This window comes from Pseudomonas sp. C9, assembly GCF_002000165.1.
Lineage (GTDB): Bacteria > Pseudomonadota > Gammaproteobacteria > Pseudomonadales > Pseudomonadaceae > Aquipseudomonas.
Genome location: NZ_MPAK01000001.1, coordinates 230,685 through 288,355 on the forward strand (window position 1 = coordinate 230,685; position 57,671 = coordinate 288,355).

The 57,671-nt window shown below is 59.5% G+C and carries 49 protein-coding genes and 3 tRNA genes (2 of these 52 cut by a window edge); 28 read left to right on the forward strand and 24 right to left on the reverse strand.

What is annotated here, in order from left to right; genetic code table 11:
- From BMS17_RS01000 to BMS17_RS01015, 4 genes are all read left to right on the forward strand, one after another.
- Positions 1-231: the 3' end of a DNA topoisomerase IB gene (locus BMS17_RS01000; RefSeq protein ID WP_046027391.1), read on the forward strand. Its footprint begins 810 nt before the window's first position; the window shows 231 of its 1,041 coding nt (coding positions 811-1,041); the start codon falls outside the window, past its left edge; its stop codon occupies positions 229-231.
- A gap of 72 nt (positions 232-303) precedes the next feature.
- Positions 304-525 (forward strand): hypothetical protein, encoded by a 222-nt coding sequence (locus BMS17_RS01005; RefSeq protein ID WP_046027392.1) that lies wholly within the window; start codon positions 304-306, stop codon positions 523-525.
- Positions 526-657: 132 nt separating this feature from the next.
- A complete protein-coding gene (locus BMS17_RS01010) occupies positions 658-888 on the forward strand; it encodes a hypothetical protein (protein WP_007946177.1) in 231 nt (76 codons plus the stop codon).
- 205 nt (positions 889-1,093) lie between these two features.
- Entirely contained in the window at positions 1,094-1,378 is a 285-nt protein-coding gene (locus tag BMS17_RS01015) for a hypothetical protein (protein WP_046027393.1), read from the forward strand.
- Positions 1,379-1,383: 5 nt separating this feature from the next.
- On the opposite strand, the gene BMS17_RS01020 is transcribed toward BMS17_RS01015, so the two are convergent.
- The gene (locus BMS17_RS01020) at positions 1,384-2,079 is read right to left on the reverse strand and encodes a TetR/AcrR family transcriptional regulator (protein WP_046027394.1); all 696 of its coding nucleotides are present in this window, start codon (positions 2,077-2,079) and stop codon (positions 1,384-1,386) included.
- Between the two features lie 178 nt (positions 2,080-2,257).
- On the opposite strand from BMS17_RS01020, the gene BMS17_RS01025 reads away from it, so the two are divergent.
- The 4 genes from BMS17_RS01025 to BMS17_RS01040 all read left to right on the forward strand — a co-directional run bounded on the left by BMS17_RS01025 (position 2,258) and on the right by BMS17_RS01040 (position 5,849).
- Positions 2,258-3,094 carry an NAD(P)H-binding protein gene (locus BMS17_RS01025; protein ID WP_046027395.1) on the forward strand — a complete coding sequence of 279 codons (837 nt, stop codon included), beginning with the start codon at positions 2,258-2,260 and terminating at the stop codon, positions 3,092-3,094.
- Positions 3,095-3,343: 249 nt separating this feature from the next.
- The gene (locus tag BMS17_RS01030; protein WP_077430219.1) at positions 3,344-5,128 is read left to right on the forward strand and encodes a DUF1538 domain-containing protein; all 1,785 of its coding nucleotides are present in this window, start codon (positions 3,344-3,346) and stop codon (positions 5,126-5,128) included.
- Complete coding sequence (locus BMS17_RS01035) at positions 5,125-5,487, forward strand: P-II family nitrogen regulator (protein ID WP_077430220.1); 363 nt, start codon at positions 5,125-5,127, stop codon at positions 5,485-5,487. Before BMS17_RS01030 ends, BMS17_RS01035 begins: the two co-directional genes overlap by 4 nt.
- Complete coding sequence (locus BMS17_RS01040) at positions 5,484-5,849, forward strand: hypothetical protein (RefSeq protein ID WP_046027398.1); 366 nt, start codon at positions 5,484-5,486, stop codon at positions 5,847-5,849. Before BMS17_RS01035 ends, BMS17_RS01040 begins: the two co-directional genes overlap by 4 nt.
- A 37-nt stretch (positions 5,850-5,886) precedes the next feature.
- Here BMS17_RS01040 and BMS17_RS01045 read toward each other — a convergent pair whose 3' ends face one another.
- From BMS17_RS01045 to BMS17_RS01065, 5 genes are all read right to left on the reverse strand, one after another.
- On the reverse strand, positions 5,887-7,206 hold the full coding sequence (locus tag BMS17_RS01045) for an outer membrane protein transport protein (RefSeq protein WP_077430221.1): 1,320 nt from the start codon (positions 7,204-7,206) through the stop codon (positions 5,887-5,889).
- A 163-nt stretch (positions 7,207-7,369) separates the two neighbouring features.
- Positions 7,370-9,271 (reverse strand): acyl-CoA synthetase, encoded by a 1,902-nt coding sequence (locus BMS17_RS01050; protein ID WP_077430222.1) that lies wholly within the window; start codon positions 9,269-9,271, stop codon positions 7,370-7,372.
- The gene (locus BMS17_RS01055; protein WP_077430223.1) at positions 9,271-10,227 is read right to left on the reverse strand and encodes a fumarylacetoacetate hydrolase family protein; all 957 of its coding nucleotides are present in this window, start codon (positions 10,225-10,227) and stop codon (positions 9,271-9,273) included. The genes BMS17_RS01050 and BMS17_RS01055 overlap by 1 nt, the downstream gene beginning before the upstream one ends.
- A gap of 175 nt (positions 10,228-10,402) precedes the next feature.
- Complete coding sequence (locus BMS17_RS01060) at positions 10,403-11,494, reverse strand: VOC family protein (protein ID WP_046027402.1); 1,092 nt, start codon at positions 11,492-11,494, stop codon at positions 10,403-10,405.
- Between the two features lie 85 nt (positions 11,495-11,579).
- A complete protein-coding gene (locus tag BMS17_RS01065) occupies positions 11,580-12,194 on the reverse strand; it encodes a TetR/AcrR family transcriptional regulator (RefSeq protein ID WP_046027403.1) in 615 nt (204 codons plus the stop codon).
- A 229-nt stretch (positions 12,195-12,423) separates the two neighbouring features.
- Between BMS17_RS01065 and BMS17_RS01070 the strand changes: the two genes are divergently transcribed.
- Positions 12,424-13,689 (forward strand): NADH:flavin oxidoreductase/NADH oxidase family protein, encoded by a 1,266-nt coding sequence (locus tag BMS17_RS01070; protein WP_077430224.1) that lies wholly within the window; start codon positions 12,424-12,426, stop codon positions 13,687-13,689.
- On the opposite strand, the gene BMS17_RS01075 is transcribed toward BMS17_RS01070, so the two are convergent.
- Positions 13,678-14,325, reverse strand: coding sequence for a TetR/AcrR family transcriptional regulator (locus BMS17_RS01075; protein WP_046027405.1), 648 nt, complete (start codon positions 14,323-14,325; stop codon positions 13,678-13,680). The two genes, BMS17_RS01070 and BMS17_RS01075, sit on opposite strands and share 12 nt — an antisense overlap.
- A 2-nt stretch (positions 14,326-14,327) precedes the next feature.
- Positions 14,328-15,986, reverse strand: coding sequence for a bifunctional 3-(3-hydroxy-phenyl)propionate/3-hydroxycinnamic acid hydroxylase (locus BMS17_RS01080; protein ID WP_077430225.1), 1,659 nt, complete (start codon positions 15,984-15,986; stop codon positions 14,328-14,330).
- Between the two features lie 360 nt (positions 15,987-16,346).
- Here BMS17_RS01080 and BMS17_RS01085 point away from each other — a divergent pair, with 360 nt between their 5' ends.
- Entirely contained in the window at positions 16,347-19,238 is a 2,892-nt protein-coding gene (locus tag BMS17_RS01085) for an AAA family ATPase (RefSeq protein ID WP_046027407.1), read from the forward strand.
- On the opposite strand, the gene BMS17_RS01090 is transcribed toward BMS17_RS01085, so the two are convergent.
- Positions 19,235-20,071 carry a hypothetical protein gene (locus tag BMS17_RS01090; protein ID WP_046027408.1) on the reverse strand — a complete coding sequence of 279 codons (837 nt, stop codon included), beginning with the start codon at positions 20,069-20,071 and terminating at the stop codon, positions 19,235-19,237. The two genes, BMS17_RS01085 and BMS17_RS01090, sit on opposite strands and share 4 nt — an antisense overlap.
- A gap of 234 nt (positions 20,072-20,305) precedes the next feature.
- Here BMS17_RS01090 and BMS17_RS01095 point away from each other — a divergent pair, with 234 nt between their 5' ends.
- The 4 genes from BMS17_RS01095 to BMS17_RS01110 all read left to right on the forward strand — a co-directional run bounded on the left by BMS17_RS01095 (position 20,306) and on the right by BMS17_RS01110 (position 26,397).
- Positions 20,306-20,521 (forward strand): hypothetical protein, encoded by a 216-nt coding sequence (locus tag BMS17_RS01095; protein WP_077430226.1) that lies wholly within the window; start codon positions 20,306-20,308, stop codon positions 20,519-20,521.
- 117 nt (positions 20,522-20,638) lie between these two features.
- Positions 20,639-22,162 (forward strand): TolC family protein, encoded by a 1,524-nt coding sequence (locus tag BMS17_RS01100; RefSeq protein WP_077430227.1) that lies wholly within the window; start codon positions 20,639-20,641, stop codon positions 22,160-22,162.
- 30 nt (positions 22,163-22,192) lie between these two features.
- Positions 22,193-23,305 carry an efflux RND transporter periplasmic adaptor subunit gene (locus BMS17_RS01105; RefSeq protein ID WP_077430228.1) on the forward strand — a complete coding sequence of 371 codons (1,113 nt, stop codon included), beginning with the start codon at positions 22,193-22,195 and terminating at the stop codon, positions 23,303-23,305.
- A complete protein-coding gene (locus BMS17_RS01110; RefSeq protein WP_077430229.1) occupies positions 23,302-26,397 on the forward strand; it encodes an efflux RND transporter permease subunit in 3,096 nt (1,031 codons plus the stop codon). Before BMS17_RS01105 ends, BMS17_RS01110 begins: the two co-directional genes overlap by 4 nt.
- A 418-nt stretch (positions 26,398-26,815) precedes the next feature.
- Here BMS17_RS01110 and BMS17_RS01120 read toward each other — a convergent pair.
- The 11 genes from BMS17_RS01120 to BMS17_RS01170 all read right to left on the reverse strand — a co-directional run bounded on the left by BMS17_RS01120 (position 26,816) and on the right by BMS17_RS01170 (position 35,798).
- Positions 26,816-26,902 (reverse strand) — tRNA-Leu (locus BMS17_RS01120).
- A gap of 195 nt (positions 26,903-27,097) precedes the next feature.
- Positions 27,098-27,171, reverse strand: a tRNA-Cys gene (locus BMS17_RS01125).
- Between the two features lie 232 nt (positions 27,172-27,403).
- On the reverse strand, positions 27,404-27,844 hold the full coding sequence (locus tag BMS17_RS01130) for a CBS domain-containing protein (protein ID WP_046027413.1): 441 nt from the start codon (positions 27,842-27,844) through the stop codon (positions 27,404-27,406).
- A gap of 40 nt (positions 27,845-27,884) precedes the next feature.
- Positions 27,885-28,262 (reverse strand): nitrite reductase small subunit NirD, encoded by a 378-nt coding sequence (gene nirD / locus BMS17_RS01135; RefSeq protein WP_046027414.1) that lies wholly within the window; start codon positions 28,260-28,262, stop codon positions 27,885-27,887.
- Positions 28,262-30,823, reverse strand: a complete 2,562-nt coding sequence (gene nirB / locus BMS17_RS01140; protein WP_077430230.1) for a nitrite reductase large subunit NirB — start codon at positions 30,821-30,823, stop codon at positions 28,262-28,264. The genes nirD and nirB overlap by 1 nt, the downstream gene beginning before the upstream one ends.
- Before the next feature lie 445 nt (positions 30,824-31,268).
- Positions 31,269-31,344 (reverse strand) — tRNA-Gly (locus BMS17_RS01145).
- Between the two features lie 63 nt (positions 31,345-31,407).
- Positions 31,408-31,968: a CDP-diacylglycerol--glycerol-3-phosphate 3-phosphatidyltransferase gene (gene pgsA, locus BMS17_RS01150; protein ID WP_046027416.1), complete on the reverse strand. Its 561-nt coding sequence runs from the start codon at positions 31,966-31,968 to the stop codon at positions 31,408-31,410.
- A gap of 32 nt (positions 31,969-32,000) precedes the next feature.
- Complete coding sequence (gene uvrC, locus BMS17_RS01155; RefSeq protein ID WP_046027417.1) at positions 32,001-33,824, reverse strand: excinuclease ABC subunit UvrC; 1,824 nt, start codon at positions 33,822-33,824, stop codon at positions 32,001-32,003.
- Positions 33,825-33,826: 2 nt separating this feature from the next.
- On the reverse strand, positions 33,827-34,468 hold the full coding sequence (gene uvrY / locus BMS17_RS01160) for a UvrY/SirA/GacA family response regulator transcription factor (protein ID WP_008015884.1): 642 nt from the start codon (positions 34,466-34,468) through the stop codon (positions 33,827-33,829).
- 127 nt (positions 34,469-34,595) lie between these two features.
- Positions 34,596-35,039: an N-acetyltransferase gene (locus BMS17_RS01165; RefSeq protein ID WP_077430231.1), complete on the reverse strand. Its 444-nt coding sequence runs from the start codon at positions 35,037-35,039 to the stop codon at positions 34,596-34,598.
- On the reverse strand, positions 35,040-35,798 hold the full coding sequence (locus BMS17_RS01170; protein WP_046027419.1) for a carbon-nitrogen hydrolase family protein: 759 nt from the start codon (positions 35,796-35,798) through the stop codon (positions 35,040-35,042).
- 162 nt (positions 35,799-35,960) lie between these two features.
- On the opposite strand from BMS17_RS01170, the gene BMS17_RS30515 reads away from it, so the two are divergent.
- The 14 genes from BMS17_RS30515 to BMS17_RS01235 all read left to right on the forward strand — a co-directional run bounded on the left by BMS17_RS30515 (position 35,961) and on the right by BMS17_RS01235 (position 54,044).
- Positions 35,961-36,089 (forward strand): hypothetical protein, encoded by a 129-nt coding sequence (locus BMS17_RS30515; RefSeq protein WP_256577122.1) that lies wholly within the window; start codon positions 35,961-35,963, stop codon positions 36,087-36,089.
- A 337-nt stretch (positions 36,090-36,426) separates the two neighbouring features.
- Positions 36,427-37,506 carry a 3-deoxy-7-phosphoheptulonate synthase gene (locus tag BMS17_RS01175; RefSeq protein WP_077430232.1) on the forward strand — a complete coding sequence of 360 codons (1,080 nt, stop codon included), beginning with the start codon at positions 36,427-36,429 and terminating at the stop codon, positions 37,504-37,506.
- Positions 37,507-37,940: 434 nt separating this feature from the next.
- Complete coding sequence (locus BMS17_RS01180) at positions 37,941-38,822, forward strand: triacylglycerol lipase (protein ID WP_077430233.1); 882 nt, start codon at positions 37,941-37,943, stop codon at positions 38,820-38,822.
- Positions 38,823-38,912: 90 nt separating this feature from the next.
- A complete protein-coding gene (locus tag BMS17_RS01185) occupies positions 38,913-39,194 on the forward strand; it encodes a peptidylprolyl isomerase (protein WP_046027422.1) in 282 nt (93 codons plus the stop codon).
- Positions 39,195-39,330: 136 nt separating this feature from the next.
- Positions 39,331-41,196: an extracellular solute-binding protein gene (locus BMS17_RS01190; RefSeq protein WP_077430234.1), complete on the forward strand. Its 1,866-nt coding sequence runs from the start codon at positions 39,331-39,333 to the stop codon at positions 41,194-41,196.
- The gene (locus tag BMS17_RS01195; RefSeq protein ID WP_046027424.1) at positions 41,196-42,257 is read left to right on the forward strand and encodes a microcin C ABC transporter permease YejB; all 1,062 of its coding nucleotides are present in this window, start codon (positions 41,196-41,198) and stop codon (positions 42,255-42,257) included. The genes BMS17_RS01190 and BMS17_RS01195 overlap by 1 nt, the downstream gene beginning before the upstream one ends.
- Positions 42,257-43,279, forward strand: coding sequence for an ABC transporter permease (locus BMS17_RS01200; protein WP_077430235.1), 1,023 nt, complete (start codon positions 42,257-42,259; stop codon positions 43,277-43,279). Before BMS17_RS01195 ends, BMS17_RS01200 begins: the two co-directional genes overlap by 1 nt.
- A gap of 14 nt (positions 43,280-43,293) precedes the next feature.
- The gene (locus BMS17_RS01205; RefSeq protein WP_046027426.1) at positions 43,294-44,868 is read left to right on the forward strand and encodes an ABC transporter ATP-binding protein; all 1,575 of its coding nucleotides are present in this window, start codon (positions 43,294-43,296) and stop codon (positions 44,866-44,868) included.
- A gap of 147 nt (positions 44,869-45,015) precedes the next feature.
- Entirely contained in the window at positions 45,016-46,431 is a 1,416-nt protein-coding gene (locus BMS17_RS01210) for a sigma-54-dependent Fis family transcriptional regulator (protein ID WP_077430236.1), read from the forward strand.
- 286 nt (positions 46,432-46,717) lie between these two features.
- Positions 46,718-48,109 (forward strand): GntP family permease, encoded by a 1,392-nt coding sequence (locus BMS17_RS01215; RefSeq protein WP_046027428.1) that lies wholly within the window; start codon positions 46,718-46,720, stop codon positions 48,107-48,109.
- 7 nt (positions 48,110-48,116) lie between these two features.
- Positions 48,117-48,890: a 3-hydroxybutyrate dehydrogenase gene (gene hbdH, locus BMS17_RS01220; protein WP_077430237.1), complete on the forward strand. Its 774-nt coding sequence runs from the start codon at positions 48,117-48,119 to the stop codon at positions 48,888-48,890.
- 132 nt (positions 48,891-49,022) lie between these two features.
- Positions 49,023-50,978: an acetoacetate--CoA ligase gene (locus BMS17_RS01225; protein ID WP_077430238.1), complete on the forward strand. Its 1,956-nt coding sequence runs from the start codon at positions 49,023-49,025 to the stop codon at positions 50,976-50,978.
- Between the two features lie 188 nt (positions 50,979-51,166).
- Positions 51,167-53,704 carry a PAS domain S-box protein gene (locus BMS17_RS01230; RefSeq protein WP_077430239.1) on the forward strand — a complete coding sequence of 846 codons (2,538 nt, stop codon included), beginning with the start codon at positions 51,167-51,169 and terminating at the stop codon, positions 53,702-53,704.
- Between the two features lie 64 nt (positions 53,705-53,768).
- Positions 53,769-54,044, forward strand: coding sequence for a peptidylprolyl isomerase (locus BMS17_RS01235; RefSeq protein WP_007898282.1), 276 nt, complete (start codon positions 53,769-53,771; stop codon positions 54,042-54,044).
- 122 nt (positions 54,045-54,166) lie between these two features.
- On the opposite strand, the gene BMS17_RS01240 is transcribed toward BMS17_RS01235, so the two are convergent.
- The 4 genes from BMS17_RS01240 to BMS17_RS01255 form a co-directional block, all read right to left on the reverse strand.
- Positions 54,167-55,099: a sugar kinase gene (locus BMS17_RS01240; RefSeq protein ID WP_077430240.1), complete on the reverse strand. Its 933-nt coding sequence runs from the start codon at positions 55,097-55,099 to the stop codon at positions 54,167-54,169.
- A gap of 131 nt (positions 55,100-55,230) precedes the next feature.
- Positions 55,231-56,448, reverse strand: a complete 1,218-nt coding sequence (locus BMS17_RS01245; protein WP_046027433.1) for an amino acid deaminase — start codon at positions 56,446-56,448, stop codon at positions 55,231-55,233.
- A gap of 39 nt (positions 56,449-56,487) precedes the next feature.
- Entirely contained in the window at positions 56,488-57,252 is a 765-nt protein-coding gene (locus tag BMS17_RS01250) for an IclR family transcriptional regulator (RefSeq protein WP_077430241.1), read from the reverse strand.
- Positions 57,253-57,409: 157 nt separating this feature from the next.
- A protein-coding gene (locus BMS17_RS01255) for a RidA family protein (protein ID WP_046027435.1) crosses the window boundary here: on the reverse strand, positions 57,410-57,671 show its 3' portion. The gene runs 128 nt beyond the window's last position; the window shows 262 of its 390 coding nt (coding positions 129-390); the start codon falls outside the window, past its right edge; its stop codon occupies positions 57,410-57,412.

Consider the following 57,671-nt stretch of genomic DNA (forward strand, 5'->3'; position numbering starts at 1 on the left):
GAGGCGAAACGACAAGTCGTGGAAATGGTCAAAAACGTCGCCAGGCAACTGGGCAACACGCCTGCGGTGTGCCGAAAATGCTATATCCATCCGGCAGTGTTCGACGCCTTTTGGCTAGGAGCCTTGGCTGAACTGCCCAGACCCAGGTTGCGTAAAGGGCTCAGGCCAGAGGAAGTCGGGCTGGCAATGTTCCTTGAGCGAATGATCGCCACTGCTGAAGCGACGAACTGACCTGTCTATTTTTTGCACGATCACAAAGAACTTCTATAGTTGATCTGAACAAGAATTAGCTACGGTGACGCCATGGAAGACATTTTCGTTGTGAAGCGATGCAACAAGATCATCATTCATGGTCGCCGAGCCGGAGAAGCGGGTCACCCGCCACCCGACGCTGCCGTCTGGTATCGCATCGCCGACACTCGCACCCAGGGTTTCATCGGCGATGGCTACGATTCTGAAGCGGATGCCAGAAAAGAATGCCAACGGCTCAATGCCACGTCGCAACTGATGGTCCGTCAAGGTTGATGACCATTCACCCGTCTGCTGCGGGACTATACTGAGAAATAGCTGAAGGATCAGTGACCCCATCGGCAGACAGCTCGCACCCAGCGGGCTTTTTGCTGCCAATTGCCAGGTTCTTCAACGGAGGTGTTTGCCATGTCCGAAAAAGAGTCCATCACCACCCTCCTCACCCTGCTTGACTCCCGCCAGGCTCGCCTTGCTGCCGCGTGCAAGGAAATTGCCGACTGGGTCGATCATCAAGGAGGGCACCCTACAGCCCTCAGAATTCGTGACCGGCTGAACGACATCGAAAAAGACACGCCTCTGATTCGAAACACGCTGTCGTCGTTGAAACCTGTCGACCCGCCCCTCCCACGGTTCAGATGATTCGATCCGGACACGCGACGCGAGAACAGGGCCTGTTTCAGGGCACATGAACGGCGACCTCATCGTCACCGTGTTCGCCCCTGCCTGAGTATCTGCCGCTCCCCCAACCCGGCCTTGCGCTGGGCTTTTTTTGCTCGCAACACAGCGATCGAACGCTGTCGTTCGCCAGGGGTCAAACCATCACACGTCGCGAAGGAGACGTACCATGGTCACCCACTTCAAAGTCAGCGGGCATCTGGCCTGCGGTCACAAGGGCAGCAACCTCACTTCCACCCAGGAATTGAATCGGGTGAAATGCCGAAGCTGCCGAAACACCGATGCGTACAAGGAAGCGCGCAAGGCCCAGCGCAATGCAGCACGCCGTGCCGCACGCAAGACCAAAGCCACTCACACCGCCAATGATTGGCGTGCCGCCTGGGTCGAACGGCTCTCCGCCATGGCCGGGTTGCAAAGACTGCCTCGTGGTTTTGCCGGCCAACCTTTTGTTTAACAGGCTCAGTTGACAGCAGGGTCGACTTCGCTCGACCCGGTGCTGCCCAAAGCATCGCTTGCGGGTGCCATGATTTCCGCGAGCGACATGCGCTTGAACGCATCCACCAGTCGCCGCCCCTCTTCAGGTTCGCAGGTGATGGCCAACCGCATGGTCGCTTCACCCAGTTGCCAGATCAAAAAAGCGGCATCCGCAACGCGCTGCACATCACTGCCTGGAAATACTCGCAGCATCGTATCGGTCAGTAACCGGCCCGCCACACGACTCTCTTCCAACTCCAGCGCCACCAATTGCTTGTCGGCCTGCATCCCCGACCAGATATCACGCATCGCGGGCTCTGCCTGAACAATGTCGAAGTATTGATCGAGCAGGTTCGCATAGGCCTCGCGCAACCCTGCCGCGTCCTGAACCGCTGCGAGTGCGGCTTCGATACACCGGCGACTCTCGGCGTTATAGCGCTCGGCCAGTGTGCGGATCACCGAGCTCTTGTCTGGAAAATACTGATAAAGCGACCCGATCGATATCTCCGAGCGCTCGGCAATTTCACTCATCTTTAACGAATCGCTGCCCTTGGTCGCGATCAGCTGCGTTGCCACGGCAAGGATTCGCTCCAGCCGCTCGCGACTACGTTGTTGCGTGGGATTACGTCGCGCTGGCTCTGAAATGGTTTTCTCGAGCCCGGTGGTGGCTTTCTTCGGCACTGGCGTGATTCTCGATTAATAAGGTGACAAGCACTCACCTTAGCACCGCCTATCCACACACCCAAGGAGATGGCCATACGTCGGTTTCCGTTCTGACGTTGGTTGACGGCAGAACATGAGCATCTATCATCTTTTTAACGTGAGTATTGCTCACATTAAATCGACGGAGATGAATGCGATGAACACCACCCAAAAAACCATCCTCATTCTCGGTGGCACGGGGAAAACAGGCCGGCGAATCCTCCAGCAATTGCAATCGGCTGGACGCCCGGTGCGCTCGGGTTCTCGTGGTGCAAATCCGCCCTTTGACTGGGAGGATCGAATCACCTGGGATGCGGAGCTTGATGGCGTTGATGCCGTTTACATCTCCTTTCAGCCGGACCTCGCCGTTCCTGGCGCCGTCGAAACGGTCCAGGCGTTTACCGACCTGGCCGTCAAGCGTGGCGTGAGCAAACTGGTGCTGTTGTCCGGGCGCGGAGAAGCCGAAGCTGAACAAGCCGAACGCGTCATACAAAACAGCGGTGTCGACTGGACGATCTTGAGAGCCAGCTGGTTCTTCCAGAACTTCAGCGAAGCGCATTTTCTGGAGCCCATTCTTCAGGGCGAACTCGCCCTACCCGTCGGCAATATCGCGGAGCCCTTTGTCGACGTGGAGGATATTGCCGAGATTGCTGTCCAGGCGCTGACCGAACCTGGACACTCACGCCAGCTTTATGAGCTGACGGGCCCACAGGCGCTGACGTTCGCCGAGGCGGTCAATCAGATCGCTCAAGCGACCGGTCGCGATATCCGCTTCCTCGCCGTGCCGCCGCAAGCCTATAAAGAGGCCTTGGAACAGGAGCAACTTCCCGCCGGGTTAATCGACCTGGTGCTGTACCTCTTCACCACCGTGCTCGACGGGCGCAATACCCCCCTTGCCGATGGCGTCCAGCGCGCACTGGGCCGTCCGGCACGCGACTTTACCGATTATGTTCGGCGCACTGCAGCGACGGGTGTCTGGGCGAATGAAGGATGAGCAACACATTCGCTGCGCACTCAAAATGAGGTCAATACCTGTTCGGTCATGCCGACCTTGACGACACAGCTCGCAACACCCGGACACAAATGCGCAATCAGCACCTTGACCGAAGTCAAAACTTCACCTGCTCACCGTAGGCAAAATTGTTCGCGGCCGGAATAGCACATCGGCTGTTAACCCGCGCCGCGACAATACGAGAGCACCTGTTAGTCGTACACCGGTAGATCAACCTGAACAGATGAGCCTATGAAAGACTCCATTCGCTACGCCGACTACATGCATATGATCGGAGCCGGTCGCCGCGAAATCCCCATGCGTGAACTGGTGTCCGCCCCCGTTCGCGATGCCGATGGCCGCTGGCAGGCCGCGCCCCACAAAACTGCAAAATTACGAGCTGGCGAGATCGCCGCCATCCTCAAGCCTTATCTCAATGTCCGGCTGATGGAGCAGGTTCGCGCCGTGGTGCCCTTGGCCCTGTACCTGGTGCTGTTTCAGATCATCATCTTGCGCCAGTTGGTGGAGGATTCGCTGCTTGTCACGGGCGGCTTGTTCGCCGTGATCGTCGGGCTGATGTTGTTTATGGAAGGGCTGAAACTCGGCCTGATGCCTTTCGGCGAAATAATCGGCAGCAACCTTCCGCGCAAGTTATCCCTGCCTGTGGTGTTGCTGGTTACCCTGCTGCTGGGTATCGGGGTGACTTTCGCCGAACCCGCTATCGGCGCGCTGCGCGCCGCTGGGCAGAACGTTTCTGCGCAGCGCGCCCCCTACCTCTGGGCGATACTCAACCAATGGACCAGCGAACTGGTCCTGGTTGTGGGGGCCAGCGTCGGTCTGGCCGCTGTAACCGGTACGCTGCGCTTCCTCTACGGCTGGAGCTTGAAGCCGTTGATCTATTTATCGCTGGCGCCCGTGCTGTTGCTGACGGTGTACATGTCCAGTGACCCTGAGCTTGCGAAAGTTATCGGCTTGGCTTGGGATGCTGGCGCGGTCACCACCGGGCCGGTCACTGTACCGCTGGTGCTGGCGCTGGGCATCGGCATCGCGGCTGCCGCCGGCAAGGGCGGTTCCGGGCTGTCCGGGTTCGGTATTGTCACCTTGGCTTCGCTGTTTCCCGTCATCGGGGTAATGCTGCTGGGCCTGTACGTGGCGGCTATCTCCTCGCCGGCGGAAATCGTCGCCGCCGCGCAAGCCGCTACCGAGGCCGGACAACTGGCGGCACCCTGGCACGAAGTCAGCCCCGGACTGGAGATTGTTTCGGGACTGCGGGCCATCGTGCCTTTGGTGATATTCCTGATGGTGGTGCTGAAACTGCTGTTGCGCCAGAACCTGCCGCGGCGCGGCGAGATCCTCCTCGGTATCGCACTCACCGTGGTGGGCATGTGCGTGTTCAATCTCGGGTTGACCTACGGTCTGTCGAAGCTGGGAGGAAGCGCGGGGTCGCTGATTCCGGCGGCCTTCATGCAGACACCCGGCGCGGACAACTCCCCGCTCTATATCTATCAAGTGGGACTGGTGCTGGCCTTGGCGTTCGCCTGGGTGCTCGGGTACGGGGCAACCGTCGCCGAGCCTGCGCTGAATGCGCTCGGCGTCACCGCCGAAACCCTTACCAACGGTTTTATCCGCAAGCGCAGCCTGATACGTGCTGTATCGATAGGCGTCGCCTGCGGTATTGCCGTGGGTGTGGCCAAACTGGTGTTCGGCCTGCCACTGGTCTGGCTGGTGGTGCCGCCCTATTTAATCGCTGTGGTACTGACGGTTTTTTCGACCGAGGAGTTCGTCAATGTGGCCTGGGATAGCGCGGGTGTCACCACGGGGCCCATCACCGTGCCGCTCGTTCTGGCCATGGGGCTGGGGCTGGGCAATGCCACTAACGCAGTCGAGGGTTTCGGCATTCTTTGTATGGCATCCGTCGGTCCTGTCATCAGCGTCATGCTGCTCGGACAGTGGGCCCGTTTCCAGCTGTGGAGACAGACAACGGCCGCTACGCAACAGCCTGCAAATCAATTATTGAACACCGGAGAAGCGGGATGAAAGCTGAAGGGATTACCTACCTGACTGACGTTGCACTGATCACCTGCATCGTCCCCGTCGGACGCGCCGACCTGGTGATCCGCGCGGCCCAGGGCATGGGCGCCCCAGGCGCCATTGTCTACCACGCCCACGGGCTTGGCCCCCGTGAGCGGCACGGCCTGCTCAGCATCGCCATCGATGCGGAGAAAGAAGTGGTCAGTCTGCTGGTCGCGGCCGACTATCAAGACGCAGTACTCGAGGCCATCTACCACGCGGCCAACCTGGATGTTCCCGGTGCCGGCATGATCTATGCGACACCCGTGGAAAAAGTCGCCACCTACATTCCCCGCGAAATGCTGGAACAAGGGAGTGCCTCATGAGCGTGGCGGTTGCGGGTATTCCGGGCGGCGCGGCAAAACTCATTACCTGTGTGTTGCCCGACGATGGCACGGAACGCAGGCTGCTGCTGTTGTTGCAGGAGGCGCATGGCATTACGCGCGCGGACAGCGTCAGTTGCCGCGGCGTGGCCGTACTGCAGGCCGCCAAAGCCCCCCGCAACGAGGTGCCGGAGGCGGTTCTCTCCCGGGTGGTCAACGTGGTGGTGGATGAAGCCCAGGCCGAGACGGTGTTCGACTTCATTTGCACACACGCCGGGCTGACCGAGCCGGGCAGAGGCTCGGTGTACATGATTGCGTTAAATTTCGCGACGCCACTGGTGATGCCTACGGACGTAACGCAATAACGCAGCGCGAAGGTTGAGGGCTTTTAGGTCAGGTCGCTTAGTACCGATAGGTAGCCTGCACTGAAACCCCATTCGCACTGTTGTCGTAGTTGGCACTGTATTCAGGTTGAACACCGGAGTTGTTCGGCTGCTTTACGGAAACTTTGGAATCCCAGAGATAACCATAAGCAAAGTCTATCGTCAGATCGGAACTCGGTGAGTAAGCCCCCCCCAAAGTCACGGCTTGGCGATTCCCAACCGGAATGCGCACGCTGCGATCAGCATTCCTGATTGGCGACGGGTCATAGGCGTAGCCTGCGCGCAACAGCCATTGTTGGTTCAATTGATAGGAGGCGCCAACTGCGGTGCTCCACGTGTCGCGCCAGTTCATTTCTTCGATCACACTTCCCAGGCCAGCCGCCTGACCCACGGGGGAAAGACCGCTGTTGATTGCCTCGACCTTCTGGATCCGGCTCCAACGTTTCCAAGTAGTCCCCAGATAGCCCGTCCAGCGACTATTGAAATGATGGGTGATAGACGTGTCCACGGATTCGGGCATAGTGAGGTCAATCTTGTTGTCATACTTTCCGTCCAGAGGGATCACGCTCGGGGAGCCAGAAACCTCAGTATGCCCTTCGAGTTCATAGTCCACCTTCGAGTGATAGTTGATCCCCCAACGGGTTGCCTCAGTAAAGTCAACCAAGATGCCTACGTTGTAGCCGAGTGCTGTGTCATCGCCTTTGATGGTGACCAGTGTGTCCTCGCCGTTGTTCAGGGCGCCGGTGGCCAGGTAGTTTTGAAGCTTTGCATTGAAGTGGTTTATGGTCGGTCCGCCACCAATGGACACGTAATCATTGATCCGCCAGGCAATGGTGGGCTGAAGGGTAATCTCCTTTGTCGTGCTATAGGAACCATGGTAGCGGCCCTGAAAAGTGCTCTCGTAATCATTGATCAGACCACTCGGAGCATAGAGACCCAGGCCAATCGAAAAACGATCGTCAAGTGGCGTCGACATATAAGCGAAGGGCACAACTCCCAACGGCACGGAGTCCCCTTTATTCGTTCCTGTGGCACTGCTCTGTGCATCACTGATGTCGTCGCTCACCGAAACGACCGCCGCACCACCGGAAATCTCAGTGCGCTTCAACTTGGTCAAACCTGCGGGATTTCCATAGATGGTGCTGGCGTCCAGCGCGGAAGATGACCTTCCCGCATAAGCAGTTCCCGCACTGCTTGCACTTTGTTCGTTTAAGGCAATGCCATTGGCGCTGGCAATAGTGGAGGCACTGAGTAGTGCGATGGCGCTGCTGAATTTAATCCAGACAGCACACTTACGCTGAGCAGAGAGACACGGGATCACGCGGCTATTCAGTTTCATTTTCCACCTCTTGTTTATTGTTTTTGTTGATTGCACGCAGGCAAGGCTTCGCCGTCCTGTGCACTTCTCAGTGCCGGCTGGAGTTGATCGATGGTGTGTAAAACACCCTGGCTGAACAGCGCCAGGGAATGACTGCTGGACTTACAGACTGCGAATCAGGAACTCAATTAATCCACTCGACTTGAAAGCTGTAACGCCCCAAAAGCGGAGCCAGGACTTCCTGGTCGGTGCCGGCCCTGACGCAGGCAACCTGCCCACGACGATTGTCCTGCACGACTTCAACAGCAATATCCGAAAGCCCCAGACGTTCGACTTCCTGCAGGACTACTTTGGCAATCTCCCGCTGCTGCAAAGCCGGCTTGAATATCTTGCCCACGGCCGTCAGTGGCAGCGCGTTGAGGATTTCAATGCGCTTGGGAACTGCTGCCCGCTCGCTGATGTTGTGATGTGCGAATATCTGGAGCTCTTCGGCGTTGCACACTTGTCCGGGGCGTAGTTGAACGTACGCAACCGGCACCTCGCCCGAGTAGGCATCGGGGCTGCCGATTGCAGCGGCCAAGGCGACGGCGGGATGCGTCTGAAGAGCTTCTTCAATTTGCTTGGGATCAATGTTGTGGCCGCCGCGGATGATCAGTTCCTTCTTGCGTCCGGTCAGCCAGAAGTAACCTTGCGCATCCTGGCGACCCAGATCGCCTGTATTCAGCCAGCGCTGACCGTCGATATCGATCCAGAGGCCCTGGTTATGACGCTCCTCCAGATAACCCTCGAAGAGGTTCGGACCACTGATCGTGATGAGGCCGATCTCATCCACGTTGGCGTCGCGCAGGTACTCTCCCGAATCATTGAGCAGGACCGCGCGCATATTCTGGTAGGCGATCCGCATCCCGATGGAGCCGATATGGCGCTCGCCATGGGGTGGATTGATTGAAGAGACGCAGGCACCCTCGGTAAGACCGTAACCTTCAAGGATCCTCACCCCGGTCCGGCGCTCGAACTCCCGGAAAAGCTCAGCCGGCATCGGTGCAGCGCCACACATGGCAAAGCGAAGACTGGACAGATCCCGGCCCTGCCATTCATTTTGCAGAAGTGCGGCATAGACAGTTGGCACGCCGGAAAAGAGGTTGATACCGAAGTGCTCGACCATCTCCCAGAATCGTGGGATCACTCCCTCGCCCCGATACCCCTGAGGCGTCCCGAGGATCACATGGTCGCCTTGCGTCCAAGGCATCAGCCCAGTCACCAGCTGGCCATTGACATGAAACAGCGGCAGGCCACAAAAGATAACCTGGCCACCACTGCGTGGCTGCAAGTGAGCCGCTACGGCCCATGCGTTGAATACTTCCGAGCCATGAGTACGCGCGGCGATCTTGGGGAGCCCGGTAGTGCCGCCCGTACAGATGTAGGAGGCGCACTCATCCTGACGAATTTGTCGACCGCTCTTCAGGTGTGTGTGCGGCTGAGTGTTCATCAGCGATTGCCAATCGTGGATCGCGATGCCGCTGTGTAAGTCTCGTTCCTTCAGCGCCACGGCTTTCAGAGCTCCACGTACAGGTTGCGCGACATAGGGCTCCATGCTGACCCAGACAACAGACTTGACCGTGGGCAACTGATTCAGCTGCGACGCCAATTTGGGCCACAGGTCACTGCCCGCCATCGGCGCGAGCGTCACCACCACGGATGCCTTCGCGGCATTCAACAAGCCAGCCAACTGCTTGGCTTCAAGAAGAGGATTGATCGCCATGGCAATCCCCGCCGCCTCCCCGCCCCATAGAGTGAAGTGGGTTTCCGGCAGGTTGGGCAGGATGAAGGCAATCACCTCGCCCGGTTTTATGCCCAGGTCATGGAAGGCATTTGCCGCGCGGGTGATATCCGCGAAAAGATGGGAGTAGTTCCACTTGTAGGTGCGTTTGAAATCGGCAGCATCGGCGAAGAAACTGAGCGCTGGTGCCTCGGGGGAGCGCTCGGCCGCCTGACGCAGAACTTCATAAGTGCTGCTAGCCAGGCCACGCTCCGACAAGGGGACGCGTTCGAGGCTTTCGATGTCATCCAGGGTCTGCACTACCATCAGGCTTCCCCCACGACGCGGTTGCGTTGTACGCCGAGGTCGATCACACCATCGGCGCTGCGAATGCGCGCCTCGACCACGTCACCGACCTTGAGATACTGCGTCCGGCCTTCCTGCGCCTTGAGGAAAAGCTTCCACTTGGTGGTTTCGGGCAGCAGGGCTGCAATGCGCATTTTGGCAGGCGAAGGGATCGTCAGGGCACATCCGGCAGGCGTACCGGTGGCGATCAGGTCTCCAACGGCGAGATCTTGCAAGGCGGAGAGTTCAGTCAGGGTTTCAGCGGGGCCGTAAACCAGATTGGCCGTGCTGTCGTTCTGTCGCACCTGGTCGTTGACTGTCAGGCGTAGCTGCAGTGCTTTCAGGTAATGCATGCTCTTGGCATCCAGAAGGCAGAGGTACGGGCCGACCGGGCCGAAAGTGCGGTAGCTCTTGCCTTTGTAAAACTGCATCTGGGGAATCTGAATGTCACGAGCCGAGTAGTCGTTGACAATGACGACGCCTGCTATGAACTCATGCAGATTGGCGTCTGTGACAGCAATAGCGCCGGTGATTGAGCGCTTCATCACAAGACCCAGTTCGATCTCGTAGTCAAGGAAGCGCACGTGGCGCGGTTTGATGAGGTCGCTGTCAGCCGCCACCAGGCAACTCGTCGCCTTGGTGAAGATCATATTGAATTTCTTCGCATCCGGGTCCATGCCCGACTCGATCATGTGCTGGCGGTAATTGGCACCCTGGCAGACGAACTGCTGGTTACGGGTGACCGGAGACAGCAGTTTTACTTCACCCTCCTCCAACTCCGAACCTTTCAGTTGAGCGAGGTCGTCGATACTGTTCTGGCGAATGAAGTCGCCAGTGGTTTCAAAGACACCGGGAACAACTGTGATACGGCCCTGGCGTAGCACGCCCCAATGGATACCATTCTGAAACTCAAAGCGGACTACGTGTACTGCAGACATTGAAGGCACTCCTGGAGCGGTGTTTTCCCCGTGCTCGATGGCACGAGAATTCTGGTGTTGTTCTGAGGGCGGGCTGGTAACGCTGTAAACCATCGAGACGCCGGCGATCACAGCGCCGGCTTTGAGCACATCGCGCCGGCCATATCTGATTGAACGGCCTGACATGGCGACAGCTCTACCCGAACATCCGCATGAGTGTTACCAACTTTCGAATGGTCAGGTCCGGGCTGCGTCGCAGGTTGCGGATCAGCAGAAGCAGATTGGCCAGGCTCATCTTGGGTTTGGTAAAACTCTTGGGCATGCGCTGCCCCCACTGCGCCATTGCCTCGGGGCTGACCGGATGAATGCCCGTAGGCCGAGTGGCCGTGAAAAGATCCCCGTCGCAGTAGTGCTCGTGCTTGTCACCCCAAGGGTCTTGCCAGTAATCGAAGATCTGACTGCCCAGAATGTGTCGGCCGATACCCCATGAGTGCTCCCAGCCGCGGTCGCGCAAAACGCGCTGCCCCATACCCACGGCGTCTGCATCGACGACTTCATAGGCGCTATGGCTGTAGGTAGCCATGAACCCTTGCGCAATCGCGAGCGTGTGGTGATCCGCAGGAATGTCACCGAGATCAAGGCGCATGAAAGTGACGATAGGCGTGCCATCGGGAAGTACCTGCACATCGCTGGGAATAAACCCGAAATGCTGCGTATACCAGGCACAGGTTGCTTGATAGTCGGCCACTTCAATGACGATGTGGCCAAGCTTGAGGACTTCAGGGGGAGCAATCGGCGGGCGCTGCGTGGCGTTGATTCGCGGTTGTTCCGTCGCCAGATTCCAGTTGAGAGGAGTTCTATGGGCCAGCGTCTTGCATGGCGTCTGGTCGCAGACGGCTTCCACAATGAACCCAGAAGGATCCGTCAGTCTGACGTAATACCCTTTACCAGGATGTTCCGATTTCTCGACCGATGACGCACCCGGGATTCGAGTGAGCTTTTCCAGTTCGTCCAGAGACTGCACGGCAAGTCCGAACCCGATGAAACGTGCATGTTCGGCCCGTTGGACACGGTAACAATATGCAGTGGCGTCAGTGGCCCGCATATAGAGCGTATCGGCCTCCTGCCGACTTACCGCCAGGCCGAAGTCAGTCAGGAACCGCGCCGCCTCATCCAAGTCCGGCCGCTGGAAGATCAGGTGCGTCAGATCCCGGGCCTTTACCGTCGGCTGAGGATGCCGGGCGGGCTGTTGCGTCGCCAACCGATGCAATTCGATTTTATTGTTCATTGTTCTTGTTTTCCGGTTTTTTAGGGCAAAGCTGTCCCGAACCCCTGAAAATCCAGGGGTTTATCCAGTCAAGTCAGTTACGGATTTAGTCGAGAGATGAAAGTGCCGGCAACTCCATGGTCGCCAACGCACGCGCCTCCTCTGACGGCACACCCAATGCCCGCAGTACCAGCTCGGCGGTATCAGAGCCCGCCTCGCGCCACGTCCGGTGACCTTCCAGCACCAGGAAAATCGAGCCGAGTACGCTGCTCGATATCAGCGTCAGTACCGAGAGCAATTGCTCCTGCGCAAACGTGTAGCGCCCAGTGGTAAGCCCGCTCAGAAGATCCCTGGTCGCCTGGCTGCTGAACATTTCGCGCAACGCAGAATTGCTCATGGCAAATTTATGGATGAACGCGCCCCACTGGGAGTCTTCGTGCGCTCGGCGAATGAAGAATCGAATGCCATTGGCCAGGCGATGAGCAGGATCCGTGAGGGAATTGAAGCTCTTGTTGACGCGTTCATGCATCTCCCTCGCGAGATGACTGGCAACCGCCTCGAACAGGCTTTCCATGCTGTCGATGTTGCTATAGACCGTTCCGCGCGCCACGCCTGCCTCTTGTGCGAGGTCGAGAATGTTCACTTGTGAGGTGCCTTTTTCAGCGAACAGGCGAAAGGCGGCTTGATGAATGCGGCGTTGTGTTGGATTCAGGGATTCCACGGTTCTCTCTCCAGGATTACCTTATGGGCTGATTGAACACTCGTGTTCATTTTACGTCAACCATATTTTTTAGCATGTTGGTTTCCCTGTCTGAATAATGGGCTTAAACCTAAATAATCCGATTGTCTTGATCGATGATGCCGGGTCAGCAAAAGTGCTGCACATTGACACAACTGAACACGCATGTTCAATTATGTTGACTGACTCTTTATCAGCTGAAGGACAGAACATGACCGGCTCAAATCTCTTCAAACCGCTTCGATTGCCCAACGGCACGGTGATTCCAAACCGGATCGCCAAGGCTGCCATGGAGGAGAACCTTGCCAATGAGGATCACGCTCCAGGGGACGCGCTGGTCAAGCTCTATCGGAGTTGGGCGGAGGGTGGTGCCGGTCTGATCATCACCGGCAACGTCATGGTTGACCGTCACGCCTTGACCGGCCCCGCTGGTGTAGTGCTTGAGGATGATCGGAACCTGGGCAAATTCAAGCTTTGGGCCGAGGCTTGCCGCAGCCGTGGGGCCCAGGCCTGGATGCAAATCAATCATCCCGGACGGCAGCTGTTGGCTTCAATGGGGCAATCGGCAAGGGGGCCTTCCGCAGTGGCGGTCGATATCCCCGGACTTTCAAAAGCGTTTGTGCCGCCCAGGGCTTTAGAGGAGCAGGAGATCGAAGAACTGATCGAGCGCTATACCCAAGCGGCGGTGCTGGCCGAGCGCGCCGGATTCACCGGCGTGGAGATTCATGCAGCGCATGGCTACCTGTTCAGCCAATTCCTTTCGCCCTTGACCAATCGGCGCGAAGACCGCTGGGGCGGTAGCCTGGAAAACCGCGCGCAAATTCTATTGAAAACCATCGACGCAATACGTCAGCGAGTGGCACCGATCTTTTGCGTCGCCGTGAAGCTCAACTCCGCGGACTTTCAGCGTGGCGGGTTCAATGCCGAGGACGCGGCTCGCGTGGTGGAAATGCTTAACGAGAAGGCGGTCGACCTGGTCGAATTGTCGGGTGGCAGCTACGAAAGCCCGGCCATGCAGGGACAGACCCGCGATGGCAGCCGCTTGGCGCGAGAAGCCTATTTTCTTGAGTTCGCGGAGAAAATAGGAGAAATAGCGTGCATGCCGCTGATGGTCACCGGCGGCGTGCGTAGAAAGGAGGTCGCCGAGCGAGTGGTGAGCGGCTCGGTGTCGATGGTCGGACTTGCTACTGCGTTAGCAATCGAGCCAGCCCTGCCGAAACAGTGGATGGCGGGTCGCGACATCAAAGTGGAGCCCATCGTCGTCCGATGGAAGAACAAGACGTTGGCGTCACTTGCCGTGGCGTCGGTGATCAAGAAGCAGCTCGGCTTGCTGAGCCAAGGAAAACGGACAAACCCCGCGACGTCGCCACTCATGGCATTGATCGGCAATCAGTTGAAGGCTCGTCGCCAGGCGAAGAGCTATCGGCGATGGATTGATCAAGCCTGGCAAAAGGATGACATCCGTTCAGACCGGTAGCGGCTTGCCGGCAATCTTCCTGGCTCTGGCAGGCGTGACGCCCAGAGCCTGGAGAACCATTTCGGCAACCCGCAGATCGTGCTCAGCCACTGCCCGCCCCTCGACAACCGAGCGCATGGCTCCGGTTGTGCACGACAAGACAATATCCAGAGCGACACCTTCGTCCTCGTAAGCAAACGTGCCCGCTCGCTGTCCCTCACGCAGATCGCCCAGTACATGGTCAGCCAGACGCGAGCGCATTGCCTGGTCGAAATGGATGATGCGCAGCAACGCATTCGCCCATTGCTGGTCGGCCGCGGCCCGGCATACAAACATGCGCACGCCGATCGAAAGCCTCTGTGCGCCGCAGTGCACGTCCCTGCTCATTGCGGAAATGGCATCGGAGAACTCGGCGGCCATGGCGATGCCCACCGCCTCCAATACCTCGTCGCGAGTTCGAAAATAATTGTAGATGGTGCCGTTGGATACCGCTGCTTCCGCGGCGACCTCGAGCAATGCGATCTCCCCCACTTCCTTACGTGCAATAAGGCGTAATGCCGCGTCCACGAGACCGCGACGGGTGCGCTCACGTTTCTTGTGACCTCTCGTTAGAGGTTCTGGCGCGTCAGATTCTAAAGGAAGAGTGGGGGAATGCATTATCAAGCTCGCAATCTAATGGGCTGGTTGATGGTAATGGAAACGCTGTCCAGAGTGGCGTCTTTGCCGGCCAGCAAGCGCCTGCATTCCTGAAGGAGATTGCCTGCCTCTGCGCCAGGGGCGTGGTGCATGATGATACGGTCGGGGCGAACCGCGACGAGCGTTCCCTTGGCAGCCAGCGGCAGGATCTCATGGTTCATGTCTTCGATGAAGTCACAGCTGCCGCCGGAGCGTTGGCCGCGAGCTCTGACCTCTAAAAAGTGACCTCCCATTTTTTCCCAGGAAACGATCTGTTCAGGGGTCAGCAGTGACAACGGGTCAACACCGAATCCAACCAGGGTCAGGTTGTCTCCAAGCGCATCGTCACTCAGTTTGATCTGCTTTTTCAGGTTGCGTATCCAGGCCTGGGGAAACAAGCTGCCACGCACCAGTTTATCGCCCCGGCGATGCTGTACGAACAGGCCGTGCTTGAAGGTGTTCTTCGGCTTGATGTCCAACTGTTCGAAGTACCTCCTGGTAGCGGGAGTCAACGCCAGCGTACGCATCAGGCCGTGGATAAAGAATGCGGCGATCTTGTTCTTGGGCATCACCAGGCGCCCCATGAGTTTCGCCAGATTGATCATCGCCTGGGCGTGGGGACGGCGTTCTACGTCATAGGTCTCAAGTATTGCAGGCGTGGCATGGCCGCGAAGGACCCAAGCCAGTTTCCAGGCAAGGTTGGAGCCATCCCGAAGTCCCGCGACGAGACCTTGCCCGACAAAAGGGGGCGTGATGTGCGCGGCGTCGCCGGCGAGAAAAACGCGCCCCTGGCTGAATCTGTTGCAGCACCGCGCGTGGAATCGATACACCGCCTTGCGCTCGATTTCCAGTTCCTGCGGGTTGATCCATGGCGCGATCAGCCGGGCTATGCTTTCCGGGCTTTCCAGCTCTTCCCGGGACTCGCCGGATTGCAGCATGAACTCCCAACGCTCCCTGCCGCCGGGTGCCGGCATGTGCGGCGTTGGGCGCAGCGGATTACAGAGAAACTCAATGTGATCAATCGCTGACTTATGCCGGTTCTTGACGTCGACAATCAGCCAATCCTCCGCATAGGTCTGTCCTTCGAACTCCTGACCAATCAGCGCTCTGACCCTGGAACTGGCGCCGTCCGCACCGATCAGGTACTGGGCGCGGACAGTATGCGAGTGCCCATTTTGATCCCGTACGGTGGCGACCACGCCCTGCGCTTCTTCGACCAGACTCTCCAGCTCGAAACCACCCAGGCTGGTCACTGATTTCAGCCGGGAAACCTGGCCACGCATCGCTCGTTCGAGGTCGGGTTGATAGAACGTCACAAGCTTGGGATGGCCGTCGATACACCCCTCGGTATTGGCTCGACCGAATTGCCCGAGTACCGGTGAGTGCATCTTCACTTCAGGGATGACGATCTTCTCGAAAGCGTCTTCCGACAAACCTGCGAGTTGCAGGATGCGTAGCGCCTCGTTGTCCAGGGCAATGGCACGAGGCATCAGTACGATTTCATGGAGCTTATCCAGCACCAGGGTCGTAACCCCGTAGCGGCCGAGCAGCGCCGCGATTGTTGCACCAACCGGACCGTATCCGACGACCAGCACGTCAACGGCGGAGGGAGGCAATTCGGAATCTTTCTTGTTGTTGTTCATTTCGAGCCCTTGTTGTGATTGAAGTCGTGAGGCGCGCAGGTCTCATCGTCAGGCAGACTCAAGGTATGCAATATTGAGAGATATTTCAATATTGATGTTTTTGTCATTATTTTTTGAGATCATTGAAAAACCGTAATGTGACCGACCGGACGAGCTGAGATAAAGGCGTCAGTGGCCGCGTTAAGGCGCGTGGCGTGAAGTTGCACGTGTGCCAGTTTCCGACCGACGACGCTTGGCTTCAGAGCCGATCAGCGTTGTCATGTCAGCAATGGACCAGGACGGCAGGAACATTTTTTTCAACGTTGAATCCCGTGCGAAACTTCAACGCACTACCCTGTTTCAAGTCTTTAGGAATCAACCGTGGCGCGTCCGCAGCCCCATCCGTCCCCTGCCCTGCTTGACTTTGGCGAGTTCGAACTCAACGAGACTAACGCTTGCCTGTTGCGTGATGGGCAAGCGGTGGCGTTGGCGCCGACCCCCTTTCTGTTGTTATGCGTGCTCGCCCGCCAGCCGGGGTCGTTGGTATCCAAAGACGCCTTGCTGGATGCCGTGTGGGGGCATCGGTTTGTCAGCGATTCTGTCCTGAAAACGGCCATCAGCGATCTGCGCAAAGTGTTGCGCGATGACCCCAAGCACCCTCGTTTTATCGAGACGGTGTCGCGGCGTGGCTATCGCTTCATCGCCGTATCGCCCCCTGCTGCTTCGATACCGCCTACTTCCATGGCAGTTACGGCGACCGACACACATCCGTTTCCGCCATTCATCGGTCGCATTGACGAGGCCTCGAGGCTGAAGCGGGCGTGGGAGCGAGCCGGTGTTGGCCAGCGTGCCGTGGTCTGGCTTGCTGGAGAACCGGGGATCGGCAAAACCACATTGATCGAACATTTCCTCGCCGGCCTTGGCGGCATCGCCTGCGCACGCGGCCATTGCATGGAGCACTTCGGCACCGGCGAGCCATACCTGCCGGTGCTGGAGGCATTAGCCGATCTGTGCCGCAACGACCCGAGCCTGCCGGCGTTGTTGCGCGATGTGGCACCCACCTGGCTGCTGCAATTGCCGTGGTTGAGTAGCACGCAGGAGCGAGACGCATTGCGGCGCGAGCTGGCCGGTGTCGGCCCGGAGCGCATGCTGAGGGAATTCGGTGAACTATTGGACCGCTACACAGAGCTGCGCCCTCTCTTGCTGGTCACCGAAGACCTGCACTGGAGCGACCGGGCGACGGTCCAGCTCATCAACTACATGGCGCGACGACGAGGCCCCGCCCGGCTCATGTGGCTGTCGAGCTTCCGCCTTGCCGAAGTGGTGGCGCTCGACCATCCGCTCAGCTCATTGCGACACGAACTGCGACTGCAACGCTTGTGCGAGGAAGTGGTGCTCGACCCTTTTTCGGAAACCGAGGTCGCCGACTATGTGGCGCTGCGTTCAGCCTCACTGGCACGCGATGAAGCCTTCGTGCGCGCCCTGCACGAACGGACCGACGGCGTGCCGTTGTTCGTTTCCTCGATCATCAGTGAAGTGATGGATGCAAAAGAAGACGAAACCACCATCGAAGCTCGACTGACGGATCTGGCGGTTCCCGACAACCTGGCCGCCATCATTGATCACTACATCGCCAAGCTGGGTCCGGAGCAACGTGCACTCCTTTCGGCGGCTGCGGTGTGCGGGGCCGACTTCCGGGTTGAGACGGTTTCGCTAGCCCTGGGGCGCAATCTCTCTTCAGTGATCGGCGCCTGTGAAGAACTGATGCGTGAGCAGGTATGGCTCTCACATTCGCGGGCTCCCGATGTTGACGAGGCGGTAGAGCCTCCTTACTCGTTCCGGCACGCCCTGTTTCGCCAAGTGCTGTATGACCGCACGCCGCGTTCGTTGCGCATCGATCTCCATGGCCAGGTGGGCACTGCCCTCGAACGCGAGCGCTCGGCCGGTGTGTCGGTTGCGGCCTCGGAACTGGCGATGCACTTCGACCGTGCTCGGCTGCCGATGATCGCGCTGCGCTACTACGCCGAGGCCGCAGAAGCCGCGCTACAGCACTTCAGCCCGGACTTGTGCATCGGCCTCACTGAGCGCGCCCTGATCCTGCTTATGCATGCACCCAAAGGGGTGGAGCGCGATACGCTCGAAATTACCTTGGCCACGTTGCAGGGGGTTTCGGCCTTCCACATGTTCGGTGTCGGCAGCGAAACCAAGGGGGCTTTCGAACGTGCGTACACACTGCTAGCGGATGTACCCGAGCACCCTATGCGCGGGCGCCTTCTGCACGGATTCGGCTATCTGCTCGGTTTGCGCGGCGATTATTCGCAGGCTTTGGAAGTGGCAGTGCGTGCTGAAGCGCTGTCCCGGAACGCAAACGATCAAGTGCTCATGCTGGCAGCATGCATCGTTCAGGGCGAGGTGCATCACCTCCAGGGTCGTACGAAAACGACTCGCCGCTGGTTAGAGCGCGCCCTCGCGATCGCCGAGCCGCTGGACATCGGGACCAACGAGATCTTTGCAGCGGATCCCCAAGTCATGCTGCACGGTATGCTGGCCATCGAGCTGGTGCGTTCTGGCCTGATTGAGCAAGGACGAACCCATATGCAGCGGGCACGAACCCGCGCACATGCGCTTCGACAACCCATGACATGGCTGGTCGCTGCATGGCAGGAGGTGTTGATCGAGGTACGACTGGGAAACCCTGTACGTGTGACAGTGTTGGCTGACGACATGCAGAAGCTCGTCGATGAAAATTCCCTCGCACTCGGGCGCACGGCTTGCCGCTGGTGGCGCGGCTGGGCCGACGCACGCAACGGTGCACCCCGCGACGGCTACCGAAATATCCGCGAGGCGTACGAGGAACATACCGGACTCGGCATGCGCTCCGGTGCCAGCGAAGTACTCGGCTACGCCGCCGAAGCGCTGCTACTGGCAGGCGATTACGACGCAGCGCACGTTGAATTGCAGGAAGCCTTCCGGGTGGGAGAGGAACTGGGCGAACGCGTATACCTGCCGCAGCTGTTGCTGCTGGAGGCCGCGATCGCGCGAGTTCAGGGTCGACCGGATGCCAGCAGCGTGGCGGTGCGGCGTGCGATTGAGGAGGCACGCGCCCAGGAAGCATCGTGGCTGGAGCTGCTCGCAAGGGTCGAGCTGTGTGAGCAACACGACGCTACCACTGAAGATCACCAGGCGTTGGTGAGGCTGATTGACCAATTGCCCGAAACGCATGGGACTGAATTGGTAAAACGTGCGCGCAGCCTCATTATTTTCAGCCCCTAAAATTTGTCACCGCTATACAGATCAACCAATTCCTCTAAAGAACTAATTGTATTCTCCATAATCGTTAATTCTTTTTTAGCTTGAAGCTCCAACAACTCAACATCCGAAGTCAAACCCAGATCGTTCCGGATACCAATGAGAACTGAAACCTGAAACTCAGCAATGTCCTTGACGTTTGGCAACAAGCGCTTCAGCAAATTAAGACGCTCTACTCTCACCCGTGTTTCAGCACCGTTCAGCGCCAGCCTTGCCTCTTCCGACTCGTTAAAATAACGTTCATAAGACCCCATCACCGCGTCAATCATTTTCGAATCTGTAGGTGGCACTTCTTTCAACCTATTGAGCTCAAGCAGCACTCGCTCGGACTCAGAAACTGCGCGTTCGCACTTTCTTCTCCAGCCATTTCTGTCACTGATAGCCTTACCAAGTACCGCTCTACTGAAGGCGGACTTCATCAAAAGATCGTTATATTTTGATACCAGCTCACCGACTAACGATGCCGTCACAGGCTCCGCCACTAGCTGAATCTGCGCGGCAACGGAAAAGAAATCGCTTAAACCAGGGCTAACGGTGAATGACTCATCCCTATCGGAAGGCTCGATTAATGAACTCAACGCTTTCGGCATTTTTTTCGCCGCATCCAGGTAAACATCTCGCCTTAGCGACGCGGTACGCTCTTGAGACTTTATGGTCGCATCATGATTAAGTTGCATTTCCAACCGCGATTTATTGCTCCTGTTGGAAATAAGAACACCCCCGAGTGTCAGACCCGACGCTAACAAGCCAGACCAGACAACATCTGGAACTGATCGGATGAAATCAAAAAAATTCATTCCCTGATGCTCCCGGTGATGCCGTTTGAATGAATCGGCCCCAACGCCATGATCCGTCGAAATTCAATGTTCGAAAAGAGATCCCTGTAGCATCATGAGTCAGTTTGGGGAACGTCAGGTGACGACTGTTGTGGCAGACAGACGTTATCCGACCAAACCCTGACCTTTCGCTTACGACTCCTCCCAAGGGGCGGCTTACGCTGGCATCGAACTTTCTCGATCCCCAGGTCTGCGATGAGCCTTAACCCTGAATCCAAATACCCGAGCCGACGCTCCTACGTCGTCAAATTGCGCAGTGATGCCGGACCGAAGGCCCTGATGGGCCGCCTCGAGAACCTGGTCACCGGGCGTCAGCGCGAGTTCTCGTCCGCCGAAGAGTTGCTGGAGTCAATTGGCTCTGATCTGGCGTCAGCAGACCGTGAACAGGCGATAGAAAGGGACGGCGAATGACCGTTCCGACATCGACATCACGTGTGCATGGCGACCGAACGGCGACGTTTCGCTGACTACTTCGCGCACAGAGGCCCCTACGCTGACGCCACCTCGAACTACACGAGTCCATTTCTAATGCTGCGACTTTCCACCCTCCCTCCGCTGCCTCGCCATACCGGTGGGATAACCTTGCAACGGACCCCATGCTCGACTGGGTTCGCCATGGCGGCAACCCTTGTCACTTCGATCGCCCTCGCCCTTTCCGGTTGCTCCACGCCGGTCGTCAAGCCATCGGTAGACGTGCCGAGCCACTTCGCCGCGAGTACGGCCTCCGAAATGGAGCCCGAGGCGGCGTGGTGGGAGGTCTACCACGACCCGTTGCTGTCGGATCTGGTGCGCCGCGCCGCGCGTGAAAACCGCGACGTCAAGATGGCCGCCGAACGCTTGCGTGCAGCGCGAGCCGGAGAAACGGTCAGCCAATCCTGGCTGCTCCCGAGTGTCGGTGCATCGGTCTCCGGCAGCGACCGCAGCAGCGGCTTCAACTCGGCGGTAAAACAGGGCTATCCGGATACCAGGACCGCCAGTGCGGGTCTGGATGTCTCGTGGGAAATCGACCTGAGCGGCCGGCTGCGAGCCGGTGCGGCGGCGGCAGACGCCGATGCACTGGCCGCCGAACACAGCATGCGAGGCGTACGCCTGCTGGTGATGAGCGATGTCGTCAGCAACTATTTCACACTGGTCGGAGCACAGCGCCAGGTCGCGACGCTCCGCGCAATTTCGGCCATGCAGGATGAGACGCTGCGTCTGGTCTCCGCGCGTCAACAGGTGGGGCTGGCATCCGCCTTCGACGTCGAGCGTGCACAAACCGACGCCTTGTCGGCGCGGGCGCAGATTCCGCCGCTGGAAACCCAAGTGGCGGTAGCTCGTCACCGTATCGCGGTGCTGATCGCCGACCAGTCTTTCAACACCACAAACATCCAGCCTCCGGGCGCAGACCTGGCCGACGTACCCGAGGCCAAGCCCGGGCAGCCCGCCGAGTTGCTGCAACGCCGACCTGACGTACTGGCGCTGATGGCACAACTCGACGCCGCCAATGCCCGTCGCCAGCAAGCGAAAGCGGAGTGGTTCCCGCAACTCTTCCTCGGCGCGTCCTTCGGCCGCCAGGGTCTCAACCTGAACGGCGCCGATCTCGGCGCTGCGCGCTTCACCAACGTCGCGGGCCTGCTGGCGATGCCGCTCTTCAATGCGGGGCGCACACAAGCAATCAACGATGCGGCTGAAAGTGCTCAGCAAGAAGCGCTGTTGCGCGCCGAAGACGGCATCGTGCGGGCGCTCGAAGATGTGGAAAACGCCCTGGTCACGCTGGCGCAGGAACGTCGCCGTTCCGGGTCACTGCAACTGGCCGCCGCGTCTGCGGAGACGGCACAGAATCGCGCTCAGTCGCTCTACACCCGCGGGCAGATCGACCTGTTGCCCCTGCTGGATTCGCAGCGTGCGCGCCTGACTGCACGCCTGAGTGCCAACGAAAGCAACACCCGACTGCTGCTCGACAGTGTGCAGCTTTACAAAGCACTGGGCGGGGGCTGGCAGGTGTTCGAACACCCCGCCAACCCGACCGCGTCCGCGTCCGCTAAAACCGACCGACCACCACTTTCCTGAGTTTTTGTCGTTTTCCAAAGAGGAACCGTCTTGAAGAATTCCCTTACTGCGGTCGGCGCCCTGGCCGTCGCCGTGATGCTTTGCGCGTGCAGCCCGGACCAGCCGTCCGTGCCGGCCCCCAGAGCGGTACGTACCGTTGAAATCAACTACGACAATGCCCGCGACGTCAGTCGCTACGTGGGCACCGTGCAGTCGCGGCACGAAGTCGAGCAGTCCTTTCGGGTCGGCGGCAAGGTGGCCCAACGCAAGGTTGATGTCGGTCAGTTGGTGCACGAAGGTGACATATTGGCTGTGCTGGACGACAGCGACTACCGCCTCGCGGAGGAAGCCTCGCAACAGCAGTGGGCGGCTGCCGTGGAGCAGACGCGTCAGGCGGAATCGGATCGCCAGCGCCTGACGGCCCTGAAGGCTGATGGCTCAGTCAGCGCGGCTGACGATGAGCGTGCGCACACCAACGCCCAGACCACGCGCGCCACTGCCGAGGCCGAGGCGCGAAAGCTTGAACTCGCACGTAACCGACTCAAGTACACCGTACTGCGCGCCTCCCGTAGCGGCGTAGTCACGGCGGTACGCATCGAAGCGGGACAGGTCGTGGCGGAGGGTCAGCCAGTGATCTCGGTGGCGAATCCGGACGAATCCGAGATCGTCATCGATGTGCCCGAAGATCAGCTGTCCACCTTCAAGGAGGCGCACTTCAAAGCCTCGCTGGCCAGCGCGCCGAACGAGACCTTCGATGTCACCCTGCGCGAGCTGTCGCCGCAGGCCGCCACGCAGACGCGCACCTATCGCGCCCGGCTCAAGCCGGTGCAGGCGCTGCCGCTGGGCGCCACGGCCACGGTCATGGCCGAGCGCGAGATGACCAGTGTCTCGGTCGCGGCGGTGCCCGCCACGGCACTGACGCAAAGCGGTGGCCAGCCATCGCTGTGGGTGGTCACGCCCGAGGGCAAGAATCCGCTGGGCACTGTCGAGCTGGTGCCTGTGGCGGTATTGGGCTATCGCAACGATGAAGTGCTCGTCTCCGGGCCACGGGCCGGCGCATTGGTCGTCACCGCCGGGGTGCAGAAGATGGCATCCGGACTGAGGGTCGCGCTTCCCGGCACGGCGATTGTTGACACGAACACCACGCAGCAGGCCGCCCGATGAACAATTTCAACCTCACCGACTGGGCGCTGCGCCATCGCGCCATCGTTCTGTTCATGCTCCTCATTGTCGCTGCGGCTGGCGCGTTCAGCTTCACCCGCCTCGGCCAGCTCGAAGATCCAAATTTTTCCGTACCCTCCATGACCGCCATGGTCATCTGGCCGGGCGCTACCGCCCAGCAGTTGCAGGACCAGGTCCTCAACCGCATGGAGAAAAAATTCGAGCAGATCGACAACTTCGAGAAGGTGGTCACCTACGCGCGGCAAGGCTACGCAGGCATGACACTCACCGTGCGCGGCGGCACTTCCAAGGCTGACCAGCGCGAGGCCTGGTACCAGGCGCGCAAGAAACTCAACGACCTGAGCCTGGAGATGCCTGACGGCGTGATCGGCCCGATCCTGAACGACGAGTACGGCGACGTGTATGGCCTGATGTACGCAGTCAAGGGCGACGGTGTCGGCCACGCCGACCTGACGGACGCGGCCGAGGACATCAAGCGCCAGATGCTGAAGGTGCCGATGGTCAAGAAGATCGATCTCATCGGCAAGCAGGCCAAGCGTGTCTACGTCGAGTTCTCTCACGAGCGCCTCGCAGCGCTGGGCATTACACCGCTCGCCATCGCCGAAAGCCTCAAGAGCCAGAACGCGATGTTGCCCGCTGGCCAGATTGATACCCGCGGCGACCGCGTCATGGTGCGCGTGAGTGGCCAGTTCACCAGCGATGAGGCTATCCGCAACGTGCCCATCTCCGCGGGCGGCCGGCTAATCAAGCTCGGCGACATCGCGACCGTTACACGTGGCTTCGAAGATCCGCCGACCTACACGGTCCGCCACAACGGCCAACCCGTGCTGATGCTCGGTATCACCATGACCAGCGATGGCAACATCGTCGACCTCGGCAAGGCGATGGACACGGCAGTCGCGAAGATCCAGTCAGAACTTCCGCACGGCGTAGAGCTGGAGCTGGTGGCTGACCAGCCCACCACGGTGAAAGATGCAATCCTGGACTTCGGGCGCGCGTTGGCCGAGGCGCTGATCATCGTGATCGCGGTGAGCCTGGCCAGCCTGGGCTGGCGTGCCGGCCTCGTGGTCGCGGCCACGGTGCCGCTGGTGCTGGGCGGTGTGGCGCTGGTGATGTTGGCGATGGGCTGGAACCTCGAGCGCATCTCGCTCGGCTCACTGATTATCGCGTTGGGCCTGCTGGTGGATGACGCCATCATCGCCATCGAGATGATGGTGGCGAAGATGGAAACCGGCATGGACCGCGTGAAAGCGGCCGCCTTTTCCTACCAGTCCACCGCCATGCCGCGCCTGACCGGCGCACTCATCACCGTCGTAGGCTTCCTGCCGATCGGCCTCTCGAAGTCCACCACCGGCGAGTACGCGGGCGGCATTTTCTGGATCGTCGGTGCCGCGGTGCTGTTCTCGTGGATCTGTTCCGGCATCTTCACGCCGTACCTGGCTGTCAAGATGCTGCCCAACGACTTGGGCACGCACCAGCACGCTGATCCGCACGACACCAAGTTCTACCGCTGCCTGCGCCGCCTGATCGACGCCGCCATCGAGCGCCGCTGGGTGGTCATCGGTGCGACGGTGGGCGCTCTGGTGCTTGCCCTGGCTTGCATCAAGTTGGTGCCGCAGCAATTCTTCCCCAACAGTTCGCGCCCTGAGCTGGTCATTGATTTACGCGTCAAGGAAGGCGCCTCGTTCGCCGCAACGACAGAGCAGGTCAAGCACATGGAGGAGATCCTGGCGAAGGACGAGGACGTGCGTTTCTATACTGCCTACACCGGCGCTGGCGCGCCGCGCTTCTATCTCTCGCTCAACCCCGAGCTGCCGAACCCGGGCTTTGCCCAGTTCGTTGTGATGACCAAGGATCTGGATGCACGCGAGCGGGTACGTGCGCGGCTGGTGGCCTCGGCCGACCAACAATTCCCGCATGCGTGGGTGCGCGTGACCCGGCTCGAGTTGGGGCCACCTGTCGGCTACCCGGTGCAATTCCGCGTGGTAGGCCCCGATACCCAGGTGGTGCGCCAGATCGCCCGCGACGTGGAGAAGGTAGTTGCGTCCAACCCGAAGGTGCGCGACCTCCAGCTCGACTGGAACGACCCTGTGCGCACGATGAAGGTGGAACTTGATCAGGACAAGGCGAGCGCGCTGGGCCTCACGCCGGCCGACGTGTCGCTGGCGACCCAGACCGTGATGAACGGCGCAACCCTGTCACAGCTGCGTGAGCGCGAGGACCTGATCGACATCGTGGCCCGTGCCGTGCCAGAGGAACGCTTGAATCTCGACACACTGAAAAACATCAACCTTTACACACGCCAGGGCACAGTGGTGCCTCTGTCGCAAGTCGCACAGGTGCGTTCTGAACTGGAAGAACCGGTACTGTGGCGCCGCAATCGCGACATGGCGATCACTGTGCGTGCCGACGTGAAGGATGGAGAGCAAGGTGTATCGGTGACGCAGGAAATCCAGCCACTGCTTAAGGGCATCGAAGCGAAACTGCCGTCGGGCTACCGCATCGACACGGGTGGAGCGGTTGAGGAAAGCGACAAGGCCAACAAGGCGCTACTCGCGGTGGCACCGCTGATGCTGATCACCATCCTGCTGTTACTCATGCTGCAATTGCAGAACTTTTCCCGCATGTGGATGGTGATGCTGACTGCACCGCTGGGCCTGATCGGTGTTGTACCCGCGCTGCTGGTGTTTCAGTCACCGCTGGGCTTCGTCGCGATCCTGGGCATCATCGCTCTGGGTGGCATGATCATGCGGAACGCGGTGATCCTGATCGATCAGGTACAAATCGAGATCGCCGGGGGGCGCGACCCGTGGAATGCTGTGCTGGATGCGGCCATTTACCGGGCCCGACCGGTGATGCTGACGGCGCTGGCCACCGTACTTGCAATGATCCCGCTGACGCGCAGTGTGTTTTGGGGGCCGATGGCAATTGCGATCATGGGCGGCCTTACCGTGGCAACGCTACTGACGATCTTCTTCGTCCCGGCGTTGTACGCCGCATGGTTCAAGGTGGGGCGCCAGATGGACGCTGACACCCAACCGGTGAGGGGGCACGCCGCGCTCGCTGCGGAGTAATGAGTACCGTAGCGTTATGCCCCTGATTTAGCCCCGCCACTCCGTGCCATAAACTCTGTTTTGCTGATTACAGTCGTCATGGAAAACGGTCAGCCGATGACGACCGGAATGCTCAGGAAACGATTTGATGATGCACGGGAGGACGCCAGCATTCCGAAAGCTGACTTTCAGATGCGCGACTGACGGGCAAAGACGGCGACGGACAAGGAGGAATTGACAGGGAATATACGCGTAGCACGAGTTCAACCAGGGCATACCACTGTGGGCATGACCGAACAGTACATTCGGATGCACAAAGGCATGAAGGTCACTCCTACGAAATGACCAGCTGTAGCGAATTGCGGAGTAGAGATTGGTTTTTGCGGAGCAAAAAAATAAGGGCTTGCATGAGATTTCTCACGCAAGCCCTTGATATTCATGGTGCCCGAAGCCGGAATCGAACCGGCACGCCCTTACGAGCGGGGGATTTTAAGTCCCATGCGTCTACCAGTTTCGCCATTCGGGCGGTAGCGCGGTCAAGCGATCTGAAAGCTGGCCAGTAACGACCTGGCAGTTCTGACGCTCGTGCAGCAGAGGTGGAAATATATACATCCCACCCCCGTGAAGCAAGTTCGCAAATGCCCATTTCAAGACTAAATCTTGCGGGACAGCGCAAATAAAAAAGCTCCGTAAATCATCGATCTACGGAGCTTGTTTAAAGTGGAGGCCGAGGTCGGAATCGAACCGGCGTAGGTGGATTTGCAATCCACTGCATAACCATTTTGCTACTCGGCCTCAAGCATCTGATGTCATGTAGCACAACACCAAACGCGTACAAACTTGGAATTTGATTCTAGATCTAACTCCTTGAAAACATTGAGCTTTTTCAGCGGTCAGTGCTTTCGATGGCGTGAATTATGTACTGATTTCCAAGGACTGGCAACCCCTTGATTTCAAAAAAATTTTATCTGGCACTCTGACTGTTTCGACGAGGCTGCGCCCTGCTGTTCTGCCTCGCCTGGTCTGTTTAGTGCCCGCGAATGTAGTGTTCCAACTGTCGAATCAATTCCGCTTGCTCGACAATGGCTTCTTTGACCAGATCACCGATCGACAACAAACCGATCAACTCGCCGCCCTCCACTACCGGCAGATGGCGCAGATGACTGTCGGTCATGACCGTCATGCAACGCTCCACACTCTGTTGGCTGTCGGCGGTCACGACCGGGGCGCTCATGATGTCGCGCACAGGTGTACCGACTGAGGAACGGCCCTGCAAAACCACCTTGCGGGCATAGTCGCGCTCGCTGATCACGCCAACCACCTGCCCGTCTTCGATGACGGGCAGCGCGCCGACGTTTTTCTCGGACATCAGCTTCAACGCGTCCAGCACCATCTGATCAGGTGCAATGCTATGCACGTGCTGGTTTTGTACGACTTTCAGTTTCAGTAGCTGTGCGGCTGTTTTCATCAATGCCTCCGATACTGTTGCGCAAACAGGTTGATATCCCTCAGGCCACGCCGACTTCGACCACGTCGCCATTCAACCGCACTGGCCAGACACGCAGACGCTGTTGCGGGTACTCCAGGCAACTGCCGTCCTCCAGACGGAAATGTTGCTTGTAGATCGGCGAAGCAACGACCAGATCGCCCTTGATGCTGCCGACCAATCCACGGCCGATGACGTTCGCCCCGGACTGCGGATCATGGTTGTCGATGGCGTACAGGGTCTTGCCGTGTGCCGTCGGCAGGTAGAACAGCGCCACTTGCGCGCCGTCGAGCCATACGACGACGCCGGAATTGCTCACCAGGTCCTGGTGCTCGCACACCGTTTGCCAGACATCGGCGCTGGCCAGGGAATCAATGCGTTGGGTAGTGGGTGCGCTCATCATGCAATCTCCTCGGTAACCGGGATAAGGTTGAGTTCGGCGGCCATGATCGGGCGCCGCTGACCACGCTCCTGGACAAAATGGATATCCGGGTCGGGGCGTTTATCGTTGACGAAGGTACGGAATCGTTTGATTTTTTCCGGGTCCTTGAGCGCATTGGCCCACTCGCATTCGTAGCGATCGACCACCAGTTGCATCTGCGATTCGAGCTCGGCGCCAAGCCCGAGGCTGTCGTTGATGATCACGTCCTTGAGGTAATCGAGGCCGCCCTCCAGGCTTTCGCGCCACACCGAGGTACGCTGCAGTTTGTCGGCGGTGCGGATGTAGAACATCAGGAAGCGGTCGATGTAGCGGACCAGGGTCGCATCGTCGAGGTCGGTGGCGAACAGCTCGGCATGCCGTGGGCGCATACCGCCGTTGCCGGCGATATAGAGGTTCCAGCCTTTTTCAGTGGCGATCACGCCCACGTCTTTGCTCTGGGCCTCGGCGCACTCGCGGGTGCAACCCGATACCGCGAATTTGAGCTTGTGTGGTGAGCGCAGACCCTTGTAGCGGTCCTCGATCATCAGGGCCATTTTTACGCTGTCTTGCACGCCATAGCGGCACCAGGTACTGCCGACACAGGACTTCACCGTCCGGGTCGATTTGCCATAGGCATGCCCGGTCTCGAATCCGGCCTCGATCAGCTCGCCCCAGATATCCGGCAACTGATGCAATTGAGCACCGAACAGGTCGATCCGCTGGCCGCCGGTGATTTTGGTGTAGAGGTCATATTTTTTCGCCACCACCCCAATCGCGATCAATTTGTCCGCCGTGATTTCGCCACCGGGAATGCGCGGCACGACTGAATAGGTGCCGTTTTTCTGCATGTTGGCCATGAAGGTGTCGTTGGTGTCCTGCAACGGCACCAGCGAGGCGTCCATGATCGGCTGGTTCCAGCACGACGCGAGGATCGAGCCCACGGCCGGCTTGCAGACATCGCAACCCGTGTGGCCACGACCATGCTTGGCCAGCAGCTCTTCGAAAGTGATCACCCCTTCTACGCGCACCAGCGCATACAGCTCCTGACGCGTATAGGCGAAGTGTTCGCACAGGCTTTTATCGACACTGACGCCTCGGGCAATCAGCTCATGTTCGAAAACTTGCTTGAGCAAACCGGCGCACCCACCGCAACCGGTGCACGCTTTGGTTTGCGACTTGAGCAAACCGAGGTCAGTGCAGCCACCGTCGATGGCCGAACAAATGGAACCCTTAGTGACGTTATGGCAAGAACAGACGGTGGCCGATTCGGGCAACGCGCCCGGCCCCAGGGTCGGCGCCCCTTCGGACGACGGCAGAATCAGGCTGGCGGGTTCCGCCGGCAAGGCAATGGCGTTCTGCATGTATTGCAGCAGCGTGTCGTAATAGCTGTTATCACCGACCAACACGGCACCGAGTACGTGCTTGCCCGAAGCATCCACGACCAATCGACGGTAGCTGGCCGTGGTTTCGTCGATGAACTGATAGCTGCGCGCGCCGGGTGTGTTGCCGTGAGCGTCGCCGATGGAGCCGACATCAACACCCAGCAACTTGAGCTTGGTCGACATGTCGGCGCCCATGAACGGCTCAGCTACTTGGTCACACAAACGCGCCGCGACGCTGCGCGCCATTTGGTAGCCCGGGGCGACCAGTCCGAAAAGGCTGCCATTCCAGGACGCGCACTCGCCGATCGCGTAAATATTCGGGTCGCTACTCAGGCATTCGTCATCAATGACCACGCCACCACGCGGACCGATGTCGAGCATGCACTGACGGGCGAGCGCATCTTGTGCGCGGATACCCGCCGAGAACACGATCAGGTCGGCCTCAAGAAATTCGTCGTTGGCGAAATTCATGCGATAGCGGTAATCCTCGCCCGCGCTGATCGATTGAGTGCCGCGCGACAGGTGCACACCGACGCCAAGCCGCTCGATCTGCGACTTCAGTGCAAGCCCACCCATTTCGTCCAACTGCACCGGCATCAAGCGCGGGGCGAACTCAACAACATGCGCTTCCAGACCCAGGCTCTTCAGGGCATTGGCGGCTTCGAGCCCCAACAGACCACCACCCACCACGACACCACGTCGCGCATTGACAGCGGCAGCACGGATCGCGTCGAGGTCTTCCAGGGTTCGATACACCAGGCGCGAATCGCCTTCAGCGCCCTCGATGGGCGGCACGAATGGATAAGACCCGGTGGCCAGGATCAATTTGTCGTAAGCAACACACCCTTGCGCGGTGATCACCTGGCGGCGGTCGCGGTCGATTTCCAGCACCGGCACACCCAGATGCAGCGTCACACCCGGCGTCTGGTACAGCGAGGCGTCACCGAGGGCCAGCGACTCGGCATCGCGGCCGGAGAAGTACTCGGAAAGGTGCACGCGGTCGTAGGCGCGCATCGGCTCCTCACTGAAGACGTGCAGCCGGTACTGCTCAAGCGCACCCCGCTCGATCAACTGTTCAACACAATGGTGTCCGACCATGCCATTGCCAATCACGATCAGCGTTTGCAATTTGTTCAACGCGGCAACATTGGAATTCATAAGAAGCACCCGGCTAGACGATTCAAAAAGCAAAAAAAAACGCCTGAAACCTTTCGGTTCCAGGCGTCTTTGCCTGTTCTTTTGCGGTGTTGATACCAGACGTCTATGCCTGATCCACCGATGTTGCCCGCGATTCGATCGTCGTTGACCGAGGGGGCTGCCCACTCGACTGTATTCACGGTGGGCCTGCAGGGTGTCTTGCAGCGTTTGTGCCACTTTTCGCGCAGGGTGCTTCAGGCCTGCTTTTCAGGCTTAAAGCCGCTCAATGAGCACCGATATACATCCGGTACTTGCCTTCGCATAGTGCAGCGACAGGCGCTACGGCTTTATAAAAGTGCACGGAAGGGGCCGACATCAGTCCTTCAACCCGAAGAACCAGCCGGCAGGACGACAAAAAACGCACAAACAAAAACGCCACTCTATTGAGTGGCGTTTTTGTGAATCTTGGAGCGGGAAACGAGACTCGAACTCGCGACCCCGACCTTGGCAAGGTCGTGCTCTACCAACTGAGCTATTCCCGCGTCTTGGTGTGGCGCATTCTATAGAAATCAGAAGCCCCGTCAACCCCTTGATTCAAAAAAGTTTTATTTCTTTTCAACGTCAGTCTTCAGATGCGGCCAGGCAGCCCGCAAGTACTGGACCATCGACCACAATGTCAGGCCCGCGGATACCATCAACAAGGCATAACCGATCAAGACCCAGAAGGAAAAATCTGACGGATTGGCCAGCAGGATCACCAGCGCAAGCATCTGCGCGGCGGTTTTCCATTTACCCAGGTTCGACACCGCGACATGCGCGCGGGCGCCGAGTTCAGCCATCCATTCGCGCAAGGCCGAGACGACAATCTCACGACCGATGATCACGGCGGCCGGCAGCGTGAGCCACAGGTTGCCGTGTTCCTGCACCAACAAGACCAGCGCGACGGCGACCATCAGCTTGTCAGCCACGGGATCAAGGAACGCCCCGAACGGAGTGCTTTGTTCCAGGCGTCGAGCCAGATAACCGTCCAGCCAGTCTGTGGCGGCGGCAAATGCGAACACCGAGGCGGAAGCCACGTAGCTCCATTGGTAAGGCAGGTAGAACAGTAAAATGAAGATCGGGATGAGCAGGACGCGTAGAACGGTAATCAGATTAGGGATATTCATCGGCACAACTGGCTACGAGGTGAGTTGGCATTCTACTCGCTGTGCAGATTTGCATAAATCAACTCTGCGAGCTTTTTACTGATCCCGGGTGCTTTGGCGATCTCTTCGATGCTGGCACGAGACAGCTCCTGCAATCCACCAAAATGTTTCAATAAATCGCGACGTCTAGTTGGTCCGACACCGGCAACGCCCTCAAGCGTGGACGTGCGGCGGGTTTTCCCACGACGGGCGCGGTGCCCGGTAATGGCGAATCGGTGAGCTTCGTCACGTATTTGCTGGATCAAATGCAGCGCGGGGGAATCGCCGCGCAAGGTGAATTCGTGGGCCGCATCGTTGAGGTACAGGGTTTCGAAACCGGCCTTGCGCGTCGCCCCTTTGGCCACGCCCAACAGGATCAGGTCCGGCACCGCCAGTTCATTGAGTACATCACGGGCCATCGACAGCTGGCCTTTGCCACCGTCCACTAACAATATGTCCGGCAGCTTGCCCTCCCCGTCCTTCAGCTTGCTGAAGCGACGGGTCAAGGCCTGATGCATCGCGGCATAGTCATCACCTGCCGTCACGCCTTCGATGTTGTAGCGGCGATAGTCCGACTTGATCGGACCTTCCGGACCAAACACCACGCAAGACGCCACGGTGGCTTCACCACTGGAATGGCTGATGTCGTAGCACTCCAGACGCTGCGGCGGTTCGTCCAGCTTCAATACCTCGGCCAAGGCATCGAAACGTTCGGCGACATGCTGACGGTTAGCCAGGCGTGCGCCCAATGCCTGCTCGGCATTGGTGACCGCCAATTGCTGCCAGCGTGCTCGTGTGCCACGCACCCGATGGCTGATGGTCAGTTCGCGACCGCGCAGCGCTTCGATGGCTTCGATCAGCGTCGGGAAATCTTCATGAACCACGTTGACGATCAATTCACTCGGCAAGTCGCGCTCGGGGCTGGTGATGAAGTATTGGCCGAGAAAGGCAGCCATGACTTCGGATACGTCTTCGTCGATACCGGTTTGCGGGAAAAAGTTCTTGCTGCCCAGTACCCGGCCGCCGCGAACGCTGATCAGGTGGACGCAAGCACCACCTGGGTTTACGAACGCCGCGATCACATCGATATCGCCGGTGCCGCCTTCCATGCTTTGCTGGTCCTGAACCCGACGCAGCAACGATATCTGGTCGCGCAACTCGGCGGCCCGCTCGAACTCAAGGTTGATCGCCGCCTCTTCCATGCCCGCGGACAATTCGTCAGTCAGCGCATTGCTGCGGCCTTCAAGGAACATCACCGAGTGGCGAACGTCTTCGGCGTACACCTCAGGCTCCACCAGCCCTACGCACGGCGCCTTGCAACGTTTGATCTGGTATTGCAGGCAAGGACGCGTGCGGTTTTTGAAATAGCTGTCTTCGCACTGACGGACAAAGAAGGTCTTTTGCAAAAGACTCAGGCTTTCACGAATCGCTCCGGCGCTCGGGTACGGACCAAAATACTTGCCCTTGGCTTTTTTCGCACCGCGATGGATGCTCAAGCGAGGGAACTGGCCATCCGAAAGAAAGACGTAAGGGTACGATTTGTCATCGCGCAGCAGGATGTTATACGGCGGCCGCCATTCCTTGATCAGCGTCTGCTCAAGCAGCAGGGCTTCAGTTTCATTGGCGGTGATGGTGGTTTCGACCTGGGCGATGCGCGCCACCAGCGCTGCGGTCTTGGGCGCCAGACCGGATTTTCGGAAGTAGCTCGACAGGCGATTTTTCAGGTTCTTGGCTTTGCCGACATACAACAGGCGCGCATCGCTGTCGAACATGCGATACACACCGGGACGCCCACTGACCGTCGACAGAAAGGCGCTGGGATCGAAGACTTCAGTCATTGTCAGAGGCTGGCATCGACCATGCCGTGACGAACCGCCAACAGCGTCAACTCCACATCACTGCTGATCGAAAGCTTCTCGAAAATGCGGTAACGGTAGGTGTTGACCGTTTTGGGCGACAGGCAAAGCTTGTCGGAAATGATCTGTACCTTCTGACAGCCGACAATCATCAGCGCGATCTGGATTTCGCGCTCGGACAATGCGTCAAAGGGCGAATCATTGGTCGGCTGGAAAGATTTGATCGCCAATTGCTGGGCAATTTGCGGGCTGATATAGCGTTGGCCAGCAAACACCAGGCGAATGGCCTGGACCATTTCCGGCAACCCGGCACCCTTGGTCAGATAACCTGCGGCACCGGCCTGCAACAACCGTGTAGGAAACGGATCTTCCTCACAGACGGTGACTGCGACGACTTTGATATCCGGATGACTGCGCAACAGTTTGCGCGTGGCTTCAAGACCGCCAATGCCGGGCATCTTGACGTCCATCAAGACCACATCGGGTTTCAGCTCACGCGCTTTCAGCAGGGATTCTTCCCCTGACTCAGCCTGGCCGACCACTTGCAGGCCATCGATGTCAGCCAGCATTCGTGTAATGCCTGTACGAACGAGATCATGGTCATCGACTACTAGCACCCTAATCAAGCAGACACCTCGCGAAATGGTCTTATTGGGTTGCCGGACACCTTAGCAAAAAGCAATGGGCAGACCTAGCGGCAAGCGTCATATAAAAAGTATCAATACGTCATGAAAGGCTTGTCGCCAGCGTGTTTCAGCGATGAAGTCCGCCGACATCCCGCTGCATTCTCAGGAAACACTCGTCTTGACCGACCACCTTCAGGCCTTTTCTCTCGTAAAGTTCTTTTGCCGGATTATTTTCAAAAACGGTCAAGCGCAAGGCCGGGCGTCGTTCCTCGCCTGCAATATCGAATACCTGATCGATTGCCCAGGCCCCCGCGCCCTGCCCCTGGAACGCTTCAAGGACCTGCAATTCGCGGATGTACAAGGCCCTCGCATCGCGACTCAGGCTGACAAAACCCAGCACGGCATCATCGCGCACAATCAAGCGATTCTCACGCCCCGCCCAAGCGACATCAAACGCTTCATCCAGCCAAAGCAGATCGTACTGAATGTAATAGCGCAGCATGTTGGTGCAGGTGAGCGTACGCGCGAAGTCGAGATCCGCGGATAAGACCGCACGCCATTGGAACGCCATTCAAGCCTCCGAAACGTCTACGACACTGCCCTTCCAGCCGCCTGCATCACGGCGAGCCACCACCATCACGCTCCCGGTACTGCTCGCCGCCACGATGAGTGAACCGTCCGGCGCCCAGATTGCGCTGCGTCCGGCTGACTCCCAGCCTCCGGTCGCACCGCCATGGTTTGCCATCAGCACCGTCATTGAATGAGTGCCGGCGTAGCCTTTCAGGAGCGCCGAGTCCGGGGCATAGCCGCTTTCAGTGATCAGCACACCGGCGGCATAAAGGTCGGCACCCTGCTGCGCAGCAGCGGCAGCGTGACTGGCGTGAGAAAAATCCGCACACACCGCCAACGCGACGGTATCGCCACCAATGTTCAGCATCGATCCGCCATTGCCTGGCGCAAACGCTACTTCCTCGCCGGGGTGCAGATGCTGTTTGCTGTAAACCCCAAGCGAACCATCAGCGCCCAAAACCAGCGCACCAATCAGGACCGGCGAATCGTCCGACAGTCGAATCGGCATTCCGACGACACTGGTCACACCGACTTCGCGGGCGAAATCGCGCAATGGCTGCAGCTCTTTCGCATCAGGTACAACCGCAAGATCGGCCGCCAACCCCCGCTCATAGCCGGTCAATGACAGTTCCGGAAAGACCAGCAACTGAACGCCCTGCTCCGCGGCAACCTGCATGAAACGTTGATGCCAAACAATGTTGGCGGCGAGATCACCCGCGACGGAAATCGATTGTGCGGCGGCAATGGTCAATGGCGTCATGCTTCATCCTTGCGACGTTAGAGGGCGGGCAAAAAACCAAGTGTGTCATAAAGCGGCCCGTGCTCAAGCGATAGAAACCGCTGCCGGTGAGCGATAGCATTTTCTGATTGAAACCGCGCACCGGCCTCTAGTAAGCTCAGGCACATTCTTCGGAGACAGACCATGTTCAACACCCTCTCACAGCTTGCAACGACCAGCGCCCTGCGCTCGGTGGCGGCTGCGCGAGTGAATGACGTCTGTGCTTCGGTCAGCTTTTATTTTGGGTATTGGTTTAGCCACTGGCGCGCCTGATACCCACACGGCGCCAACTTTGAAACGGGTCGCCGCCAGAGTTTTCCAAACCCCCGGTCGGCCTCCCGACCGGGGGTTTTGTTTTTTCAGCCCCGAACATTTTTGCAGCACAACAGACAATTTGAGGATTCACGACATGAACTACGCCACTTATTACCGTTACGACAGTTTTTCCGCCTGGCGATTTAGCAGCCTCCGCTCGGGACAGCCTGCCGCCTCCGATCGGTCACCTACAGGTGGCAAGCACACACACGAAGCCAATCCGGCCAATTGTCGAACACCCCAGTAGGGCCGAGCGCGCGGGAACGAACCCGCCGCCAGCCCAGGAAGCCTGAATATGAACTCGTCCGTCTCTGCTCTGCCGCTGTCCACCTTGAGCCCTGCCAACGAAGCGCTGACCCTGCGTCTGCCCAACTCGTTGCAACTCAAACAGCAATTGCCCCTCAGCAATGCCCTGACCCGGCAAGTCGCTGCCCACCGCGATGCGGTCCGCGCGATTCTCAACGGTGAAGATTCCCGTTTGCTGGTGATCGTCGGTCCTTGCTCGATCCATGACCCGCAGTCCGCCCTCGAATACGCGGCCAATCTTGCCCGACTCGCCACCGATGTCAGCGATGAAATGCTGCTGGTGATGCGCGCCTACGTCGAAAAACCTCGCACCACGGTCGGCTGGAAAGGCCTGGCCTATGACCCGCATCTCGATGGCAGTGATGACATGGCCGGCGGTTTGACGCTGTCGCGTGAACTGATGCGTGAAATGCTTCGTCTCGGCTTGCCGATTGCAACCGAACTGCTGCAACCCATGGCAGCCGGCTACTTTGACGACTTGCTGAGCTGGGTGGCGATTGGTGCCCGCACCACTGAATCGCAGATCCATCGAGAAATGGCCAGCGGCCTGAGCATGCCCGTCGGGTTCAAGAACGGCACCGACGGCGGCGTGGCCGTTGCCAGCGACGCCATGCGCTCCGCTGCGCATCCGCACCGCCATTTCGGCGTCGATAGCCAGGGACATCCCGCGATCATCCAGACGCCCGGCAACCCCGACACTCACCTCGTATTGCGCGGCGGACACCATGGGCCAAACTACGATCGCGACAGCGTCACCCAGGTGAACCGCGATTTGACCCGGCTCAAGATCCCGGCGCGAATCATGGTCGATTGCAGCCATGCCAACAGCGGAAAAGACCCGGCGCGGCAACCTGCGGTGTTCAACGATGTGCTCGAGCAACGCCTGCAAGGCGACCGGTCGCTGATCGGCATGATGATCGAGAGCCATTTGTTCGAAGGCTGCCAACCCCTGAGTCCATCGCTGCGCTATGGCGTCTCGGTCACCGATGGCTGTCTTGGTTGGGAAGGCACGGAACAGTTGTTGCGTCAGGCCGCCGACCGGCTACGAGCGCAGCGCGGCAATCAATAGACGGCTAACGCACTTTCTGTAGCAGCTGGCGAAGCCTGCGTCGGCCGGTCCGCGCTCGGGCGCAGCAGTCGTAAACCTGAGTTTGCGGTCTACCTGAAACACCGCATCGTCTGATTTCACGACTGCTGCGCCCGAGCGCGGACCGGCCGACGCAGGCTTCGCCAGCTGCTACAGATTGCGTTATGGCATAAACAGGGACATTACCGACAGGTAAAGGTGTTTCCTGAGTAGGCCATCGCGGAACAACGCGTTGTTACAGATAAATAGATGTCGAAATATTCCGAACAAGACCTCAACCACATTCGAACTTTCCTACTTTTTCTATACCTTTTTCATCAGCTTACAGCGGATTCTTCATACATCGCAGAACCGTTGGGGTGCTTTAGAGTGAGCCCATCTGCTCACCTCTGAACGACGGCGAAAAAGGAATCAACATGCTACGGAACGCAACCACCCAGTACCCAATTCTGCTGGTCCATGGGCTCTTCGGCTTTGATCGGATCGGCACAAACGAACTCTTCCATAACGTCAAGCAATCCCTGCGAAGTGCGGGGGCCAGGGTGTTCATCCCTCACCTCTCGGCTACCCATAGCAACGAAGCACGTGGTGACCAACTCTTGGCACAGATCAATCGGGTCCTGGAAGGAACCGGCGCCAGCAGGGTCAACTTGATCGGCCACAGCCAAGGGGCATTGGCGGCACGCTATGCGGCGGCAATAGCCCCCCATATGATTGCTTCGGTCACCTCGGTCAGTGGACCGAACCATGGCTCGGAACTGGCCGACTTCCTGCGCAAGGCGCTGACGCCAGGGCGGCTGCCGGAACATGTCGCAGCAACGATTGCGACGCTGTTCGCCGATTTTGTGTCGTTACTCAGCGGCAACGTGCACCTGCCACAAAACGCTGTCGCTGCGCTTAATGCTCTGACCACTGAAGGCGTCGGCGCTTTCAACGACAAGTTTCCTCAAGGGTTGCCGAAGACCTGGGGCGGCAAAGGGCGCGAACTGGTCAACGGCGTGCGGTATTACTCCTGGAGCGGAACGTTGCAGGGAAACAGGCTCGATGAGGGACTGGATGCGCTCGATCCGTTGCACGGGTTCCTCCGCGCCTTCTCCCAATACTTCACTACGGAAGCGGAGCAAAATGACGGCATGGTCGGCCGCTACAGTTCACATTTGGGAAAAGTGATCCGCTCCGACTATTCCCTGGATCATTTGAGCAGCCTGGGTCACACCGCCAGTCCTGGTCGCAAAGGCATCGACCCTGCGGCATTGTATGTCCAACATGCCGAGCGCCTGAGAAACGCCGGCCTTTGAACCGTACGGAACTTTTGACAAGAAATGGAGCACTGAATCCGGTAGTCTGCGCACTTTACTGTACGCAGATTATTGAAAGGAGTATTTCCCATGGCCAAAGCCACTGCCCGTCACATCCTGGTTGCCTCGGAAGCCAAGTGCAACGAACTCAAAGCCCAAATCGAAGGCGGCGCTGATTTCGCCGAAGTCGCCAAAGCCAACTCCACCTGCCCGTCCAGCCGTCAGGGCGGCGACCTGGGTTCGTTCGGTCCAGGCCAGATGGTCAAGGAATTCGACTCCGTCGTTTTCAGCGCTCCAATCAATGTCGTACAAGGCCCGGTGAAAACCCAATTTGGTTATCACCTGCTGGAAGTGACCAGTCGTCAGGACTGATCGATCCGCCAGGCTTTACGTGCAACGGCCCGCCAATTGGCGGGCCGTTCTGTTTCGGATACGTTTTTAGGCTGGCGAGGGACGCGCCGCTAGCGTACAAATTGTGCTTTTCGATCCTCCGGCTCTAAGGCTGACAATGCGACTGGCTTTCCCCACATTATTGTTCACTGCCGTGGCGCTGCTATTGGCCGCCGGTGTGAATGCTGCACCGCAACATGCGTTGACCGTGTACGGCGAACCCGCGAAGTATCCCGCCGGCTTCAGTCATTTTGCCTACACCAACCCACAGGCGCCCAAGGGCGGCACGATGCGACGTTCGGCAATCGAAATCGGTCATTTCGACCATATGCTGCCGTACATCGACAAGGGTATCGGCGTGACGCAAATTGACGGCTTGCTCTATTCACCGCTGGCCCAGCGCTCGCTGGATGAGCCTTACACCGTATACGGCCTCGTCGCACAAAAGATGGAGCGCTCGGACGACGGCCTGTTTCTGCGCTTCTATCTCAACCCCAAGGCCCGCTTTGCCGATGGCAAACCGATCACGGCAGAAGACGTGCGCTACACCTTCGACTTGTTGATGACCCAAGGCAGCCTGCGCTATCGCACCCAATTCGCTGACGTCAAAGGCGTGGAAGTCGAGTCGCCCCAGATCGTCCGGTTCGACTTCAAAAGCAATGAAAACCGCACCCTGCCCCTCGACATCGCAACACTGCCGGTGTTTCCCGAGCATTGGTGGAAGAGCCGCGACTTCGCCAACGGCGGCGGCTACGAGGCCCCTTTGGGCAGCGGCCCTTATAAAGTGAGCAAAGTCGATTCCGGTCGCAGCATCACTTTCGAGCGCGACGCCAATTGGTGGGGCAAAGACTTACCGGTCAGCCGTGGCCTGTACAACTTCGATCATTTCAGCATCGAGTACTTCGGCGACACCGACGTGGCGCGCCAGGTGTTGCGCGGCGGTGCTTATGACTACAACCGCGAATTCTCCGCCACCGGCTACTCCATCGGCTACGACAGCCCGGCCTTGAGCGACGGTCGCCTGCAAAAGGCTCATCTGGCAACCGACGCGCCGCAACCGGCCCAAGGGTTTGTGTTCAACCTGCAAAACCCGATGTTCCAGGATCGCCGCGTGCGTCAGGCCCTGGTCATGCTCTGGGATTTCGAATGGAGCAACCGGCAGATGATGCGTGACATGTACATTCGCCAGCAGAGTTTCTTTTCCAACACCGACCTGGCTGCGCGGCAACTGCCGGATAAAGCGGAACTGGCCATTCTTGAGCCGTTGCGCGGACAGATCCCGGACGAGGTGTTCACCAAGGTCTTCGAAGCGCCGAAAACCGATGGCAGCGGTGTGATTCGCGACAAGCAACTGCAAGCACTGGACCTGCTCGGGCAGGCCGGCTGGAAACCCGATGGCGATCAACTGGTCAACGCCGAAGGCGAACCGCTGAGCTTCACTTTCCTGGTCAGCCAGAACGGCATGGACCGTTTGCTGCTGCCTTATAAGCGCACCCTGAAACAGATCGGTATCGACCTGAACATCCGCCGGATCGATTCGTCCCAATACGTGAATCGCCTGATGAGCCGCGACTACGACATGATCGTCACCGGCTACCCGGTCACCACCTCACCCGGCGGCGAGCTGTTCAATTACTTCGGCTCGATCTCGGCCAACGACCCCGGTGCCAACAACTACATGGTGCTGAAGAATCCGGCGGTCGATACCTTGATCACCGGACTGGTCCGCGCCACCACCCAGCCGGAGATGCTGCGCTACGCCCACGCACTCGACCGGGTACTGCAATGGAACTACTACTGGATTCCCAACTATTACCCGCCGGGCACATCGACCGTCTGGTGGAACCGGTTCGGCCGGCCCAACGTGCAGGCGAGCAATGACGAAGCCATCGAGAGCTGGTGGGAAATAAGCACCACCGCGCTGACCAACCAGCAAATGACGGCTGAGCAAATCAGTCGTGGCAGACCCGGAGGGCCGCACTGATGTGGGCTTACACACTGCGGCGCTTGCTGCTGATCATCCCGACGCTGGTGATCATCCTGTTGGTCAATTTCATCATCGTCCAGGCCGCGCCGGGCGGTCCGGTGGAACAGGCGATTGCGCACCTGCAAGGCATCGGCGGCGCGACCGTCGGCGGCGGCGCCGGTGAACGCATGACCGGCACTTCGCGCGCCAGTCGCGGGCTCGACCCGCAACTGATCAAGGACATCGAAAAGCAATACGGTTTCGACAAACCCGCCCATGAGCGCCTGTGGCTGATGCTCACCAGTTACGCCAGGCTGGACTTCGGCAAAAGCTTTTTCCGGGGCGCCACGGTCACTGACCTGATCCTGGAAAAAATGCCGGTGACCATCTCCCTCGGCCTGTGGGCGACGCTGATCACTTATCTGGTGTCGATCCCCCTGGGCATCCGCAAGGCCGTGCACCACGGCAGCCATTTCGATATCTGGAGCAGCACCGCGATCATCATCGGTTACGCAATGCCGGCGTTCCTGTTCGCCATGTTCCTGATCGTGGTGTTTGCCGGAGGCACTTCGCTGAACTGGTTCCCGGTGCGCGGGCTGGTCTCGGACAATTTCGAGTCGCTATCAACCGTGGGCAAAGTCGCCGACTACTTTTGGCACCTGGTGTTGCCAGTCACATCGCTGGTCATTGGCGGGTTTGCCACGCTGACCATCCTCACCAAGAACTCGTTCCTCAATGAAATCACCCGCCAGTACGTGATCACTGCCCGCGCCAAAGGCATGAGCGAGCGCCGGGTGCTGTACGGGCATGTGTTCCGCAATGCGATGTTGCTGGTGGTGTCGGGCATTCCGCAGGCATTCATCAGTGTGTTTTTCGCCGGTTCCTTGCTGATCGAAGTGATTTTCTCACTCGATGGCCTGGGCCGCATGAGTTATGAAGCCGCGGTCTCCCGAGACTATCCGGTGGTGTTCGGTTCGCTGTTTATCTTCACCTTGTTCGGGCTCTTGATAAAACTCGTCGGCGACCTCTGCTACACCCTGGTCGACCCGCGTATCGACTTCGCCGCGAGGAATGCCTGATGTTCAAGCTCTCGCCGTTGGGTCGACGCCGTTTTGAGCGCTTCAAGAAAAACCGCCGGGGCTGGTGGTCGCTGTGGTTGTTCATCGGTCTTTTTATGCTGACGCTGGGTGGCGAGTTGATCGCCAACGACAAACCGCTGGTGGTCAGCTATCAGGGGCAATGGTATTTCCCGGTGTTCAAACGCCACACCGAGCAGGCGTTCGGTGGGCAATTGCCGTTCCAGGCGGATTACCGCAGCGACTATGTGCAAAAGCTGATCAAACAGGATGGCGGCTGGATGCTGTTCCCGCCGATCCCGTTCAGTGACGACACACCCAATTACGACCTCAACAAACCCGCGCCGAGCCCACCCTCGGATGTGAACTGGCTGGGCACCGACGATCAGGCCCGGGACGTATTGGCCCGGGTGATTTTCGGCGCCCGAGTGTCAATCCTGTTTGCGTTGATGCTGACCTTTGTCAGCGCCCTGATCGGCATTGCCGCCGGGGCGCTTCAAGGGTATTACGGCGGCTGGGTCGACTTGATCGGCCAGCGCTTGCTGGAAGTCTGGTCCGGGTTGCCGGTGCTGTACCTGCTGATCATTCTCTCGGGGTTCGTCGAACCGAATTTCTGGTGGCTGCTGGGGATCATGGCGCTGTTTTCCTGGCTGGCACTGGTCGACGTGGTGCGCGCCGAGTTCCTGCGCGGGCGCAACCTGGAATACGTCAAAGCCGCCCGGGCGTTGGGCCTGACGGATCGCAAAGTGATCGTGCGGCACATTCTGCCCAACGCGATGAACGCGACCCTGAGTTACCTGCCGTTCATTCTCACCGGGGCGATTTCCACCCTGACGGCCCTGGATTTCCTTGGTTTCGGCATGCCGGCGGGCAGCGCATCGCTGGGCGAGCTGATCGGCCAGGGCAAGCAGAACCTGCAGGCGCCATGGCTGGGATTGACGGCGTTTTTCACCCTGGCATTGATTCTTTCTTTACTGGTGTTTATCGGCGAGGCATTACGTGATGCTTTCGATCCGAGATCCTGACGCGGACTGTTGATATGAGTACCAACCTGATCGAAATCCGTGACCTCAGCGTCGCCTTCAGTGGTGAAACCGTGGTGCGCAAGCTGTGCCTGGACATCCGCCCCGGTGAATGCCTGGCGCTGGTCGGCGAGTCGGGGTCCGGTAAATCGGTGACCGCCCATTCGATCCTGCAACTGCTGCCCGAAACCGGCACCGAGTCCACCGGCAGCATTCGTTATCGCGGCAGGGAATTGCTCGGCGCGACGCCCAAAGTGCTGCGGGAACTGCGCGGCAACCGGATCGCGATGATTTTCCAGGAGCCGATGACGTCGCTCAATCCGCTGCACAGCATCGAAAAGCAGATCGGCGAAACCCTGCTGCTGCACAAAGGCCTGACGGGTAAACCGGCGCAAGCGCGGATCCTTGAGTTGCTGCACCTTGTCGGCATTCAAAAGCCCAAGGAGCGGCTCAAGGCCTACCCCCATCAACTCTCGGGTGGTCAGCGTCAGCGCGTGATGATCGCCATGGCCCTGGCCTGTGAGCCTGAGTTGCTGATCGCCGACGAACCGACCACGGCGCTGGACGTCACGGTTCAGCGCAAGATTCTGATCCTGCTCAAATCGCTGCAACACCGGCTCGGCATGTCGCTGCTGCTGATCAGCCATGACCTCAACCTGGTGCGCAGCATTGCCCAGCGTGTTTGCGTGATGAAGGCCGGGGAAATCGTCGAGCAGGCCACGTGCGAAACGATTTTTACCGAGCCAAAACACCCTTACAGCCGCATCCTGCTCAACGCCGAGCCGGAGGGTGAAGCCCTGCCCCGTGACGAGCGCGAGAACGTACTGGAAGTGGACAACCTGCGCGTGCAGTTCGCCCTCGGCGGTGGTTTGTTTCAGCGCAAGACTTACCTCAATGCCGTGGACGGCATCAGCCTCAACATTCAGCGCGGCAAGACGCTGGGCATCGTCGGTGAGTCCGGTTCGGGCAAGTCGACACTCGGCCAGGCAATCCTGCGCTTGCTCGACTCCCAAGGCAGCATTCGCTTTCAGGGCGAGGCACTGGATGGCCTGACGCAAAAACAACTGCGACCATGGCGCAAGAAAATGCAGGTGGTGTTCCAGGACCCTTATGGCAGCCTCAGCCCACGCATGTCGGTGGCACAGATCATCAGCGAAGGCCTTGAGGTACACAGCCAGTTGACCGACGAACAGTGCAAGGCCGAAGTGATTCGGGCACTGGAAGAAGTCGGCCTCGACCCGCAAAGTCGCCATCGCTATCCGCACGAATTTTCCGGCGGCCAACGTCAGCGCATCGCGATTGCCCGGGCGCTGGTGCTCAAACCGGCGCTGATCCTGCTGGACGAACCGACCTCGGCGCTGGACCGCACGGTACAAAAACAAGTGGTCGCCCTGCTCCGCCAGCTTCAGGAAAAACATGGCCTGACGTACCTGTTCATCAGTCACGACCTGGCGGTGGTGCGAGCCCTGGCCCATGACATGATTGTGATCAAGGACGGCAAAGTGGTGGAAAGCGGCGCCAGCCATGATGTGTTCGATTCGCCGCAGCATCCGTACACCAAAGAGCTTTTGGCGGCGGCGCATCCGCGGTAGGCATCATTTCAACAGGCAGTGAGACCGCGTCGCCCGCATCGCGAGCAAGCTCGGCTCCTACAGGTTGTACGGCGTTAGACCTGTGGGAGCCGGGCTTGCCCGCGATGAGGCCCGCCCCAGACACCACACTTTCTGGATATAAAACCCATGAACACCACCGAAAGCCTCAAGGATTACCAACGGGTCCGTCTGCTGGCGATCCGTTCGCTGTTCGAGATCATCGAGCAGTCCAGTGAAGGCACGGTGATTGTCGACCGCGATGCGAACATCGTGTGGATGAACGAGCGTTACGCCCGGCGTTTCGGTCTGGAATCGGCGCAAGGCGCCATCGGCAAGGCCTGCGAAAGCGTGATCCCCGGCAGTCTTTTGCGTGAAGTGGTGCGCACCGGGCGCCCGATTTTGTTGGACATGCAGGACACGCCGAAAGAGCCGCTGGTGGTCATGCGCCTGCCGATCCATGACGATGCCGGTGTGGTGATCGGCGCGATCGGTTTTGCCCTGTTCGACGAATTGCGCAGCCTGTCGCCGATGCTCAAGCGCTACATGAGCATGCAGGAAGAACTGGCGTCCACCCGCTCGCTGCTGCGGGCGCGGCAAACCAAATACAATTTCGCCCACTTCATCGGCACCAGCGCCGCCAGCCTGGAAGTCAAACGCCGGGCCCGGCGCAGCGCCAGTGCCGACTCGCCGGTGTTGCTGCTCGGAGAAACCGGCACCGGCAAGGAACTGCTGGCGCAGGCGATCCATGGTGCTTCGCCGCGTGCACATAAAGCCTTCGTCAGCATCAACAGCGCGGCGATTCCCGAATCGTTGCTGGAAGCGGAATTCTTCGGCACCGCCCCCGGCGCCTTCACCGGTGCCGACCGCAAGGGCCGCGCCGGAAAATTGCAGATCGCCCAGGGCGGCACCTTGTTTCTCGATGAAATCGGCGACATGCCGCTGCCGCTGCAAAGCAAATTGCTACGGGTTTTGCAGGAAAAGGAATTCGAGCCGGTCGGTTCCAACGAAGTGATCCAGAGTGATGTGCGGGTGATTGCCGCGACCTCCACGGACCTTGAGGCCGCGATCAAACGCGGCGAGTTTCGCGCGGATTTGTACTACCGCCTCAACGTGCTGCCCATCCACGTGCCGCCGCTGCGTGAACGCCTCGATGACCTGCCGGCACTCAGCGAAGCGATTCTTGAGGAACTGCGCAGTCAGCACGAACTGAACCGCGAGGCGCTGGAGGTGTTGGGCCAGCACGCATGGCCGGGGAACATTCGAGAACTGCGCAACGTCCTGGAGCGGGCGGCGTTGCTCAGTGATGATCTGCTGCTGGATGCCGACGAGATTCGTGCGGCGATTGGCACCTTCACGCCGGTGGAGCGAGCGGCTCCGCTGATGATTGAGCCGGTTGCGCACGAGACGTTTAGCCAGGCTCGGGAGCGGTTTGACCGGCAGTTGATTGAGTCCGCACTCGCGCAATGCGGGGGCAAGGTGATTGAAACTGCGGCGCGGCTGGGGTTGGGTCGGTCGACGTTGTACAAGAAGATGGTGGCGCTCGGGATTGACGAGTCTCTATAAAGAGACATGAATCTCGATTATTAGACAGACCTTCGCGGGCAAGCCCGCTCCCACAGGGTCAGCTATTTTTCAGGAGAACGCCGTCAAACTGTGGGAGCGGGCTTGCCCGCGATGAGGCCATCACTGCCAAACAAGTCTCAATGTAGAGACAAGCCCTCCAGATACCCGCACCATTTCCGGCACACCCCCTTGTATTTCAAGGCCTCTAGCCTCTGGCACGAATCTCGCTATAGGCCTTTTCCACAACAGATCTACCCTACAAAAATAACAATCCAGGAGACACACCATGAGTGTGATCATTGCCTTGGCAGCGCTCGCGCTGTTGATGCTGGCTGCTTACCGTGGCTATAGCGTTATCCTTTTTGCCCCGATTGCCGCCCTCGGCGCCGTCCTGCTCACTGACCCTTCCGCCGTCGCCCCAGCCTTTACCGGGGTGTTCATGGAGAAAATGGTCGGCTTCATCAAGCTGTATTTCCCGGTGTTCCTGCTCGGCGCGGTGTTCGGCAAACTGATCGAGTTGTCCGGCTTCTCGCGCTCCATCGTCGCCGCTGCTATTCGCCTGCTCGGCACGCGCCAGGCGATGCTGGTGATTGTGCTGGTCTGCGCCCTGCTGACATACGGCGGCGTGTCGCTGTTTGTGGTGGTCTTCGCGGTGTATCCGTTTGCCGCCGAAATGTTCCGCCAGAGCAACATCCCCAAGCGTTTGATCCCGGCAACCATCGCCCTCGGCGCGTTCTCGTTCACCATGGACGCCCTGCCCGGTACCCCGCAAATACAGAACATCATCCCCAGCACCTTCTTCAACACGACCGCGTGGGCGGCGCCGTGGTTGGGTGTGATCGGCGCGATCTTCGTGTTCTGCGCGGGCATGCTGTTTCTTCAGCGCCAGCGCAACAAGGCTCAGCTTGCCGGTGAAGGTTATGGCACCGAACTGCGCAACGAGCCGGAAACTGCTGCCGACATCAAGCTGCCCAACCCGTGGATCGCCCTATCGCCGCTACTGGCCGTCGGCATCATGAACTTGCTGTTTACCCAGTGGATTCCGCAGTGGTACGGCAAGACCCACAGCCTCGCGCTGCCGGGTATGGCGGCGCCGGTCACCACCGATATCGCCAAGCTCACCGCGATTTGGGCGGTTCAGGCAGCCTTGCTGGTCGGCATCATCATGGTGCTGGTGTTCGGCTTCCAGGCGATTCGCGGCAAGTTGGCTGAAGGCAGCCGAAGTGCAGTCAGCGGTTCGTTGCTCGCGGCGATGAACACCGCTTCGGAATACGGCTTCGGCGCGGTGATCGCCTCGTTGCCAGGCTTCCTGGTGCTGGCCGACTGGCTCAAGAGCATCCCCAACCCGCTGGTCAATGAAGCGATTACCGTGACCTTGCTGGCCGGCATCACCGGTTCTGCGTCGGGCGGCATGAGCATTGCGCTGGCGGCCATGGCCAATGACTTCATCGCCGCTGCCCATGCAGCCAACATTCCGCTGGAAGTGCTGCACCGTGTGGCCGCGATGGCCAGTGGTGGCATGGACACCTTGCCGCACAACGGCGCCGTGATCACGTTGCTGGCGGTCACCGGCCTGACGCACCGCGAGGCCTACAAAGACATTTTCTGTATTACGCTGATCAAGACCCTGGCGGTCTTCGTGGTCATCGGCACTTTCTACGCCACTGGCATTGTGTGAGGTATTCATGACGACTCTTACAGGCAAAACCGCGCTGGTCACCGGTTCTACCAGCGGCATCGGCCTGGGCATCGCGCTCAGCCTGGCCAAGGCTGGCGCGAACGTGGTGCTCAATGGTTTCGGCGACGCCTCCAAGGTGATTGCCGAAGTCCAGCAGTTCGGCGGCAAGGTCGGTCATCATCCGGCCGACGTCAGCGACCCGGCGCAGATTGCCGACATGGTCGCTTATGCCGACCGTGAGTTCGGTGGCATCGACATTCTGGTCAACAACGCGGGCATCCAGCATGTGGCGCCGGTAGAAGAGTTTCCGGTGGAACGCTGGGATTCGATTATCGCGATCAACCTGTCGTCGGTGTTTCACAGCACCCGCCTGTGCCTGCCGCGCATGCGGGCCAAGAATTGGGGGCGGATAATCAACATCGCCTCAGTGCATGGCCAGGTCGGGTCGACGGGCAAGGCTGCCTACGTCGCCGCCAAGCATGGAGTGATCGGCTTGACCAAAGTGGTCGGCCTGGAAACCGCGACGACCCACGTCACCTGTAACGCGATTTGCCCGGGATGGGTGCTGACGCCGTTGGTGCAGAAGCAGATTGATGACCGCGCCGCGACCGGAATTGATCCGCAGCAGGCGCAGCATGATTTACTGGCCGAGAAGCAGCCGTCGCTGGAGTTCGTGACGCCGCCGCAACTGGGTGAACTGGTGCTGTTTTTGTGCAGCGAAGCCGGCAGCCAGGTACGTGGCGCGGCGTGGAATATTGATGGCGGGTGGTTGGCGCAGTAACCCACCCTGATCGTTCCCACGCTCTGCGTGGGAATGCAGCCCGGGACGCTCTGCGTCCCAAGTGCCGAACGCGGAGCGTCCGTTGAGGCATTCCCACGCGGAGCGTGGGAACGAGAGAAGAAGAGGCAAATCATGTCCGACATCCTCTGGCAACCCAGCGCCGAGCGAATCGCCAAGACGCGCATGGACGCCTTTCGGCGTTCCATCAGTCAGCGACACCACATCCATATCGATGACTACCCCGCCCTGCACCAATGGTCCATTGATCATCGCGAAGATTTCTGGCAAGCCATCGTCGATTACTTCGACATCGATTTTCACGACCAGCCGGATGCGGTGTTGGTCGAGGGCACGCAAATGCCCAGCGCCCAGTGGTTCCCCGGCGCCACTCTGAATTTTGCCGAACACCTGCTGCGCCGTCGCGACGATGCCATCGCGGTGATTGCCATTGGCGAGAATGGCCAGCGCGAACACCTGACGTGGGCGGAACTGGCCGAGCACGTTGCCGGGTTCCAACACAGCCTGATCGCTGCGGGTGTCGGCCTCGGTGATCGCGTAGCGGCGTGCATGCCCAACACCTGGCAAACGCTGGTGGCCATGCTCGGCACTACTAGCCTGGGGGCGATCTGGTCCTGTTCGTCGCCGGATTTTGGCACCCAGGGCGTGATCGACCGTTTCGGCCAGATCGAACCGAAAGTACTGGTCACCTGCGCCGGTTACCACTATGCCGGCAAGGACATCGACCAGACCGGCAAAATCAACGAAATTCTTGAACGCCTGCCGTCGTTGCAGCAGTTGATCGTGGTGCCTTACGCAAAACCACAAACGCACATCGTGGACTTCCACACCCCGGCCAATGTCACGCTCTGGGAGGATTTCTACGACGTCGGCGGTGAACCGGATTTCGTCCCCGTACCCTTCGCTCATCCGCTGTACATCCTCTATTCCAGCGGCACCACTGGCGTGCCGAAATGCATCGTCCACAGCACCGGTGGCGTACTGCTGCAACACGTCAAGGAACACGGCTTGCATTGTGATCTGGGCGCCGGCGACCGTCTGTTCTACTACACCACTTGCGGCTGGATGATGTGGAACTGGCTGGTCTCGGCGCTGGCGGTGGGTAGCGCCGTTGTCCTGTACGACGGCTCACCCTTCCATCCGGACCCGCAACGCTTGATCGACCTGATCGACGACGAGTGCATCAGCGTCTTCGGCACCAGCCCCAAGTACCTGGCAACCCTGGAAAGCAACGGCGTCAAACCGCGCGAAAGTCACGCGCTGTGCAGCCTGAAAACCCTGCTCTGCACCGGCTCCGCGCTGTCACCGCAGAGTTACGATTACGTCTATCGCGACTTCAAGACTGACCTGTGCCTGGCCTCGATGTCCGGAGGTACCGACATCGTTTCGTGCTTCGTGAACAGCAATCCGTTTCAACCGGTATGCCGTGGCGAGATTCAGGGCAAAAGCCTGGGCATGGCGGTCGAAGTCTGGAACGACGACGGCAAGCCTGTGATTGGCGAAAAAGGTGAATTGGTGTGCACCCGGCACTTTCCGGTGATGCCCATCGGTTTCTGGAATGACCCGCAGCAGGAGAAGCTTCACACCTCGTATTTCAGCCAGTTCCCGGGTGTCTGGGCCCAAGGCGATTACGCCGAACAACTGCCGCACGGCGCGATGATGATCCATGGCCGTTCGGATGCGGTGCTTAACCCTGGCGGCGTGCGCATCGGTACGGCGGAGATTTACCGTCAGGTGGAAAAAGTCCCGCAAGTGCTGGACAGCGTGGCCATTGGTCAACAATGGCAGGGAGACGTGCGGGTGGTGCTGTTTGTGCGATTGCGCGACGGTGTCGAACTCGATGAAGCCTTGCAGCAGCAGATCTGCCAGATGATCCGCGCCAACACCACGCCGCGGCATGTGCCAGCGAAGATCGTCGCGGTCACCGATATTCCACGAACCATCAGCGGCAAGGTCGTCGAGTTGGCGGTACGCAATGTGGTGCATGGGCAAAAGGTCAAAAACACCGATGCACTGGCCAATCCCGAGGCGCTGGAACAGTTCCGAAACCGCCCCGAACTGCAGGATTGAAAATGTTTCCCTGTGGGTCAGCGTCATTACAGTTGGCCCGCGGGGCTGACAGCGCATCGATTTCCATGGCAAAAAGCGCCCGCAAAGCATTCAATGCAAAAATAATGACCCCAAACGGGCCATCCAGCGTCTACCCCTCTACGAGAAAAGTAGACGCCGCCACACCGGCTTAAACGCAGGACGACTTGATGAACGCATTCCCCATCGGCAGCGATGCCCAGGCCTTGATTGCCAGGCTGGACTGGACACGCACCCCATTGGGCGCGGCCGGCACCTGGCCACAGAGCCTGCGCACCGCCGTGGATATCGTGATCCACTCACCGATGCCAATGCTGTTGCTGTGGGGTCCGCAACTGACACAGATTTACAACGATGGCTTCGCCCTCCTCGCCGGCAGCAAGCATCCACACGCTTTCGGACAGCCGACGCATCAAATCTGGCCAGATCTCCAGGACTTTACCGACCCGATTTACAGCGCTGTCCTACAGGGCCAGGTACGCACCTACAGCGAACAGCGCTTTACCTTGCAGCGTGACGGTGCGGATTCCGACTTCTGGCTGGATTTGACCTACAGCCCGATCCGCGATGAAAGCGCCGAGGTCGCCGGAATCCTGGTCACCGCCATTGAAACCAACGAACGCCGCCGCATCGCCCTGGAACTGGAGCAGCGCTCGGCCGCGAGCCTCAAGGCCCAGCGCGAAACCGAGCAACGCCTGCAACTGGCCTTGGCGGCCACCGACGCGGTCGGCACCTGGGACTGGGACATCGGTGAAGACCGTTTCCTCGCCGATGCCCATTTCGCCCAACTGCACGGCGTCAACCCGGAACTGGCCGGGCAGTTACCCATCAGCGAGTACTTGCACGGCGTGCACCCCGAAGACCGGGCGATGATCGCGCGCAGCATCAAGCACTGCATCACCCATGGCACCGAGTACGCCGAGGAGTATCGCCTGCTGCAACCCGACGGCCAGTTGCGCTGGGTGTTTGCCCGGGGTCGTTGCTATAAGGATCACCATGGCCGGCCGATGCGTTTTCTCGGGGCGGCGCTGGACCTTACCGAGCGCAAACACACCGAACAGGCGCTGCGCCAAAGCCAGACCGAGCTGCAACTGATCATCAATGCCATGCCGATCCTGATCAGCTACGTCGACAGTGAAGAGCGTTTTCGCCTGAACAATTCCGCCTACCTGGACTGGTACGGCCTGACGCCCCAAGAGCTCTTTGGCAAAACCATTCGTGAAGTGCTGGGTGACGAGGCCTATGCGTTGCGCGCCGAATACATCGGCGAAGCCCTGAAGGGCAAGCCCTGCAGTTTCAGTATCAGCACGCCACACCGTGACGGCAGCCTGCGCCAGGCGCTGATGAATTACCTGCCGCGCCACGGTGCGGACGGCGCGGTGAATGGTTTCTACATTTTTGTAATCGACGAAACCGAGCGCAAGCAGACCGAGGAAGCCTTGCGCAACCTCAACGAAACCCTGGAAGAGCGCGTCGCCGCCCGCACACAGCAGTTGGCCGAAGCCAACCAGCGTCTGCAGAACGAGATGGTCGAACGCGAGCGTGCCGAGGACGCCTTGCGTCATGCACAGAAAATGGAGGCCGTCGGCCAACTCACCGGCGGTATCGCCCATGACTTCAACAACATGCTCACCGGGATCATCGGCAGTCTCGACCTGATGCAGCGCTACATCTCCGACGGGCGTACTGCCGAGATTGGCCGTTTTACCGAAGCCGCCGTGTCCTCGGCCAACCGCGCCGCCGCGCTGACCCATCGCCTGCTGGCGTTCTCCCGTCGCCAGTCACTGGATCGCAAGCCGCTCAATGCCAACGAGCTGGTGCGTTCGCTGGAGGATTTGCTCAGCCGGACCAAGGGCGACCACATCGAGCTCAAACTGCAACTGGCCGATGAAGTCTGGTCGATCAGCACCGACGTCAGCCAACTGGAAAATGCCCTGCTCAACCTGGTGATCAACGCCCGCGATGCGATGCCCGGTGGCGGCGAACTGCTGATCGAAACGGCGAATGTTTACCTCGACGGCAGCGACATCACCACGGTGGAACCGGTCAAGGCCGGGGACTACGTGATGATCGCCGTCAGCGACAACGGCACCGGCATGACGCCGTCGGTATTGGCCAAGGCGTTCGACCCGTTCTTCACCACCAAGCCCATCGGCCAGGGCACCGGCCTGGGGTTGTCGATGATTTACGGCTTCGCCCAGCAATCGGGCGGGCATGTCAGCCTGTTCAGCTTGCCGGGCCAGGGCACCAGCGTGCGCCTGTATTTGCCACGCCTGCACGCCATGGAACCGCAGGACGTGCTGACGCCGGTGACGGGCGAGGCACCCGCAGCGATTGCCGGGGAAACCGTGGTGTTGGTGGAAGATGATCCGGCGGTGCGCATGCTGGTGCTCGACCTGCTCAAAGAGCTGGGTTACCACGCTTACGAAGCCGAAGATGCGACAACGGCCCTGCCCTTGCTGGAGTCTGATTTGCGGGTCGACCTGCTGGTGACCGATGTCGGGCTGCCGGGCATGAACGGGCGGCAACTGGCAGAAATCGCCCGCCAGCATCGCCCGGGACTGAAAGTGCTGTTCATGACCGGTTACGCGGAAACAGCCGCCGAACGCCAGGGGTTCCTCGAAGAAGGCATGGACATGGTCGCCAAGCCTTTTTCCATTGATCTGCTGGCCAACAAGATTCGCACGATGATCGGCCAACCGGACTGAGTTAAGGCATAATCGCGCCCCCCCGCTGGTATCAACATAGCCACCACCGTTGCAAGGTATGCCCATGAAAGCTCAAGCCCGCCATATTCTGGTGAAAACCTCGGAAGAAGCCGAGCAGCTCAAACAACGCATCGCCAAGGGCGAAGCCTTCGATGTGCTGGCCAAAAAGTACTCCACCTGCCCGTCCGGCAAGCGCGGCGGCGACCTGGGTGAAGTTCGGCCGGGGCAGATGGTCGGGGTCATTGATGCGGTGATTTTCAAGAAACCGCTGCGGGTGGTGCATGGGCCAATCAAGAGCAAGTTCGGGTATCACCTGGTGCAGGTGTTTTACCGGGATTGATCGGTTGGCTGTTGGGCCCCATCGCGGGCAAGCCCGCTCCCACAGGTTTTGTGAACACCGAAGATCCACTGTCGGAGCGAGCCTGCTCGCGAACCGATGGCGCAGCCAGTGGCCATCCACCGCTATCTTGGGATCAACGCTCCCGGCACCTGAATCACCCGGCTCGCCAGTCGATGCCCCGCCTCCGCCGCCTCCGCCGGGCTCCCGCCCTTGAGTCGGCTGGCCAGATACGCCGCACTGAACGAATCCCCCGCCGCCGTGGTGTCTACAACGCGCTCGACCTTCTGCGCCGGCACCTCGAACATCTCGCCGTCGCAACGAATCAAACAAGCCTCGGCGCCACGCTTGAGCACCACTTCCGGCGTACCGATCTGCTCGTAAGCCTCGAACACCGCCTCGCCGCTGGAGAAATGAAACAGCGCCTGCTCGTCCTCAAGGGTCAGCAACGCCAGGTCCACATACGGCAAAACACTGCGATACGCCGCGCGAGCTTCTTCGACTGAAGTCCACAGCCGTGGCCGATAATTGTTGTCGAAGACGATCCGCGCATCTCGTTGACGGGCTTCAATCAACGTTTCCAGCAACTTTTCCCGACCTTGCACACCGAGCACCGCCAGGGTAATGCCGCTGAAATACAGCACGTCGTAATCCGGCAGTGCCGCCAGGATCGGCGCGGCCGCTGGCGTGGTGAAGCAATCGCGCACGGCGGCTTCGTTGCGCCAGTAGAGGAAACGGCGCTCACCGGCGGCATCGGTCTGGATGCAATACAAACCGGGCAAGCGACCGGGCAAACGCTGGACCATGCCCAAGCCGATGTCTTCGCTGGCCCAGTGCTGGCACATCGCATCGCTGAAACTGTCGTCGCCCAGGGCCGTGACGTAGTCGACGATACCGCGCTCGCCCAGTTCACGGGCCAGGTAGACGGCGGTGTTCAGGGTATCGCCGCCGAAGCTTTGTTGGAGGCTGCCGTCGGCGCGATGTTGCAGCTCGATCATGCATTCGCCGATCAGGGCGATGCGTGGGGCATCTGGCCCCAGGGTGTTGATGGTGTGCATTGTGTGGGGTCTCTGGTGTTTCTTTGTTGTCTGGGCGGGCCTCATCGCGAGCAAGCTCCGCTCCTACAGGGATCGTCTAACCCCTGTAGGAGCCGGGCTTGCCCGCGATTGCCGCACCTCGGTATCAAGCCTTAGAAACAGGTTTCCATGGTTTCGATGACATTCAGCTGTTCATCCACCAGACACCCGGTACGCCACTTGTCGAACGTCAGGCACGGGTGCGAGGTGCCGAACGAAATGATGTCGCCCACCCGCAATTCAACCCCCGGCGCGACGGTCATGAACGCGTGTTGATCCATCACCGCTGTCACCTTGCAGGCGCTGACGTCATCGCCGTTGGCCGGGATCACCCCGGCCTTGTAACGCAGCAGCGGCACCGGCAAACCGGCGTCATAGGCCACATCGCGCTTGCCCAGGGCAATCACCGCAAAACCCGGCTCCGGCATCGACTGCACGTGCGCCCAGACTTCCAGTGCCGGGCGCAGGCCTTCGTGCAGGTCGCTGCGACGGTCGAGCACGCAGCACTGCGCTTCTTTGTAGATGCCATGATCGTGCGCCACGTAGCTGCCGGGACGCAGCACGCTGAGGAAACGGCCCGCGGCGTTCTGCGCTTCGAAAGACTCAGCGATCAAGTCGTACCAGGCCGAGCCCGACGCGGTGATGATCGGCTTGTCGATGGCAAACGCGCCGCTGTCCTGCAACTGCACCGCCAAACGCACCAGAGAGGCGGCGAAATCACGAATGCCGGTGACCGCATGATCACCATGGATCACGCCTTCGTAGCCTTCGATACCGGTCAGTGCCAACGCCGGTTGTGCGTTGATCGCTTTGGCCAGTGCGAGAACTTCGTCTTCCGTGCGGCAACCGCAACGACCACCCACCACGCCGTATTCGATCATCACGTTCAGGCGCACACCGCGCGAGGCGAAGAACGCCCCGAGGTCGGCGACGTTGTCCGGGTGATCGACCATGCAATGGAAATCAAAGGTCGGGTCTGCCAGCAGATCGGCGATCAGCGCCATGTTCGGCGTGCCCACCAACTGGTTGGCCATCAGCACCCGACGCACACCGTGGGCGTAAGCCGCGCGAGTTTGCGTAGCGCTCGCCAGGGTGATGCCCCAGGCACCGGCGTCCAGTTGGCGGCGAAACAGTGCCGGGGTCATGCTGGTTTTGCCGTGAGGCGCGAGTTCGGCACCGCTGTTGCTGACAAACGTCTGCATCCACCGAATGTTGTGCTCCAGCGCTTCGCGGTGCAGCACCAGCGCCGGCAGGCTGACGTCGCGTACCAGATTGGCGCCGGCCTGGGCAAAGCCCTTTTCCACGGCGGCAGTATTTTGGGCAGTAGACATGGTCGAACTCCTCACATTCGCGGCCGCAGGCAGCCGCTGTTATTCGTTGATACGCCGGGCCAGGCTGTTGGCGCTGTCGATCAGCACCTGGCGATAAGCGTCGTAATTGTTCTTGGCATCGTCCCGTGGAGCGACGATGCACAAGGTCGCGATGGCAACGCCGGTCGGGTCTTTGACCGGAGCGGCGAAGCAGTGGGTAAAGGTGTCGGCGACACTATCGAAAGAGAAGAAGCCCTCGATACCGGCCTGACGGATCTCCTGGAGAAACTGCTCCAGCGCCAGACGCTCGCCGTTGGGCAGGATGAAGTCGTCGTGGTCGATCAAGTCGACGATTTCCTGGTCACTCAAGTGCGTCAGCAGAAGGCGCCCGGACGCCGTCCACGGAATCGGCGCGTTCTCGCCGATGTCCGAAGAAATGCGGAAATGCCGCTCGCCTTCCTTCATCAGTGCCACCGTGTATTTGCGCCCGTTGAGCAGGCACATCTGGGCGGTTTCATGGGTCTGGCTGACGATCTCCTGCAAGGCATGATCAGCCTCGCGGGTCAGGTCGAAATGACGCAAATGCGCCTGCCCCAGGAAGTACAGCTGACGGCCGAGGTAAACGTGACCGTCCTTGCCCACGGCCTCCAGAACCCGACGTTCCAGCAGCGAGGCCACCAGTTCGTAGACCGTGGATTTCGGACTGCCGATGCCGCTGGCGATTTCGTTCGGGCGCAGGGGTTTGCCGATTTCCTTGAGGAAGTCGAGGATATCGAACGCCCGGTCCAGCCCACGTGCCCGGCGCTTGATGGTGTCTTCGGTCATGTCAGTGGTTCCCATTCAAATTCGCCGGGGAGTTTACCCAGAGTCCCGCGGTGACCGTTAGGCCGCCATCGCTGGCAAGCCAGCTCCCACAGGGATTGTGTGAACACTGGAGATCCAATGTGGGAGCGTGGCTTGCCCGCGATGAAGTCACCTCGGTTCAGGCCTTTTTCTTGTACGCGATGCAGTCGATCTCAACCTTGCAGTCGACCATCATGTTCGCCTGCACACACGCGCGCGCCGGGGCGTGCTCGGGGCTGAAGTACTCGGAAAACACTTTGTTGAAGCTCCAGAAATCCCGTGGGTCTTCCAGCCATACGCCCGTGCGCACCACGTCTTCCAGGCCATAACCGGCCTCTTCGAGAATCGCGATCAGGTTTTTCATGGTCTGGTGAGTCTGCTCGACAATGCCACCCACAATG

Coding starts and splice junctions, on each gene's coding strand:
- BMS17_RS01015 (WP_046027393.1), top strand. CDS start 1,094: ATGGTCACCCACTTCAAAGTCAGCGGGCATCTGGCCTGCGGTCACAAG.
- BMS17_RS01195 (WP_046027424.1), top strand. CDS start 41,196: ATGTGGGCTTACACACTGCGGCGCTTGCTGCTGATCATCCCGACGCTG.
- BMS17_RS01095 (WP_077430226.1), top strand. CDS start 20,306: ATGAGCCTTAACCCTGAATCCAAATACCCGAGCCGACGCTCCTACGTC.
- BMS17_RS01215 (WP_046027428.1), top strand. CDS start 46,718: ATGAGTGTGATCATTGCCTTGGCAGCGCTCGCGCTGTTGATGCTGGCT.
- BMS17_RS01175 (WP_077430232.1), top strand. CDS start 36,427: ATGAACTCGTCCGTCTCTGCTCTGCCGCTGTCCACCTTGAGCCCTGCC.
- BMS17_RS30515 (WP_256577122.1), top strand. CDS start 35,961: ATGTTCAACACCCTCTCACAGCTTGCAACGACCAGCGCCCTGCGCTCG.
- BMS17_RS01005 (WP_046027392.1), top strand. CDS start 304: ATGGAAGACATTTTCGTTGTGAAGCGATGCAACAAGATCATCATTCAT.
- BMS17_RS01180 (WP_077430233.1), top strand. CDS start 37,941: ATGCTACGGAACGCAACCACCCAGTACCCAATTCTGCTGGTCCATGGG.
- BMS17_RS01030 (WP_077430219.1), top strand. CDS start 3,344: ATGAAAGACTCCATTCGCTACGCCGACTACATGCATATGATCGGAGCC.
- BMS17_RS01045 (WP_077430221.1), bottom strand. CDS start 7,206: ATGAAACTGAATAGCCGCGTGATCCCGTGTCTCTCTGCTCAGCGTAAG.
- BMS17_RS01055 (WP_077430223.1), bottom strand. CDS start 10,227: ATGTCTGCAGTACACGTAGTCCGCTTTGAGTTTCAGAATGGTATCCAT.
- BMS17_RS01035 (WP_077430220.1), top strand. CDS start 5,125: ATGAAAGCTGAAGGGATTACCTACCTGACTGACGTTGCACTGATCACC.
- BMS17_RS01090 (WP_046027408.1), bottom strand. CDS start 20,071: ATGAATTTTTTTGATTTCATCCGATCAGTTCCAGATGTTGTCTGGTCT.
- BMS17_RS01235 (WP_007898282.1), top strand. CDS start 53,769: ATGAAAGCTCAAGCCCGCCATATTCTGGTGAAAACCTCGGAAGAAGCC.
- BMS17_RS01170 (WP_046027419.1), bottom strand. CDS start 35,798: ATGACGCCATTGACCATTGCCGCCGCACAATCGATTTCCGTCGCGGGT.
- BMS17_RS01205 (WP_046027426.1), top strand. CDS start 43,294: ATGAGTACCAACCTGATCGAAATCCGTGACCTCAGCGTCGCCTTCAGT.
- BMS17_RS01190 (WP_077430234.1), top strand. CDS start 39,331: ATGCGACTGGCTTTCCCCACATTATTGTTCACTGCCGTGGCGCTGCTA.
- BMS17_RS01210 (WP_077430236.1), top strand. CDS start 45,016: ATGAACACCACCGAAAGCCTCAAGGATTACCAACGGGTCCGTCTGCTG.
- BMS17_RS01250 (WP_077430241.1), bottom strand. CDS start 57,252: ATGACCGAAGACACCATCAAGCGCCGGGCACGTGGGCTGGACCGGGCG.
- BMS17_RS01100 (WP_077430227.1), top strand. CDS start 20,639: ATGCTGCGACTTTCCACCCTCCCTCCGCTGCCTCGCCATACCGGTGGG.
- pgsA (WP_046027416.1), bottom strand. CDS start 31,968: ATGAATATCCCTAATCTGATTACCGTTCTACGCGTCCTGCTCATCCCG.
- BMS17_RS01080 (WP_077430225.1), bottom strand. CDS start 15,986: ATGAACAACAACAAGAAAGATTCCGAATTGCCTCCCTCCGCCGTTGAC.
- BMS17_RS01230 (WP_077430239.1), top strand. CDS start 51,167: ATGAACGCATTCCCCATCGGCAGCGATGCCCAGGCCTTGATTGCCAGG.
- BMS17_RS01240 (WP_077430240.1), bottom strand. CDS start 55,099: ATGCACACCATCAACACCCTGGGGCCAGATGCCCCACGCATCGCCCTG.
- BMS17_RS01200 (WP_077430235.1), top strand. CDS start 42,257: ATGTTCAAGCTCTCGCCGTTGGGTCGACGCCGTTTTGAGCGCTTCAAG.
- BMS17_RS01025 (WP_046027395.1), top strand. CDS start 2,258: ATGAACACCACCCAAAAAACCATCCTCATTCTCGGTGGCACGGGGAAA.
- BMS17_RS01040 (WP_046027398.1), top strand. CDS start 5,484: ATGAGCGTGGCGGTTGCGGGTATTCCGGGCGGCGCGGCAAAACTCATT.
- BMS17_RS01130 (WP_046027413.1), bottom strand. CDS start 27,844: ATGAAAACAGCCGCACAGCTACTGAAACTGAAAGTCGTACAAAACCAG.
- BMS17_RS01185 (WP_046027422.1), top strand. CDS start 38,913: ATGGCCAAAGCCACTGCCCGTCACATCCTGGTTGCCTCGGAAGCCAAG.
- uvrC (WP_046027417.1), bottom strand. CDS start 33,824: ATGACTGAAGTCTTCGATCCCAGCGCCTTTCTGTCGACGGTCAGTGGG.
- nirD (WP_046027414.1), bottom strand. CDS start 28,262: ATGAGCGCACCCACTACCCAACGCATTGATTCCCTGGCCAGCGCCGAT.
- BMS17_RS01050 (WP_077430222.1), bottom strand. CDS start 9,271: ATGGTAGTGCAGACCCTGGATGACATCGAAAGCCTCGAACGCGTCCCC.
- hbdH (WP_077430237.1), top strand. CDS start 48,117: ATGACGACTCTTACAGGCAAAACCGCGCTGGTCACCGGTTCTACCAGC.
- BMS17_RS01110 (WP_077430229.1), top strand. CDS start 23,302: ATGAACAATTTCAACCTCACCGACTGGGCGCTGCGCCATCGCGCCATC.
- BMS17_RS01060 (WP_046027402.1), bottom strand. CDS start 11,494: ATGAACAATAAAATCGAATTGCATCGGTTGGCGACGCAACAGCCCGCC.
- BMS17_RS01225 (WP_077430238.1), top strand. CDS start 49,023: ATGTCCGACATCCTCTGGCAACCCAGCGCCGAGCGAATCGCCAAGACG.
- nirB (WP_077430230.1), bottom strand. CDS start 30,823: ATGAATTCCAATGTTGCCGCGTTGAACAAATTGCAAACGCTGATCGTG.
- BMS17_RS01165 (WP_077430231.1), bottom strand. CDS start 35,039: ATGGCGTTCCAATGGCGTGCGGTCTTATCCGCGGATCTCGACTTCGCG.
- BMS17_RS01070 (WP_077430224.1), top strand. CDS start 12,424: ATGACCGGCTCAAATCTCTTCAAACCGCTTCGATTGCCCAACGGCACG.
- BMS17_RS01245 (WP_046027433.1), bottom strand. CDS start 56,448: ATGTCTACTGCCCAAAATACTGCCGCCGTGGAAAAGGGCTTTGCCCAG.
- BMS17_RS01075 (WP_046027405.1), bottom strand. CDS start 14,325: ATGCATTCCCCCACTCTTCCTTTAGAATCTGACGCGCCAGAACCTCTA.
- BMS17_RS01010 (WP_007946177.1), top strand. CDS start 658: ATGTCCGAAAAAGAGTCCATCACCACCCTCCTCACCCTGCTTGACTCC.